This window comes from Natrarchaeobaculum sulfurireducens (assembly GCF_003430825.1).
Classification (GTDB): Archaea; Halobacteriota; Halobacteria; order Halobacteriales; family Natrialbaceae; genus Natrarchaeobaculum; species Natrarchaeobaculum sulfurireducens.
In genome coordinates this window covers 3,156,303-3,212,779 of record NZ_CP024047.1, presented here as the reverse complement: position 1 = coordinate 3,212,779, position 56,477 = coordinate 3,156,303, and the positions used below count along the sequence as shown (strand labels likewise).

The window sequence follows — 56,477 nt, the reverse complement described above, 5'->3', positions numbered from 1 at the left end:
GTCTCGCGGTCGAGGTCGGGTGGGAAGCGGACGAAGACGTCGATGTCGCGGTCGCCGCTGACCCACGTCCCGCGGGCGCTCGAGCCGACCTGTAAGACGTCGGCGTCGGTACACAGGTCGGTCGCTGCGGCCTCGGCGCGGTCGACGAGTCGGTCGGCGATCGTCCGCAGTCGCTCGCGCTCGTCGTCGCTCGGGTCGACGCGGTCGCGAGCCGCGGTGATGACCCGCTCGAGGTCCTGATCGCGGTCGGCTACGTCGTCCGCCGTACCGGTCGACGGTCCGCCTTCGGTGTCGTACTCGGCCTCGTCCTCGCTCATCGGGTACTCGTACTCGAGCAGTGCGTGAAAGGGTATCGAACACGCAGCGGGCAAAACGAAAGCCCTATCAAATACACCCTGCTATCAGGAAACGAGCCGAAGTAGCTCAGATGGTAGAGCACCTCGCTGTTAACGAGGTTGTCCCAGGTTCGAGTCCTGGCTTCGGCGTGTTCTCTTTGAATCCATATCTCGAGAGGAGCGTACACTCCGAGCGAACGCTGTTTTTGCAAACGCGAAACGGCTCAGCACTCGAGCCCGCGAGTCGAAGCGACCGACGCACCGGCCGACCGTCTTGCATCTGTTCGGCTCCTGGCTTCGACGTTCGATACGCCGTGGCAAACCGAGTGGCTATCTTGAATGCGCCGCGTTTCGACCGCGTTCTCGCTCGTCGAGTCTGTGCCTGAGTTCCTCGTCGACCCACCCCTCGAGCGTCGTCGTCGGCTCGACACCCAGCGTCGCCTCGAGTTCACGTGTGTCGATGTCGAAGCGCCGAATAACCGGCTGGTCGGGAGTCGGCCGTTCGCGGAGTTCAACGTCGGGGCTCGAGCCGATCGTCTCGTGACACGCGGCGGCGACCAGTCCGGCGACTTCGAGGATGCTGTAGGCGTCGCCGCTACCGAGGACGTACTGGCGGGCGTCGGGTGAGGCGTCCGGGTCGATCACCGCGTCGACGGCCGCGACAACTGCGGCGGCCGCGTCGGTCACGTGGATTAAGTCACGCTCCTGGATGCCGGGCCGGTGGACGGGCAGCGACTCGCCCGCGATGGCACGCTCGAGAAAGAAGTCGACCACGGAGTTGCCAGCGACCGCTCGATCGGGTGGGGTACCGTACGGGTTGGTGAGACAGTACGTGATCGAGGGCGTCCGGCCGTCGGTGGCGGTTCGGACGGCGCGGTCACCGATCAGTTTCGTCCGTCCGTAGGTCGTCGTCGGATCGCGTGGGTGCTCGGCCGTGATTGGTTGTCGCTCCGGGTCGCCGATCGTTGCGACGCTCGAAAGGTGGACCAGCGGCACGCCTCGGCGGGCACACGCCCAGGCGACGTTTGTCGCGCCGATCGCGTTGATCTCGAAGGCGGCTTCGGGGTCCGCCTCGCAGGCGTTGACGCCGACGAGCCCGGCGGTGTTGACGACACACCCGACATCGTCGACGAACGAGCGGATCGCCTCACGGTCTCGCAGATCGACCGTCGGATACGTCTCGTGGCTCGAGCCAGCAGCCGGGTAGACGTCGTAGGCTTCGGTTTCGAGGGTCGAGACGACCGCGCTCCCGACGTAGCCGGAGGCTCCGAGGACGCCGACGGACTCACTCATCTCCCTCGGTTCCGTCCCCGTTCGCTCGGATCAGAGCCCGCCGTACTGGCCGCTGGCTCTTCTGACCCAGTGGGTTGCTCGTCGCCGATCGTCGGCCCGATCAGGTCGACGATCTCGTCGTGCTCTAAGAGCCGTTCGTTTTCGGAGGTGTACTCGCCCTCGAGGTCGGTGTCGACGTCCAGTTCGTCGTACTGCGGATAGAGGACGAAGTAGTCCTCGCGCTCGTCGGTGTACCGGAGTTCGTCTTCGGCGACGAGTTTTTCGTGGTACCGTTCGCCGGGTTTCGCTCCCACCAGGTCGATCCCGACGGCGCTCGGATCGTACCCGAACTGTGGGGCGTAGTGCTCGCGCATAGCCTCGGCGAGGTCGCCGATGCGGAGGGCGGGCATCTTCTTGACGAACACCTCGCCACCGTCCATTCGCAGACAGGAGTCGATGGCGAACGTCGCGGCGTCTTCGGGACGCATGACGAATCGCGTCATCGACGGATCCGTGACGGTCAGCGGCCCGCCCGATCTGAGCTGTTCATAAAAGAGCGGGACGACAGACCCCTCCGTGCCGACGACGTTGCCAAAGCGAACCGAGCCGAGCGTGAGGTCGTCGGGCGGCCGGTTCGCGTCGAACGAGGAGACGATTCGCTCGCCGATCAGCTTCGTCGCCCCCATCGTCGACGTCGGGTTCGCCGCCTTGTCCGTGCTCACGCCGAGCAGTCGGTCGACGCCGGCGTCGGCGGCCGCCTCGACCACGTTTTGTGTTCCGGTAACATTGGTTTGAACGGCCCCGTAGGGGTTGTCCTCGACCATCGGGACGTGTTTCATCGCCGCGACGTGGAAGACGATATCGACGTCTCGCATCGCGACGGCCAGCTGGTCTTTGTCCCGGACGTTCGCGAGCACCGATTCGATCTCCGGCTCTCGGTCGGTATAGGTGCCTACGAACGCGGCCAGTCGCTGCTCGCTGTTGTCGACGATTCGAATCCGCTCTGGCCCCCGTGCGACCAGTTCCGAGACGAGTTTCGAACCGATCGAGCCACAGCCGCCCGTCACGAGGACTGTCGATCCCTCGAGTGTCGTCGTCATCGTCGCGACTGTCCCGCCGGACGGGCTTTGTAATCCGAACGCTACACGCAGGCGGGGACTGTTGCCTGCCCTTACTCTCGAACGGATGGCTGTGCGAGCGAATTAACAATAGCCGTCACCGGCTCACGCTCTCCCGAATGAACGTCCTCGTGCTCACCACGTACGCCGACGCGCCGTTTCTGACCCAGCAGCTCGAGGCACTCGAAGAGCGCGGCGTCTCTACGCGGCTGCTTTCGGTGCCCGGCCACGTCGCCGCGGGGACCTCTCGCAGCGCTCGTCACTACCTCCAGTTTTTCCCCGAGGTGGTCCGAGAAGCCCGGCAGGACTACGACCTCGTTCACGCCCATTACGGGCTGACTGCGCCGATGGCGCTCGCCCAGCGTCGGCTCCCGGTCGTCCTCACGCTCTGGGGGACGGACCTCCAGGGACCGGGTGGACCGATCGCGCGGGCGTGTGCGCCGCTGTGTGAGGAGGTCGTCGTGATGACCGAGGAGATGGAACGGACGCTGGGAAGTGACTGTACCGTCCTTCCGTTCGGGATCGACCTCGAGAAGTTCCAGCCTGAACCCCAGTCTCAGGCTCGCGAGGCGGTCGGCTGGTCTCACGACGAACACCACGTCCTCTTCCCGTATCCGCCCGAACGGACCGTCAAGAACTACCCACGCGCGAGGGAGCTTGTCAACACCGTTGACAACCTATTCGACCGCCCAGTCAACCTGCAGGTCGTTTCCGACGTCGACCACGGGGCCGTCTCGACGTACATGAACGCCGCCGACGCGCTCTTGCTCACTTCCGACAGTGAGGGATCGCCGACCTCAGTCAAAGAAGCACTCGCTTGCAACCTCCCGGTCGTCTCGCTCGACGTCGGCGACGTCCGCACACGACTCGCCGGCGTCGATCCCTCGGTCGTCGCCACCGATGACGCGGGGCTCGTCGATGGTCTGCTCGAGGTACTCGAGCGTGACGAACGATCGAACGGGCGCGCGGCCGTCCGGGAGGTGAGCAAGGACGTCGTCGTCGACCGACTGTTCGAGCACTACGAGCGGGCGATCGGACTCGAGTGCGACCGCGGTCGAGAGCGGGTGGCTCCGCGAGCGGAGTGAGTCCGTCGGCGAGTCGTGGTCGACCCCAGCAGTGGGAGCCACCGAATAATTGAACCGTGCTTCCTGCGGAGGTGGATGTATGCGACGTCGTCTCCTCGTCGGTTGTGCGCTCGTCGCCGCGGTCGCGACCGCTGGGAGCCTCTATTTCAGCGAGATCATGCGCTTTCCGCCCTGTGAGCTGTGCTGGTACCAACGCATCCTGATGTACCCGCTCGTGGTCGTCCTCGTCGTCGGCGCGCTCGAGGACCGTCCGGGTGTCTGGAAGACCGGGCTCCCACTGTCGGGGCTCGGCCTCGTCCTCGCTGGCTACCACGTCGTGATCCAGGCCACCGGCTCGTCGGGCGTGACCTGCGGCGTCGGCGCTGGCTGTGGCGCGATCTACTGGCAGGGCCTTGGCTTCCTGACGATCCCACGGCTGTCTTTGCTGGCGTTTACCCTCATTACCGCCGGACTGCTCGCGCTTACGCTCTTCGAGCGCCGGACTCCCTGACCGCCGCCAGCACCCTCCGTACCGTCGGAGTCCCCGATAACGAACGAGTACGTATAGGTAACTCCCAACCCCAGTGTCCCCATGGCTCGACTCGAGCGTCTTCGCGTCTACCCCGTCAAGAGTCTCAACGGGGTCGACCTCGAAGCGGCACAGGTCCTCGACGGTGGAACGCTCGAACGCGACCGGGAGTTCGTCCTGCGTGACGCCGACGGTGAGGCCGTCACCGCGAAACGAACCGCCGAGATACACGCGTTCGACACTGATTTCGACCCACAGACGTCGGAACTGACCGTCACCGGACCCGACGGCGAGCACCGGCGATTCGATCTCGTGGACGCTCGTGAACGCGAGCGCGCCGCAACCCTGTTTGGCGACACACTCGAGATCGACCTCACGATCGAGCGAGATCGGTCGACCGGCTTCGTCGACCGACCCGAGATGGGGCCGTCGGTGATCAGCACCGCGACGCTCGAGGCCGTCGCGTCTTGGTTCGACGAACTGACCGTCGAAAGTGTCCGGCGTCGACTCCGGGCGAACCTCGAAATCTCGGGCGTTCCGGCGTTCTGGGAGGATCGATTCGTCGGCGCTGACGCCCCGTCGTTCACGGTCGGCGACGTCACGCTCGAGGGCGTCACACCCTGCGCTCGGTGTGTCGTCCCCGGACGCGACCCCGACACCGGCGAGGCGCTCCCCGAGTTCCGCGAGCGGTTTCTCGAGAAACGTCGGGAGACGTTCCCCGCTTTCGCCGACGAGGACGCGTTCGACCACTACTATACGCTGATGCTCATCGCGCAGGTTCGTGAGGCAGACCGAGGCTCGACGCTCCGCGTGGGTGCTCCCGCCGAGGTCGTCGACGAGTAATTCGTGGGCTCCAGTGCTCGCCGCCCCGACCGGTCGAGTAGCCGGCGTGTAAGCGCTGATTACCCGCGGTATCGTGAGAATACAGGTCGAGTCACACGTAATTGGGTGGCCGATCTCGGCTGCTACTGTCGAGGCGCTGTACCGAACGTCCGGGAGCCACGCCACTCCCTCGACCCCCCATCAGCAGTCGGCGACGATCGAGACGAAGTTCTCGAGGACGCGCCGGGCGTTGACGTCGTCGAAGCCGTAGTCGGCTTCGGTCCAGTCGAAATCGGCTGCGAGCCGGTCCCGGTGGGCGGCCGTCAACTCGGGGTGGAACTGGACGGTCCACAGCGGGGCCTCGCGGTGACGGGTGGCGAAAGCATGGTAGTAGTCGGCGCTAGCGAGCACTTCGAGGCCGTCGCCCACCTCGGTCACCACGTCGCCGTGGACGACGGGGACGACGGGCTCGAGGCCGCGAAAGAGGGGATCATCAGCGATATCGACGCGGACCGGCCGACAGGTCTCCTCCGCGGGCTCGACGGTTCCGCCGAGGGCCGCGTTGACGAGCTGGTGGCCGAAACAGATCCCGAGCGTCGGAATCTCGCGCTCGAGTAGCTCGTCGACGAGTGCCTGCTGCTCGACGATCCAGGGTCGGTCGTCGGCCTCGTAGACGCCCGCGGTCGACCCCGAGAGGACGACTCCGTCGACGGCCTCGAGGTCGGGTCGGTCTCCGTCTGGGTACGCTACCGTGCGAGCGTCGGGGAGGGCGTCGCTGATGGCATCACAGTGGAACGTACAGTCGGGATCGACCTCGTTTCGGACGACGACCAGGGTCGGCTCGGACATCGACTCTTCGTTCGTCCTGATAGTGAAAAACGCTGCTGGATGGGGCGAATTCAGCGGCGTTCAGCGCCGCTCGATCACGACCTCCCGGTCGGCTCACCGTGACCGACTGTGCGTCGCTACGTCGAGCCCGAACCGGGTTTCCTCGCGCGCAACATCGTGAGGACGCCCTGTGCCACCAGGCCGAGTATCGCCCACTTCCAGGCGAGGACGGCGAGGCCGAGCAACAATACGGCACGCGCTCGACTCCCACGGTCGAACGCCCGCTTCGCCGCTTTGCACACCGAAAGAACCGTCAGTGAACGGGTCGCCCTCGAGCCGAGCAGTCGTTTCAGTCCCATACCTGGTCATTGTCGAGCCGAGGTGATACCGATACCGCTATACCAACACCTGCACCGATGTGGACACTGATCGCCGATCCGTCTGGCGATCAGGCGCGCACTGACGTGCAGTGGCTACGATAGATCTGGCACGGAACCGACCCGCCCCCGCTCTATCGATACGCTCGTTACCCCGTGGTGACCTATCACTCGACATGGAAGCGTACGTCCGCTGGTTCGCCGAGCAGGAACGATTCTATCAACTGATGCTTTGTGCGATCGTCCTGTTCGGAGTGACCGTCGCCGCGACCGGTGCGGTCACCGCAAACGTCGTCTTGCTCGGGTTGGGCATTTGCTGGCTCCTCGGCGGCGGTGCTCTCACCGTCGTGCTCGCGAACCGCGATCCCGAGAGCGGATAGCTCACCGCTCGAGCGCGTGTAGGCCGAACGCTTGTCGTCCCCTCCGCCGTACGTATCGTATGTCTACGCAGGACCGCGGACACCGAGACGAGGCGATCGAGGCGCTCTCCCGGCGTTCCTATACCAACGCTGGCGACGAGTACACGCGAGCGGGATGGGCCGTTCTCGCCGATCCACGACCCGGCGTCGAGCCGTTCGAGATAGACGACCGCGGCTGGGTCGGGACCGGCGTTCAGTACCTCCTGATCGCGACGCTGTGTTATCGGGTCGCCGACGACTCGAGGCCAGCACGGTTCAGGGCTACCGAGGCCGCTTCCGTTTCGGGCGATCTCGCGAATCGGGCGCAGAATCCGGCACAGGCTGCGTGTTTCGAGGAGCTACGAGCGGACTGTCACGTTGCGGGTGGGCTCTCCGGTGGCTCGGCGATCTACGACGATGCGGCCGACGCATACGAGGAAGCCAGCCAGGCGGTCGACGACCCGGCCCAGTTGAGTTCGACGCCGCTGTTTCTGGCGGCAGCCGCCCCGATAAAGCAGGTCGCACGCAGCCTCGCTAACGGCGAGGTCGCGATCGACTGGGAGGACCTCCACGGGCGAGACCCGACGGCCGCCGGTCAGTTCCTCGCGGCTCGAGCCAGATACAAGAAACGCCGGTTCCCAGGGCTCGTCGAGCGACTCGTCGCGGACGGATACCTCGCGGCTCCACGTGGCACGACCGAGTATGCGACCACCCACCACCGGTGTCCAGCCTGTGATTCGACCGACGTAAACTGGGTGGGCAACCGGACGCTCTGTCTCCGCTGTTCGCGTCCAACTGACCCAGTCTAACGACGACCGCGAGATCCGCTTCCCTCTCGACACAGCCCGACCCACGCTCGGCTCAGCGGCGTTCGTCGCCCGCCGATTGTCGACTTGAGCGACTGCAATGTGTGACGAGGTCACACGCTCTTCGAGCGATGGGCGGGAGCTTTTTCTCGCTCCGGTTTGTTTCGCCGCTCGAGAAGCATGGACCTCGAGTCGATTCCGGGCGTCGGCACGAAGACTGCCCGGGCGCTAGCCGAACTCGACGACCCCGAGCGTGCGCTTCGGGCGGGCGACGTCGCTGCACTCGCTCGAGCGCCGGGCGTCTCGCAGGGACGGGCCGCACGGATCGCCCGCGGGGCGATCCGGGTAGAACACGACGATCCGGGCGGCTTCCTCGCGACCGACCGCGCACGTGAAGTCTACCGCGCCGTTCTAGCGTTGTTACAAGCGCGGACGGTCACCGATTACGCCGCCCAGCGCCTCGAGACCATCTACCCGAGCCCCAGCCGCTCGCGGATCGAGGACGTTCGAGCGTTCGCCCGCGAAGCGGTCGAGCGAGAGCCCGACCCGGCCGTCCTCGAGGCGCTCGAGGCCGTGTCCCCGCTCTCAGAACCCGGCGACGTCCGGGTTCGTGAGCGCTGTCTGGCGACGACGGACGCGGAACGCTACACCGAGGCACGCGAGGCGATTCCGGAGCTCTCCGTCGAGATCGTCGAGGACGCCCAGGGACTGGCCGAACTCGCCAGGGGGTACTCGACCGTCATCGCCCTCGACGAGTCGTTCGCGGGCGTCGCGATCGACGGCGACGTCCAGGTCGAACCCGACGCGCTCGAAAACCCGGCTGAGGTGGTTCCCGAACGTCCGCTCGCGTTCTTCGCGCGCAATCGAGAGCCGATCGTCGCCGCGATCGAGGTCCATCGCGTCGGCGACCTCGAGCCCGACTGCGATCTCGCGGCGCTCGAGGCGGGGCTCTCACGACTCGAAGCCGACGGTACGGTTGCTGGCGATGACGAACTCGATCGGCTGACGGTGGCCGTCGACGACCTCGACGCCGCCGTCGGGACGGCCGAGAGCGTCGCGAACGATCAGCTCCGGGAGGCGATCCGCGAGGAGGACGTGACGATCGAGGGTGCAGACCTCCTCTCGCTAGTCGAACGTGGTGCTGGCGTCGACTCGCTGCTGTCGCGGGAACTGGCCGACGAGTACGCCGCGGCCGTCGAGGCCGCTCGCGAACACCTACTCGAGGCGCTGGCGCTCGATACGGGTGAGGCCGAGATCGCTCGCCGGGTCTTCAGCGACGAGCCGACGTTCCCGGTCGAACGCGATGACGACGCCGTCTCCCGACTTCGCGAGGAGCTAACGGCGGCCAAAGAACGGCGCGCGGGACGGCTCAAGCGCGAACTCGCGGCCGACCTATCCGACCAGCGCGAGGCCGCGCGAACGCTCGTTCGCGACGCCCTCGAGCTCGACGTCGAACTCGCGATCGCCCGATTTGCCGACGACTACGGCTGTACGATGCCCGAGTTCGTCTGGACCGACGAGGGAGTGGATGGAGATGCTGCCGAGGAAGCCGATGGTGGTGATGTCGGCTTTCGGATCGACGCCGGTCGGTCGCCGCTGCTCGACGAACCGCTCGAGGCGATCGACCCCGTCGACTACGAGGTCTCGGGCGTCGCCTTGCTGTCGGGAGTCAACAGCGGCGGGAAGACCTCGATGCTCGACCTCGTCGCGAGCGTCGTCGTGCTCGCCCACATGGGGCTGCCGGTCCCCGCCGAGCGCGCCCGACTCCGCCGGTTCGACGACCTCCACTACCACGCCAAGACCCAGGGCACCCTCGATGCGGGCGCGTTCGAGTCGACGGTGCGGGAGTTCGCCGACCTCGCTCAGGGCGGTGAGGGCTCGCTCGTGCTCGTCGACGAACTCGAGAGCATCACCGAACCCGGCGCGAGCGCGAAGATCATCGCAGGAATTCTCGAGGCGCTCGATGACAACGGCGCGACGGCCGTCTTCGTCTCCCACCTCGCCGGTGAGATCCGCGAGATGGCTGCCTTCGACGTGACGATCGACGGTATCGAAGCCGTGGGACTGGTCGACGGCGAACTCGAGGTCAACCGCTCGCCGGTCAAAGACCATCTCGCGCGTTCGACGCCGGAGCTGATCGTCGAGAAACTCGCCACCGAAGCCGACGACGCGATGCGAGCCAACGGCGGCGACGCTGTGAGTGTGTCGGAACCGCAGTTCTACGACCGGCTGCTCGAGAAGTTCGACTGAGCGGGCTAGCACGAACCGGTTTCCGTTGTGGGCTCGATCAGTCGATCGGCTCGAACCGGTGGCGATAGGCAGTGTTCTCGTCGTCCCACGTCGTCCCGTGTGTGCGTTCGATCCGTCGTTTGTACGCCTCGAGATCCGACGACCCCTCCGCGCGGGCGTCCTCATCGGTGAGGTCGCCGAGCCGTCGTTCCGAGACCTCGACGATCTCGAACGTCGTTCCCTCGATCTCGAAGGTGTCTCCGACGCTCGCGTGCGGGTCGCCGCGGTGTAACTGTGTGATGTCGCCCTCGAGAGCAGCCGCTTGGAGCCGGTCGGCGGGCAGGAGGTCGCTGGCGTCGATCGTTCCCATGGCGAATCACACTCACTCTCTATTGATAAAGCAACTGGTGATGTTAACAAATTTTTGCGGAGCCGTCGGAATCACCACACGGCGATCCGTCGACGGCACTTGCATCGGCAAGTCGAACGGCTACTCGTTCACAGACAAATGTCTCCGTATGTCATACCAATTCGCGTGGCGACGGGGAAACTGCCGGTTTCAGGTGTGCTCGAGCAGCGCCGAGGCGGTGAAACGACTGGTGCGAGCGCACGTTCGGATGACCCACGGCGGCCGGATTGATCCGGCAGACCTCGAGCGGTGGATGGAACGCGTCGAACTCGCGTGAGCGGGTCCGTCGAACGACCGTGGCGGCGCTCGAGATCGACCGACCGAGTGCCGTTTTTCGCGTTTCTCGCCGGTCCAATTTCACAGACAGCGAACAACTAAGTAGCTTCGACAGCGTGGTGAAAGTGATGGGAGACGATCCCGACGGGGGAATGTTGTCGTGGGATGAGTCCGTGTTCCGGAACGAACACGTCTTCGAGATCGACTACGTTCCCGAGACGTTCAGTCACCGTGCGGGCCAGATGGAGAGCCTGAGTTATGCGTTACGCCCAGCGGTGCGCGGATCACGTCCGCTGAACGTCATGGTCCGAGGACCGCCGGGGACTGGCAAGACGACCGGGATCCAGAAACTGTTCGACGAAGTCGGTGCGCAGACGAGCGACGTCCGGACCATCCGCGTCAACTGCCAGGTGAACGCCACGCGTTACTCCGTGTTCTCGCGACTCTTCGAGGGGACGTTCGACTACGAGCCACCGTCGTCGGGAATCTCGTTCAAGAAACTGTTCGGACAGATAGCCGAAAAGCTCGTCGAGGAGGACAAGGTGCTCGTCGTCGCCCTCGACGACGTCAACTACCTCTTCTATGAGAACGAAGCGAGCGATACGCTCTACTCGCTGTTGCGCGCCCACGAGGAGTATCCCGGGGCGAAGATCGGCGTTATCGTCGTCTCGTCCGATCCCGCTCTCAACGTGATCGACGAACTCGACTCGCGCGTCCAGAGCGTCTTCCGCCCCGAAGACGTCTACTTCCCCGTCTACGACCAGCCCGAGATCGTCGACATCCTCGACGAACGCGTCGCACGCGGCTTTCACGACGGCGTCATCTCGCTCGAGACCCTCGAGTACGTCGCCACCCTCACGGCCGACAGCGGCGACCTCCGGGTGGGGATCGATCTCCTCCGTCGGGCCGGGTTGAACGCCGAGATGCGTGCCAGTCGTACCGTCGAGCGCGAAGACGTCGAGTCCGCCTACGAGAAGTCGAAGTACATCAATCTCTCACGGTCGCTGTCGGGCCTGACCGACACCGAGCGAACGTTGCTCGCCGTTATCGCCCACAACGACGGCGAACAGGCCGGCGACGTCTACGAGGCGTTTCACGAAGAGACCGACCTCGGTTACACCCGCTATTCGGAGCTCGTCAACAAACTCGACCAGCTCGGCCTGATCGACGCCGACTACGCCGAGGTCGACGGTCGCGGCCGCTCGAGATCGCTCTCGCTTTCCTACGAGAAAGACGCCGTGCTGGCTCGACTCGAGTGATCACGCGTCGGCAATCCTCGGCAGCGATAGCGTCCCCTCTGTCCGCACTCTCGTGTTACCCGATCGACACCACGCTTTTACAGTCGAGATCGGTGTACCGATCCTATGCCTACACCAGTCACTCGAGGCCGACTGCTGGTCGTACTGGCAGCTCTCGTGATTGCGACCGGACTGCTCGTAGGTCCCGTAGCGGGCCAGTCCGACGGCGCAACCGGCGGCACGATCGTCATCGAGGCGGACGAGACCGTCGACGACGTTGACGCGCTCGCGGGGAACGTGATCGTTCGCGGGACCGTCACCGGCGACGTCAGCGCCGCTGCGGGGAACGTCGAGGTCGAAGACGGCGGCGAGGTCGGCGGCGACCTCGAGGCGATGGCTGGTAACGTCGACATCGCCGGCTCGGTCGACGGCAGCGTCTCCGCGGCCGGTGGCAATCTGGTCGTCACCGAGACCGGTTCGGTCGGTGGGACTCTCGATGCAGCCGCTGGGACGGCCCGCCTGGACGGGACCATCGACGGCGACGTCCGGCTCGCCGCCGAGACGATCACGCTCGGCGAGGGCGCCCAGCTCGAGGGCGACCTCCGGTACGCCGGCACGCTCGAGGGCAACGAGGAGGCCGTGGCGGGCACGATCGTCGAGGAGTCGCCCGTCGACGTCACCCCGACGCTCCAGCCGGTTGCATCCTGGCTTTTCGCCGTCTACGCGTTCGTGATGAACCTCCTGCTCGGCGCCGTCTTGCTCGGGCTCTTCCCGCGATTCTCACGGACCGTCGCTGACGACGTCGCCACGATGCCGATCAGGGCCGGGCTCGCGGGCCTGGGAGTGCTCGTCGGCGTCCCGATCCTGCTGGCTGCGATCGCGATCACGGTGATCGGCATCCCGATCACGGTGCTCGGGGCGGTCGCGTTCGTGTTCGCGATCTGGGTCGGCGTCGTCTACGGCCGGTTCGCCGTCGCTGCCTGGCTCCTCTCGTCCGCCGACCTCGAGAATCCGTGGCTCGCGTTAGTCGTCGGCCTGGCCGGTGCCGTCGTCCTCGGCCAGGTGCCCATCGTCGGTGACCCGCTCAACCTGTTGATCGCCCTGCTCGGTCTCGGGGCGCTGGCGATCGGGCTCTACCGACGGCTTCGCAGCCGCCATGAGTCTGCTGACGAGAGACCACCCAGTGCGGTCGAGTGAGTGCGTGGGCAGTGCTCGCTCGAGACCGGTGTGCCGTCGTCGTGTCGGTTCGACGGCGAGGGACGCGTCGACGACCGGACTGTCAGTGGCTGTCCTCGATGGAGTGCCGTCAGGCCTGCTCGACGTCTGTCCGGTAGTTTTCGGTCGCCTCGAGGGCGCGTTCGATCTGCTCTTCGGTGTCGCCGTCGACCTGTCTTCGGATCTGTCGGAGGGTGTTCAGGTGCTCGTCGAGGATCGCGTGGTCGGGTTCGTGATCCCCGACAACGTAGTCACGGTAGGCCTCGGCTGTTTCCCTGATCTCTTCGCGGGTGCCCTCGTCGTCGGCCGTTTTCTCCGCCTGCTTCAGGTCGTCGCGTGCCTGTTTGAGCGTCTCGGTCACGTTCTGAGCCAGCACGACCGCCCGGATAAGGGTTGGCCGGACATTGTCTACCCGACGATGGACGATCCGTCTCCAGCGGTCGATCGTCGAATACCTCTCGTGATCGATCCGCATACCCGAGTGTAGTTTCCGCCTTCGCTCGTGACCGTACGTGTACGTCGAGCCAAAATACGGAAATCTCGGAACAACCATCGATACTGACTATCCGTTTTTTCCGAGCGTACTCCTGCATCTCGGATGCACTATGCCAGTCTCACGACGAACGGCGATGAAAGCGATCGGTGCTGCAGGTGGCCTCACAGCCGCCAGCGGAACCGTCCTCGCAGTGGGGGAGTACGAAGACGACGAACGGAAGACGAAAGGCAACGACGAGCACGCGGGTCCCGACGAACCGGCCGTCCCCGAGGCCGCGATCCGGGTCGCTCACTTCTCGCCCGACGCACCGGCCGTGGACGTCTACGTCGATGACGATCAGGTCCTCGCCGAGTTCGCGTACGCGGAGGTCTCGCCGTACCTCGAGATCGCACCCGGAACGTACCGGATCACGATCACCGCGGCGGGCGATCGCGAGGCGGTCGTCTTCGACGACGATGTCGAGTTCGAGAGCGCCTTCTACACCGTCGCCGCGATCGGCGAACTCGGCGCGGACACGTTCCGGCCCGAGGTTCTCGTCGACGCCGGCTCCGCGCTGGTCCGGCTCTTCCACGCGTCACCGGACGCACCGGTCGTCGACGTCCTCGCCGACGGTGAACCACTATTCGAAGACGTCGCCTTCGAGGAGTCGACGAACTACGTCGCGGTGCCCGCTGGCAGCTACACGCTGGCGGTCACCCCAGCGGGCGATCCCGGGACCGTCGTCGCCGAGTTCCCCGTCGACCTCGAACTCGGGACCGCCTACACCGCGAACGCGATCGGCTACCTCGAGCCGCCAGAAGGGCTCGACACTCGAGCGTTCACGGTCCTCCCGACGGTCGACGGCGAATTCGAGGCGGACGAAGACTACTGACGCGCCGCCGCCTCCTGTTCGCTTCGAGCGAGCGACGTGTCCGCGCCAAGCGTGTCGGTCAAGTGCCTTCGGTCCCTGGTCACGAACACTGTGAGCGACACGCAAGGCCCGTTGCAACCCGACCGTCCGGACGTCGACCACCCGTTCGAGGTCGACGCACCGTTCGAGCCTGCGGGCGACCAGCCAGAAGCGATCGAACAGCTCGCGGCAGGCTATCAGTCGGGGGCTGAAAAACAGACGCTACTCGGGGTGACCGGCTCCGGGAAGACGAACACCGTCTCCTGGCTGATCGAGGAACTCCAGCAGCCGACGCTGGTGATCGCCCACAATAAGACGCTCGCCGCCCAACTGTACGAGGAGTTCCGAACCCTCTTTCCCGACAACGCCGTCGAGTACTTCGTCTCGTACTACGACTACTACCAGCCCGAAGCCTACGTCGAACAGACCGACACCTACATCGACAAAGACGCCTCGATCAACGACGAGATCGACCGGCTTCGCCACTCGGCTACGCGCTCGCTCCTGACGCGCGAGGACGTGATCGTCGTGGCTTCGGTGTCCGCGATCTACGGCCTCGGTGACCCGCGCAACTACGTCGAGATGGCGCTTCGGCTCGAGGTCGGCGACGACGTTGGCCGCGACGACTTGCTCGCGCAACTGGTCGATCTGAACTACGAGCGAAACGACGTCGACTTCACCCAGGGCACGTTCCGGGTCCGGGGCGATACGATCGAGATCTTCCCGATGTACGGCCGGTACGCCGTCCGCGTCGAACTCTGGGGCGACGAGATCGACCGGATGATCAAGGTCGACCCGCTCGAGGGCGAGACCAAAGGCGAACAGCGGGCGGTCCTCGTCCACCCCGCAGAGCACTACTCGATCCCGGAGCCGAAACTCGAGCGCGCAATGGACGAGATCCGCACGGACCTCGACTCTCGGATCTCGTACTTCGAGCGCAAGGGGGACCTCGTCGCCGCCCAGCGCATCGAGGAGCGAACCACGTTCGACCTCGAGATGATGGCCGAGACGGGATACTGTTCGGGCATTGAGAACTACTCGCTGTATCTCTCAGATCGTGAGTCAGGTGATGCGCCGTATACGCTGCTCGATTACTTCCCCGAGGACTTCCTTACGGTGGTCGACGAATCACACGTCACGCTCCCCCAGATTCGCGGCCAGTACGCGGGTGATAAATCCCGGAAGGACTCGCTGGTCGAGAACGGCTTTCGGCTGCCGACCAGCTACGACAACCGGCCGCTGACCTTCGAGGAATTCGAGCAAAAAACCGACCGGACGCTGTACGTGAGCGCAACGCCGAGTGACTACGAGCGCGAGCAGAGCGACCGGATCGTCGAACAGATCGTCCGCCCCACCCACCTCGTCGACCCGAAAGTCGAGGTCTCACCCGCGACGGGACAGATCGACGACCTCATGGACCGTATCGACGAGCGCATCGAACGCGACGAGCGCACGCTCGTCACCACCCTCACCAAGCGGATGGCCGAAGACCTCACCGAGTACCTCGAGGAGGCGGGCGTGAACGTCGCCTATATGCACGACGAGACGGACACGCTCGAGCGCCACGAGATCATCCGCTCGCTGCGGCTGGGCGAGATCGACGTCCTCGTCGGGATCAACCTCCTGCGGGAAGGGCTTGACATTCCCGAAGTGAGCCTGGTGGCCATCCTCGACGCCGACCAAGAGGGGTTCCTGCGCAGCGAGACCACCCTCGTCCAGACGATGGGGCGGGCCGCCCGCAACGTCAACGGCGAGGTGATCCTCTACGCCGACGAGCCCTCGAACGCGATGGAGTCGGCGATCGACGAAACCCAGCGCCGCCGCCGGATCCAGCAGGAGTACAACGCCAAACACGGCCTCGAGCCCACCACGATCGAGAAGGACATCGGCGAGACGAACCTCCCAGGAAGCAAGACCGACACCAGCGAAGTCTCCGGACGCTCGCTCGAGGACGATGACGAGGCCGCCCGCTACGTCGACGAACTCGAAGACCGGATGCAGGAAGCCGCGAACAACCTCGAGTTCGAACTCGCGGCGGACATCCGGGACCGGATTCGGGAGGTTCGCGAGGAGTTCGACCTGGATGGTGGCGAGGACGAAGGGATTGCGCCACCGACCGAAGAGTTTTAGTTTCGATTCTTCTATCCGGTCGCGGTCGTTCGCTGCGGTCTACCGTCGGTGTATTGTGACGCCTTCGTAGCCAGTTGCCGGTTTCGTGAGGGGGCGATGCGTTGACAAGACGCAGCCGTCGGGTCGGAAATACGACGCCGAACGAGTACTATTTATTATCGTACTTGTTACGCCTTCACACTAGACCAAAACAACTAAAATATACTATTTCACACTGCGGTATATGGGTTGTACCAGAGAAAAAAATCGCTGCAATATTCTTCGCCGTGCTCATGGCGACCTCGATGATCGCCATGCCTGCGCTCGCGGCCGGCCCGAGTGCTGAGGCGGCGACCGACCGATCGACCCATGTTCCGATCCAGGGAAATGGGCCACCTGGCCACGGTGACGGACCACCCGGCCGCAGCGACGGCGAGCCGCCTGGGCACGCCGATGACGCCGACGGTGACGGTGGTTCGCCGGGGCAGAGCGGCGGCGGACCACCCGGACACGATCGCGGCGACGCGAACGTAACGGTGCCGGAACTCGAGGCGAACACGTCGATCGAGACGGCGGTCGACGCGGTCGAACGACTCGAGGAACTCGACCTTGAGACTGCCGCGAACGAAACCGACGAAACCGGCGAAACTGACGACCTCGCAACGGCGGCCGCGGACGAGATCGTCACGGCGGTCAACACCTCGTTGCAGGCGTATCGACACCTCGAGTACGTCGAATCGCGTGAGGCGTTCGAGCGATACGCCGACGCACAGCGGGCGCTCGCGGACCTGGCCGAAGCCGTCGACGAGGACGAGGAAGCAATCGTCGACGAGATCAGTCAGGACCTGTACGCGGCCAGCGACCGGAGTGCGCGACACACCGTCGTCGACGCACAGGCCGTCGTCGCCGCGAACGACGACGAGTTCCGCAATCGCGGCCAGCGACAGGCAGCCGAGAGCGCACTCGGCAACGCAATCGACGCACTCGAGCGAGCCGACGACACCGCTGGAGCGGACGCTGAGCCGACCGATCGTGCGAACGCACTGACGCATCTCGAGAACGCCTGGAAACACGGCGAAAAAGCGCTCGATACCGTCGAGAAAAACACCGAGCCGACGCTGTTGCTCTCGCAGAATCGAGCCTTCGAGCGAAACGACTCGGTCGTCGTCCCGGTTCAGGCGATACTCGAGGACGTCCGCCCGTACGCTTACGACGAGGCCGACGTGACGGTCGACGGGAACGGCACCGCCGACGAGATCTCGCTGATCGCCGGCGAGTCGGCGACGTCGACCGCGAGCGGGACGACGTTCGTCGACCTCGGGTCCGAACCCGAGAACGTGACCGTCACGGTGACGGCGACGGCCGAACACGACGACGAGCGGACGGCCGAGGCGACCCAGGAGCTTCACGTCGACCTCGATGACGTTATTCTGGACCGGCCGGATCTCGACGAGTATCAGGAAGTCGACGTCACGAACGACTCCTCGGGTGTCTCCGTCGATGTCGGCGGTGACGGGCTCCACGAGAGCGATATTTCGGTACGCGACGAGACGCCCGCGGAGGACGATCCCTATCGTGCGGGCCCGATGGTTCGTATCTCGAGCCAGCAGGAATTCGACGAGGCGACCGTCGAGATTCCGATCGACGAAGGGGCGGATCCTGAGGCGGACAACCTCTTGGTGTTCACCTGGGATCCGAAAACCGACGAGCCCTGGACGCCCGTCGACACCAAGATCGACGCCGACGAAGGCGTCGCCACCGCCGAAGTCGAGGGCTTCTCGTACTTCTCGGTGTTCTCGGTCGACGGCTGGAACGACGCGACGACGGACTCGGCCGTCCTCGACGAGGAGGACATCGTCGAGGAGGCGGACGATTTCGCCCTCGCCGACGTCATGTTGGTTGTCGAAGAGACGGTCACGGAGAACGCGTCGGAAGCGCCCCTCGACGTCTCTCGCGAGGCGGCGGACGCACTCGTCGAGGGACTCGCCAGCGAGGACCGATCCGGCCTTGTCGGATACGGTGGAGATGCGACCCTCGAAACGGGCCTGCGAACCGACCACGGGGTGGTTCGTGACGAGATCGACGACCTGGAGGCGACGCCGGAAGCTGGCGGGTTCGAGGCCGGACTGGAGACTGGCATCGCCGAACTCGAGGAGAACGGTCTCTACGACGACCGCGAACTGATCGCGCTGTCGACTGGCGAAGCCGTGAACGAGTCCGCGGCCGTCGAGGTCGCCGAGTCCGCGGCCGACGCTGACGTCACGATCAACACCCTGGCGGTCGGTGACGATTCGGACGTCGAGACCCTGGAGCGCGTCGCCGCGGAAACCGGTGGTGACGCCGCCCGCGTGACTGATCCGTCCGACCTGCCTCGCGATCTGCTGGGCGGCGAGGGACAGGACGACTGGACGAACGAGAGCCACTGGGATCTATCGAGCGGTTGTTCATTCCAAGACGACACCGTCCTCGAGGGCGAGGAGTCGCTGTACTGCAGCAACGTCGAGACCGCGATCTACGAGCCGACGACGATCGATACCGACGGCGAGTACACCGTCGCCGGGGCGTACATCACCTCGAGCGAGTCGACCGGTGCCGGGATCCGCTGGGGGATCGGCAGCGGCAACGACGTCGACCTCGGCGTCCGGATCACCGATACCGGCGTGGAGTGGCGCCACACCGACGATCCCGATCCGGAGATCGAGACCGGCGTCTCTAGGGAGTCGTGGGTTCGCTTCGAGATCGCCTGGGACGACGGCGAGATGAAGTACCGTGAGTGGGAGCCCGGCGACACCCGGCCGGACTGGCAGGCGACCACGACGGCGTTCGACCGCCTGGAGAAGCCCTTTACCATCTCGACCGGAACGGGTGCCTGTTGCGGACGGACGATCGACTTCGACGGCTTCAGCGAGGACGTCGTCCTCGAGCGCGTCGGCGAGGCGAACGTCACCCTCCGCGATTCGAACGACGACGGCATCCCCGACGCGGTCGCCGATCTAAATCTGACGATGCCAGCGGGCTCGGGCGACGTGACCGGCCAGCCGATCGACCTCGACCCGATCGCGACCGACACCAGCGGTGACGGTATCCTCGACAACGAGACGCTCGACGTGGACTATCGTGTCTTCGAGGATGACGGCGAGTACCACGTCGAAGCGCAGGTCACCAACGCCGAGCACAATCCCTCGAAGGTCGACACCACCGGCGACGGGTTGATCGACCGCGAGCAACTCGAGGACGGCTGGGAGATCGGCTACACTGACTCACGCGAGGGCTCGCTCGAGGTACTCGGCGAACTCGAGGACGCCGAGCATCTCGACGATCTCGGTGACGTGGACGACCTCTTCGAGACGAAACGTACCTACGCGAATCCGCTCCTCAACGACACCAGCGGCGACGGGCTGTCGGACCGCGAGGAAGTCGAAGAACTGGGAACGGATCCGGAATCGACCGACACGACCGGTGACGGCGTTCCGGACGCCGACGCGGATGATCCGACGTTGTTCGACATCAGTTCGCCGGAGGTAACCGTCACCTACGCGCACTTCGACGATCCGTCCGTCGACGGCTCCGTTTCGATCGGCTGGGACGGCGTCGACGTCGACGCCGAACTCGACACCACCGGCACGTACGAGGCGCAGTTCCTCGCAGAAGACCAGGCCGGACTCGGAGAGGCACGGATCGTTCAGGACGGATCGGTCAAAGATACGCTCTCACTCTCGGGGACGCACGACAGCGGGCATCTCGAGTTCGAGACGGGGACGCTCTCGACGTTCGCCGATCTCTTCGAAGGAACCGCCGTAACCGTTCAGGTCGACGACCGCCATGGCCCCATCGAGGAGGTCGGGACGACCGAAGCGGAAGCGATCGAGGTCGGCGGCATCTTCCATCAGGTATCCCAGGAACTTCGTGCTGCCGGGTACACCAGTGCCTAGGTCGAGGAAGCGCTCGGCTTCCTCGAGGGAATGACGACCGGTGCGGGTGAGACCCTCGGCGGCGTGCTGGCGATCTACGACGATCCGCACGTGATCGTGGAGGCAGCGAAGGCGATTCCCGAGGCCGTCGAGAATTTCGACGAGGTCATCGAGGCGTTGCCCGCGGCAGTCGAAGACCAACAGCAGTTCAATAACCCCCACGAGCCCGGTGATCAGTACTACGACGACTTCCGGTACGGCTGGTACCAGGGCTACTTCTTCTGGTTCGTCGTCGAGATGGCGGTGCCTGCCGGGGAGGCGGGCAAGGCGCTCAAGAGTACCGACACGATGCAGTCGACGGTCGACCGGATCAGCACACCGCAGGTCCAGCGGGCCGCCCAGATCGCGAAACAGGGTGGCCAGACCGCGACGGCGCCGGTCCGGTACACGCGGGCGCAGCTGTCCCAAGGGCTGCAGGGTTCGATCGGGCTGACGCGAGACGCCAGTAAGCGAGTGCTCAGCGAGGTTCGATCCGTCGGCGGACAGTATCAGGTTGCCAAACATCTGGAGCGCAACGACGTCGATGGCAATCCCCTGAACCAACTCGACGAGGGCACCCAGCCAGCGGTCGGCTCGACCGTCCACCGCGGCGGTGACGATACGGCTCGGGCGATCGCGACCGACGGTGGCGGCGAGGTTTGGCGGGTCCATCAGATGGATCTTGGCGTGAACACCGAAGCCCTCGCGTCGAATTTGATGAGACATAGCGACGAGATTGACGTCAACCGGGTTGTCAATGATCTGGAGACGCTGTCACGGGCTGATGCAGATGGGGTTGGTGATCTCGCACAGCGTATGGCCGCAGGTGACGCGAGTAACGTCCGAGGAGCGGCGTTCGAAGCGGAAGTCGCCGTCACTCGAGGTGCAGACAATATACAAGAACTTGGGAAGTCAAACCCACACGCCAGAGGTGAGATAGACATCGAAACGACCGACGGGCGGGTTATCGAAGCAAAAAGTGGTGACTACAGCACAGTCACCACTGGGTCTAATAAGTACGATGACTTGAGTACTCAACTTGGCCACTACAGGGATTATACCGACGTAGAAGGTGGGACGATCGAAGTTGCGTTCCGGGAGGAACCAAGTAGTGACGTTCGGCATCTCCTGGATGACTCACAAGTCGAGTGGAGGACCTACGAATGAGCGAGTGTTTGTCGATACCTTACCTGCTTCCATCAGAGCTGACTCACCGTGACGTAGCGGAACTCCTCGGGTACTGCTTCGAGGACTTAGGCTGTGCGCGGTCCCCACCTGAGGAAGAGACGACGAACCAGTTCCGTTATACCACAGAAGAGACGGACTGGCGACAGGTAACGGGCTCGAGTATCGAGGAAGCGACGCAAGCACTCGAGCGTGCTGGGTGTGGTTCTATCAGATTCTGGTACGACGATCTCAACGTAGGCTTACAGATTAATCTCGACGCACCGGACCGACCGATCGAATCGAGCGTCGCACTCTCCATCGATGAGTGGTACACGAGACCGTGGTGGGACAGCGAACCGGCACTCATCTACGAGTTTGTTCTCGAGCTATATGATTATCTATCCCCGCTGTACATATACGGTGATACCTATCTCGATGAAGCCTCATTGTCGAGGGAGGCAGTCAAAAACGGTCAGCTCGAAGACCTGTTCTGGGTGAACGGCTACGGTCCACAAATGACCGAGCGACTCGGTCGGGACCGTCTTCTTAATGCGCCTGCCTGGCGGATCGACGAGTGTGATGACGGTGGCGTCTTCCTGTGGATTTCGCCGCTGCCGCTGTCCGAATCGCGAAACCAACGATACGACGCCGTGACCGAATATCTCGACCTGGCGTAACCCAGACCCAGTTCGAATACTGGACGCACACGGCGGAGTTTCACGCTATCGTTCAATTTGATACAGGGTGGTTCAGCTGGCACGGTGAGTTAGCAATCTCAGTCAGCGAGGCTGTCATATCAAAAGTATCGGCACCGTCGAGTCGACGGTCGACCGGATCAGCACGCCCCAGATTCAGCGGGCCGCCCAGATCGCGAAACAGGGTGGCCAGACCGCGACGGCGCCGGTCAGGTACAGTCGTCAGCAGCTCTCCCGGGCTGCCGTTGGTACCTTCTCACTGACGGAGGATGCTGCAAATCGGCTGCTTGGACCGAGTCGATCGACCGGAAAACAGGTCGATACTGCACAAACGGCAGCGAGGCTTGACCATCAAACAGTCAGGATTGTCGCCGACGGCTCGGGCGACACCGCCGAGCCGTTCCGACGAGCGGTGTACAGAGCAGCCGACGACGATGGGGTCAGTTACGGCCAGATCGATCGGGCCGTGCGGACCATCGACGACCTCGACGGACCCGCAAAAACCCGTGCAGAGCGACTGGTCAGGGAGACCGACGGCGACGGGCTCCGGCTCGTGGACGAGATGGACGGCGGTGTACTCGACACGATGCTCCGGCTCGAGGTGAGCAACGCGGATGCTATCCGTGCCCAGCTCGCGCGGCTCGCGGCAGCTGACTCGGACCTGTTTGACGTTGCGCGTTCCGAACAGTTCGCGCGAGACGCGGATCGCCTGGCGGGAAGCGGCGTGCGCGGTTTCGACGACGGTCCGGGAAGCCTCATCGACGAAATTCCGACGTACCGCGACGCTGGAAACCTTCGAGGTGCGCAGTACGAACTTCGGGTAGCCGTCGCCAGCGGAGACGTCGAAGACCTTCAGTCGGTCGCACGTGTCGTGACGGACAACGACGGAAACCGGATCACCGACATCGACGTTGAGCGACCTGGTCGGATCATCGAGGCGAAAAATACGATCCGGGTCCGTCAAGCGAATGATAAACTAGATAGCTTCGACCAGGCACACAGAGCCGGAGAGATCGATCTCGACGGAAAAACCGTTCAGTTTACGAAAACACACCGTCTCACCCAACAACAACAGAGCGAGATCCGACAAACTGCACGCGCTATCGAACAGAACCCGGACAACGGGGTAAACAGTATCACCGTCGAGTTCGAAGAGCTACCGCCGGTCGAAGGGTGACCACCGTGTCTGACACGATTTCCACGTACGTGATGTACGGAATTCGTCCCTCCGCACCACTCCAGCGAGTGCTCAAAGCAGCACTGAACGCGGGGTGGAAACTTAGCCCACAGTTCGGAGACGACTACGTTTATTGGATAGATGATAAACGATTCACCGCCGCAAACAACGACGAAGTCGTTGAAGCAGTTGACAGTCTCGAGACCACTGCCGTGGCTATTGAACGGAATGATCTACGAGTCTGGATCGAAAAGGATACCGACGTGCTTCCTACGGTCGAGACCTGGCACCTGTACCTGTGGGCGAACAAGTACGAGTTTGGACACCGAAAGGACGCTCGGACGCAGGCCGAGGCGAGAGCACGGGTGCAACAGTATCTCGATCTGGTGGAACTCGCCGTCGTCGAGACCGATCCCGACTACGGATTCGGTAAGTTCGGATCGATCGTCTCTCCGAAGGTGGTTCCGACGGTCGACGAGCTCCTCTCCGCTCGAGTGCTCGACGTGTTCTGGCTGAACGTCTTCGATTCCGCCGCAGTCGAACGAATGGGGCGTGAGAGGGTACTGGAGGCGCCCGCCTGGGAAGTCCGTGAACTGGAGACCGGACATGTCATGCTGGTCGCATCCGACAATCCGTTCGAACCGGCCGACGAGTGGGCTGACGGTGAGGAACACGTAGCCGAATATCTGGACGTCGACTGAGGTCGCCTCGATCCGTCCGCGGGAGGGATTGAGCCATCACCACCGTGTTTCGATTGACACTGTGTCACTGGTTCTACTACCGGACGGCCACTTCCTCCACAGCCTCGGCGATAACGGCGTTACGGTGACCACGCCTCTAGAGGAACCGAGTCTAGTCGGCGGTCGACCGGCTCAGCACACCCCAGATTCAGCGGGCCGCCCAGATCGCAAAGCAGGGCGGTCAGACCGCGACGGCGCCGGTCAGGTACAGTCGTCAGCAACTCTCGCGGGCTGCCGTTGGTACCTTCTCACTGACGGAGGATGCTGCAAATCGGCTGCTTGGACCGAGTCGATCGACCGGGAAACAGGTCGATAATGCACAAACGGCAGCGAGGCTCGACGATCACACAGTCAGGATTATCGCCGACGGCTCGGGCGACACCGCCGAGTCGTTTCGACGAGCGGTGTACAGAGCAGCCGACGACGATGGGGTCAGTTACGGTCAGATCGATCGGGCCGTGCGGACCATCGACGACCTCGACGGACCCGCAAAAACCCGTGCAGAGCGACTGGTCAGGCAGACGGACGGGGACGGGCTTCGGCTCATAGACGAACTCGACGGCGATTCGCTACAGCGGGTGCTCGACCTCGATATCGACCGCGCGACCGAGTTCCGGTCGGCAGCCGCGAGAAACCACGGCCAGGGAGTCGCAGCCACTGACGACGTCGATGCTTTCGCGAGACACGCGGACGACTTGCAGGGGGTCGATGGATTGAACAGTGGTCCGGTTGAGGACTTCATCACGGCTGGTGACCCCGGGAACGTCCAGGGTGCGGTTCGGGAAGTTCGTCGTGCCGACGAGATCGGAGCCGCGAACATCGAGCGGATGGACCTCGAGGTCTACGACGGAAAGCGACAAATCGGCGAATTAGACATCCAGCGAACGAACGGAGAGGTCGTCGAGAGTAAATCTACATTCGGTTACAGTGCGGACGAGATAGATACACAATTCGATAGAAAGCTGCAGACCATGATGGACCACGATGACGTGGCATTCGACGGGAACGCGTTTGAAGTGCGCGCCACGCAAGTCGGTGACGAGGATTTAGTGAGATCGAAAGTCGCGGAATGGGAAAACAGGGTAGCGAACAGCGGAGAGTGGAATAATGCGGAGGTCACAATTAGAGTAGTCGACGAGAGCGACGGATCCGTTATCACGAATTAACAGATCACATTATGGAAGATTACGACACAATACAGATCGCCCACCTGTTCGGCCGGGAACCATCTCGAGACACCTATGAGTCGCTCTTCGAATTGTTTCTGGAGTATTCGGGAGCCGACGAGGACCAGAGCAAACTTGATGTCATCTACACAGACGAAGAAAACACGAGCAAAACGTCAAGCGCCAGTGTATCCAAGGTTTCTCAGATCGCTCGATCGGCTAACAGCGTAACGGTGAAGGCCCCGATGGGCTGGGACGACCTCTCGATCGGTTTCAGTCGAGACGGTGCTGGATTCCCCGCGTACGAATCGACGCCGTACCTAACGTTCACCGCGTGGATTTATCCGTTGAAGGATCCGACACGTGAGACACTCGAACAGGTAAAGCTCCGTCGTCGGGAGTTCGTTGAACTCCTCGGGCGAGCCTCGGACGTTCTCGAGCCGAGGTGGGGATTCGGCCGACGGGGCGGTCTCGCAATCGGTGAGGATGACACGATCGATGACCTCGTTGCGACGACGACTCCGCCGCTGTACGAGTACAACGTCTTTCGGCCCGAGACGGTCGAAGCGATCGGCCGCGAGCGGGTGCGTTCCGCACCCGCCTGGTACGTCGAGGAACTTGACAACGGCGGCGTATTCCTCTCGGTCCGCGAGCCGCCTAAGCAGTGTCACCACGCCGCCGAGCCCTGTCTCGAGGTCGCCGATCACCTCGGGGTTCCGCTGGCGAAGACCGAGCGCTACCACTAACCCGCGTCTCGGCTGCTACGGGCGGACCGATCGGTCAGGTGATGGCGGCACGTCTTCTGGTTCGTCGTCGAGATGGCGGTGCCTGCCGGCGAGGCCGGCAAGGCACTCAAGAGCACCGACACGATGCAGTCGACGGTCGACCGGATCAGCACACCGCAGGTCCAGCGGGCGGCCCAGATCGCAAAGCAGGGCGGTCAGACCGCGACGGCGCCGGTCAGGTACAGTCGTCAGCAACTCTCTCGAGGGCTCCACGGTTCGGCCGGACTGACACGGGAGGGCGGCGAACGAGTGTTGAGCGGGGTTCGATCGTCGGCGGACAGTATCGGGTCGCGAAACTCCTTGATCGAAACGATATCGATGGGACGTCTTTCAATCAACTCGAGGGCCTCCGTCATCTCGAAGACCTGTCCTTGAGCGAGCAGGCGGCGACGAGGGAATCGCGCCGCCGACCGAGGAGGTTTAGGCTCGACGCCGATCCTCTCCCAGCGACACTGCTCTGACCCCTCGAGGCGTCACAACTCGAGCGTGTACACGGCCTCCGTGTGTGTTTCGCCGCCGAGTTCGACCTCGGCGTGGTCGGTTTGCTCGAACCCGAGCTCCTCGTAGAACTCGCGGCTCGCGTCGTTGGACTCGAGGTCGATCGCGTGCATCCGGTTCATGTTGAAGTCTTCTAGGTCCTCGCGCAAGCGTTCGTGAAGCGCCGTGCCGATGCCTTCGCCCTGGTGGTCGGGGTGGACGTACATCCGGAGGACGTCACCTTCGTCCTCGCTGACGACGCCGTGGGTGAAGCCGACGAGCTCGCCATCGCGCTCGGCGACGAGGACGGCCGTGCCGGGCTTCTCGAGCGCCTGTTCGAACGACTCGTCGCCGTACCAGTCGTCGATGGTCTCGTCGATGACGTCCGCCTCGAGGTCGTCGTAGGTTTCGTGCCAGGCGTCGCGGGCAACGTCCCGAATCCGGTCGCGGTCGTCGGCGGTGGCTGGTCGGATCTCCATGCGCGCGTGTACGTGATCGAGCATCAAAGTGTTTCCACCGACGTGCGTCGGCACACTCGTTGCGGCTGCGATAGCGACCTGACCGCTGGCGAAACGAGTCTGCCGAACTGAATATTCAAGACAGGAGGGAACGAACGGCTATCAATGGGTGCTGTAGCTGGCAGACGGGACACAACAAGGGAACGGCTGGCGCTGCATACGGCCGCCGGACTGACCGTGACGGCCGTCGGGATGGTCAGTTTCCAGCTTCTCACGGCGATCTACGTCGGTGGGTCTCCGATCTCGGTACTGCTGGGGCTGGGACTTCTCGCGATCGCGCTCGTCGCCGGCTTCAAGCGGCAACTGTGGCTGTCGGCGGCTGGCTTCCTGATGGCGATCCCGCTGTTGTTGCTCCACGCGATCGGGCTGTTGGTGCCGGTCGACGGCCCCACGCCGCCCGAGTTCGCGGTCGACCTCTGGGTGCTCTCGATCGGGGTCATGGTCGCCGGCGTCGGCATCGCCATGCTCGCGCTGAGTTATCACGTCGCCGTCAGGGTCGTCGAGGCCCTGCAGGCGTAGGTCGAGGTCCTGCACGCGTATGTCGACGCCTGGTTCTCAAGCCGTCTCCGTCGACGAGCGCGCCCCGCGTACGGCTCACAACTCGAGCGTGTACATCGCCTCGTCGTAGGACTCGCCGTCGATCACGACCTCGCCGGTGTCCGTCTGTTCGAAGCCGAGCCCCTCGTAGAAGCGTCGGCTCGCGTCGTTGAACGCGAAGTCGATCGAGCGGACCCGCTCGATGTCATAGGCCTCGAGTTCCGCGAGCAAGCGCTCGTGGAGTTCGGTGCCGATTCCGTCGCCCTGGTAGTCTGGGTGGACGTACATCCGGAGGACGTCGGCGGCATCTCCCTGGGCGACGGCGTGAGTGAACGCGACGATCTCGTCGTCCTCGCTGGACTCCGTCCGGCTACTCGTGGATCGTGGCCCCGCGCGCTCGGCGACGAGGACGACCGTCCCCGGGGCCTCGAGTGGCATCGAGTCGTCGGTGTACCAGTCGTCGACGGTCTCGTCGATGACGTCCGCCTCGAGGTCGTCGTAGGTGTCGTGCCACGTCGCCCGGGCGACGGCCTCGATCGCCTCGAAGTCGTCTGGCTTGGCTGGCCGAATGTCCATACCTCTACTTGTCAGAGCGGAGGTAAAGTGACTTCGACCGAGTCACCGATTCTCACGAGTGTCTCATCGACTCTCACAGATGGTTCACGCGGTGGAGCCGCGCTAGCGAGCCTCGTCCGGCCGCTCACTCACGAACGTCGAACCCCCGCTCGCGAAGCAGGTCGGGAATCCGATCACGGTGGTCGCCCTGGAGTTCGATTCGTCCGTCGTCGACCGTACCGCCCGTCCCCAGGGCCTGTTTCAACTCGGAGGCGGTCGACTCGACCTCGCGTTGCTCGAGGTCGAACCCCTCGACGATCGTCACCGGTTTGCCGTAGCGTCGACTCTCCATCCGGATCGAGAGGACCTGCTGGGACGTTTCGAGGTCGCCGCCGCTGTCGAGTTCCTCGAGCAGGTCCTCGAGTTCGTCGTTGTCTGCCATACCGTATCAGCGGCGGCTCCGCAAAATAGCCCTGCCCTTGCACTCACAACGGGGTCAGGTCCCTTCGCGCTGGATGAGGATCACGCCGACGACGACGAGCGTGCCGCCGACGATCGTGACGGCCGTGACGGGCTCGCCAAGCACGAGCGCGCCGAGGGCGACCGTCACGCCCGGCTCGGCGGTGCTGATGATGCTCGCACGACTCGCGCCGATCCTGGCGATGCCAGCGAAGAAGGTGAGCACGGGAACGACCGTCGCGAGGATCGCGATCGCCAGCGCGACGGCCCACGCGCTCGCGCCGTCTGGCATCGCGAGCGTCCCCGTCCCGAGGCCGAAGACGACGAACGTGACAGCTGCTGCGGGGAGGACGAACGCAGTCAGTATCTCGGCGTCGACGGTGAGGAGCGCCCGCTGGCTCACTACGATGTACAGCGAGTACGCCAGTGCCGCGCCGAGGACGACGAGGACGCCCACCGGATCGGCGCCTGCCGGATCGGCGCCGGTGATGAGCGCGACGCCGCCGATCGAAAGCCCAAGTGCGACCACCAGCACCGTCGTCACCCGGCTCGGGTGGACGATCGCGACGAGACAGACGACGAACGCGGGATAGGTGTAGAGGACGATAGCGACCATCCCGGCGGTCATGAACTCGAGGCCGAGGAAGTACAGCCCGCTCTGGGTCGCGTAGCCGACGGCGCCGAGCGCGAACGCGATCGCCAGCATTCGACCCCTGAGCAGTCGAAATCGTCCCCGGAACCAGAGGACGGCCCAGACGACGACCGCCGCGAGGGCAAAGCGAAGCGCCAGCACCGTCGGAATCGACAGCCCCTCGTCGGCCGCCAGCACGCCGAAGATCCCCAGCGTCCCGAAGCCGATCGCAGAGGTCAGCACGAGGGCGATACCGACGGTCTCGTCGTCCATAGACCGAGGCTCGCCGCATGGAGGAAAAATCCGTCGGCTCGAGCGCTTGTCCGACGGGTCCGACTACAGCCGTGATTTGATCGTCTCCGCCGTTTTCTCGCCGACGCCCGGCACGCTCTGGAGGTCCTCGAGGCTCGCTTCGCGGACGTTCTCGACGCTGCCGAACCGGCCGAGCAGGCGCTTTCGCGTCTCGGGACCGACGCCCGGGACGTCGTCTAAGACGGTTTTGACCTCGTCGCGGATAGTCTGGTGGTACTGCACCGCAAAGCGGTGGGCTTCGTCTCGCACTCGCTGGCAGAGGTGGAGGTGTGGGGCGTCGTCGGGCCAGCGAAATTCCCGATCCGGGGTGATCACGCGCTCTTCGGCTTTCGCCAGCGCGACGGCGGGCACGTCCCAGTTCACGTCCGCGAGCGCGTCGCGGGCGGCCTCGAGTTGCCCCTCGCCGCCGTCGATCACGAGCAAATCGGGATCGGGCCGGTCGTCGCGACCCTCGACGGCTCGGCTGGCCCGCCACTCGAGCAGTGTGTGCATGTTGTCGTAGTCGTCGTTCTGGTCGGTCAACTTCTTCCGGCGGTAGTCGCTCTTTGCGGCGCTGCCGTCGACGAAGGTGACGTTGCTCCCCACCGCAGCCGTGCCCTGGGCGTGGCTCACGTCGAAGCCCTCGATTCGCCGCGCTGAGTCGAGACCCAGCGCGTCGGCGAGCATCCCACACTCGTCGCGTCGGCCGACGTTTCGGCGGGCGTTTTTCAGCGCGAGGTCGACCAGCTTGGCCTCCCGACCCGCGCCGGGGACCCGAACCGAGACGCCTTCTGCCTCGAGCCAGGCGGTGACCTCGTCGTCGCCGTGGCGTTCGGGCAACAGCAGGGCGTCGGGCAGGTCGCGCTCGGCGTAGTACTGGACGAGAAAGGCCGCGAGGACGGCTGGGACGCCGCCCGTCTCGCCGACGCCCTCGTCACCGGCCGGTCCCGAGGTCGGGTCGCTCGCTCCGGGCGCCTCGAGCGAGTGGCGCTCCCGGTCGACGAGTTTCCCATGTTCGGCGCGCAGTCGGGCAACGGTGGCGTCTTCGCCTTCGATGGCGACCCCGAGGACGTCGACGGCGCGTTCGTCGCCGACCGACTGGACCGCCTCGCCGCCCTCGCCGTGGAAGACCTCGACGGTCTCGAGGCGATCCCGGAGATTCGCCGCACGTTCGAAGTTGCGTTCTTCGGCGGCCACTTCCATCTCGCGGCGCAGTGGGTCCGCGAGGATGCCGGTTTCGCCCTCGAAGAAGCGTTCGGCCGACGCGACGTCCTCGCGGTAGTCACCGGCGCTGATCTCGCGGGTACAGGGGGCCGTACAGAGGCCCATCTCGTAGTCCAGACAGGGACGATCGCGGTTTGCGTACTTGTGGTCCGAACAGCCACGGACGCCGTAGGTCTCCCGCAGGGCTTTTACGACGGTTTCGACCCGGCCCTTGTTGGTGTAGGGGCCGAAGACGGTCGCCGACTCCGAGGGGTCCCGCGTGACTTCGATCCGGGGTGCCTCGTGGTCAGTCAGTTGCACCATCGGGTACGATTTGTCGTCTTTGAGCCGAACGTTGTAGCGGGGCTGGTGGCGCTTGATCAGGTTCGCCTCGAGTAACAGCGCCTGCGTTTCAGTGTCGGTGACGGCGATTTCGACGTCGTCGGCGCGATCGACCATCCGCCGGATGCGGGCGCTTCGCGGATCGGCGTACGACCGAACTCGGCTCCTGAGATCGACGGCCTTCCCGACGTAAAGCGTCGTCTCATCCTCGCGGAACTGGTAGACGCCAGGCTCGCGCGGCAACGATCCGGCACGGTCGCGAACCCCCTCGGCGTTCATCGGCGACCCTAGGTCGTCGGCGGCTTTCAGCCTGACGTCACGCGCTGCTGTCGTCGTCCCATCCGTTCCCGTCCGCTCTGTCGTCCGCTCCGTCGTCATCTACCCCGTCACTGTCCACTCTGTCGACTGTCCCGTCGTCGTCGACCTCACCGGTCCCGATACAGTCGGTCGTGGCTGCCTCTGATACCTCTCGAGCGGGTTCGTCGAACACGAAGCCACCCACTCCGCTCTCGTTCGCCGCCCCATCGTCCGCGTCACGCTCGAGGAACGCGGGATCGGACTCGTCGCCTCGAGGTGATGCGGACTCGAGGTCGTCGCGTGGAGCCGCCGCCGACTCGCCGTCGAGTTCGTTACCGCTCTCGAGGCCCCTTCGTCGATCGTCCTCGAGAGTCCGGCGCTCGCGGAGGGAGGCTCCGCCTCTCGAGTCTTCATCGGCGTCGTGGCTCGGCCCGAATTCGATCGCGTCACGCCCGAACGGGCTGGCTCGTTCGCCCTCGAGCGTCGGTTCCGGCCCGATCGCGTTCCGAAGTTCGACTGCGGCCGCGCCGACGGCGCTGCTGACGGGGACGTCGATATCCTCGCCCCCGTGGACTTCGATCACGAGCCGCCGGGTTCGTGAGCGGACGTATCGAACCAGATAGCCGGCGGCGGCGAGTCCCGAGAGGAAAGCGAGGCCGACGACAACCAGCTCGAGTGCGGTGAGGATGGCCTCGAGTGTAGCCACCATCTCGTCCGCGATGTCGGCACCGGGAGACGGTGGGTCGGCCGAACCGTCGGTGCCGAGATCTGGAACGAGCGCTGTGAAACTGACCAGGGTTGCCGTGATCGCGCTTCCGAGTGCAACGACACCGAAGAACAATCCCTTCCCTAGCGCCCACGTTCGACCGGTGGATTCGACGGTCACGCGACCGACGTTCGGCCGGTCGACGGCCCGATAGCGGGGGCCATCACCCGGTGTGAACGCGAGGACTCGGTGACTCGTCACGACGATCGTCGCGTCGCCAACGCCGACGCGTCGCGTCTCCGTTTCGCCGTCGTACAGCAGTCGATCGACGCGCTCGGTCCACTCCATCGATACTCCTCCGTCGTATCTGGATCGGCGAACCACAAGAACATCGTGGCCCGCTCGAGCCGGTACCCTCTCGGGGCTCGATCCATTAGTTCGGGTATGTCCGACTCGACCAGCCGGTGTTGGCTCGTCGAACGCACGTTCGGCGACCGTAACCTCGTGACGCTCGTCTATGCGACGCCGGACGGCTCGCGCTACCAGCGACGACAGCGGTCCTCGACGGCACTGCGAACCGGAACTCCCGTCACCGCGGCCGTTGCCGTCCCGGACGCCGACCTCGAGTCCGTCGACGACGCGGCGACCCGCGACCGATATGCTGCGGAGGCGGACCGCGTCGCTCGAGCGTTTGATCCGGACGATCCGATCTGATTCCGTCTGGCCTCGGTCGTCTCCAGTTCGTCACCGGACGGTCTCGAGCGTCGATGGACCGGCTTCGCCGACTATCCACGGGCGTTCAGTGGCATTTATTCTCGGGCCGACTGACGTATATTATGCGTCTCGAGTGACAAACCTTATCGGAAACGCGGGTGTGACTCCACCCATGTCCGCTATTCGAGTCGACGGCTTGACCAAGTCCTACGGGCAACTGCTCGCGCTTTCTGACCTCTCGTTCGAGGTCGAAGAGGGCGAGGTGTTCGGATTTTTAGGCCCCAACGGTGCCGGCAAGTCGACGACGATCAACATCCTCCTCGATTTCATCCGGCCGACCACCGGCCGGGTCGAGGTCCTCGGCCTCGACGCCCAGGCCCACAGCCGGACGATCCGGTCACGAACCGGCGTCCTCCCCGAAGGCGTCGAGACCTACGACCGCCTGACGGCCCGCCAGCACCTCGAGTTCGCTATCGAGTCGAAAGGTGCCGCCGACGACCCGCTGGCGCTCCTCGAGCGCGTCGGCCTCGAAGACGCGATCGACAAAAAAGCCGGCGGCTTCTCGAAGGGAATGTCCCAGCGACTGATGCTCGCGATGGCGCTCGTGGGCGAACCCGACCTCCTTATCTTGGACGAACCTTCCACCGGTCTCGACCCCAACGGGGCACGCGAGATGCGTGATATCGTCCGCGAGGAGAACGCCCGCGGCGCGACCGTCTTCTTCTCGAGTCACATCATGGAGCAAGTCGAAGCGGTCTGTGACCGCGTCGGCATCCTCCGTGAGGGCGAGATGGTCGCTATCGACACCGTTTCCGGCCTCCGAGAGTCCGTCGGTGATGGGACGACCCTGCGCGTGACCGTCGACCGGGTCGACGACGACGACCTCCAGGCCGTCCGATCACTGCCCGACGTCTCGAGCGCCACCTCCGAGGACGGACAGCCGCCGACGCTGGTCGTTCAGGTCGACGGCTCGAAAACTGCCGTGCTCGGCGAACTCGAAGAGCGCGGCATCGACGTGCAGGACTTCTCGACGCGCGAAGCGTCGCTCGAGGACGTCTTCCAGTCGTATACGGCCGACGGGGGAACGGAGGTGCATGCGCGATGAGTCCCGAAACTGACACCGGAACGGACGCTGTTTCAGCCGAGCCCGCTTCGCCCTCGAGTTCGATCAACCCCGACAGCGTCCGGGCGATCGCGAAAAAGGACTTTCAGGACGCCGTTCGCTCGTGGCTGTTCTGGGGCCTGAGCGTCTTCTTCTTCACGTTGTTGGTCACGATTACCGGCGTCGTCTCCTACTTCGGCGAGGACATCGCTCAGGCCGGCGCGACGACGGAGGCACTCGTGGTCTTCGTCAGCGAGATCACTCGGCTCGTGATCCCGCTGATCGCCCTGATTCTGGGCTGGAAGGCGATCGCCGGTGAGCGCGAACGCGGCAGTATTAAGATCCTGCTCTCGCTCCCTCACTCCCGAAAGGACGTGCTGCTCGGCAAACTCATCGGCCGCTCTGCTGTACTGTCGATCTCGCTGATCGTCGGCTTCGTCCTCGCGGCCGTCGTCGTCGCCGCGATGCTCGGGGCGTTCGACGTCGCCGACTACGTCGGCCTGCTCGCGATGTCGATCCTCTACGGCGTTGCCTACACCAGCATTGCCGTTGCACTCTCTTCGCTCACCCGATCGACTACCGTTGCTGGCGCGGCGATGGTCGGCGTCTTCGTCCTCTTTTATATCGTCTGGAACGCCATCAACACGACCTTCCAGTTGCTGATGAACCAGGGCTACATCGCCGGTGAGACGTACACGATCGACACCGACGACGGGCCGATGGAGTTCGAGCGCCTCCCCGACTGGGCGTACTTCGTCGAGTCGATCGATCCCGGCTACGCCTACAACAACGCCCTCTCGATCGTCACGAGTGCCGCAGAGACGGAACTCGGCGTGGCGATCGAGGATGCCATGTTCGACGGCTCGGTGCCGTTTTATCTCCAGGACTGGTTCTCGTTCGTCGTCCTCCTGTTCTGGATCGTCGTCCCGATCGCGGTCGCGCTCTATCGCTTCGATCGCGTCGACCTCTGAGCAGGTCCATCCGGTTTTCCGGTCGTTTCGTCGCTTCGACTCTGTGTCGGTCACGAACCAGTGTCGTCGTTCGGCAGGAGACTTAGGTCCCTCGCCGGGATACTCGAGGCCGAATGACCGACTGTCTCTTCTACGGCGGCAAAGGCGGTGTCGGCAAGACGACCTGTGCGGCTGCGACAGCCCTTCGACTGGCCGACAGCGGCCGCGAGACGCTCGTGGTCTCGACGGACCCGGCACACTCGCTGTCCGACTCCCTCGAGGTCGACCTCGGTCCGGAGCCGACCGAACTCGAGGCCGAATCCGGAGACGAAGGCGGCCTGTGGGCCGTCGAGATCGACGCCGAGACACAACAGGAACGCTACGAGCGCATTGCCACGGCCCTCGCTGCGGATCTCCGAAGCGCGGGTATCAGACTCGACGACGAAGCGGTCGAACGGGTCTTCGCCTCGGGTGCGCCGGCAGGAAGCGACGAACTCGCCGCGCTGGATCTGCTCGTCGAGTACGTCGACGACGGCCGCTGGGACGTCGTCGTCTTCGACACCGCGCCGACCGGCCATACGCTGCGGCTGTTCGACACCCCCGAAGTGGTGAGCCTCGCCCTCGAGACGACTCGCTCGCTCCGTGGACAGGTTCGCCGGATCGGCACCGCCGCCCGCAGCGCGGTCTTCGGACCGATGGCGGCGATGACCGGCTCGAGCGACGGCGAAGACGATCTCGTCGCGCTTCAGGCACGCCTCGAGCGCGCTCGCGACGTGCTCGTCGATCCCGAGACGACCGAGTTTCGTGTGGTCTTGCTCCCCGAGCGGATGGCAATCGCTGAATCCGAGCGACTCGTTGCCCGCCTTCGCGAGGCCGACGTATCGGTCGGCCGTCTGGTGGTGAATCAGGTCCTCGAGCGTCCAGATCCGGACTGCTCGCGCTGTCACGCCCGTCACGAGCGCCACGAAACGCGGGTGCAATCGGTCCGCGAGACGTTCGACGATCTCGAGGTCGTCACGCTTCCCGAACGCGAAGGGGAAGTTCAGGGACTCGAGACGGTACGAGCGCTCGCAGAGCGCCTACCGGCCGAAGCGTGATCGTCCGACGCCTCGAGCGCGTTCAGAACAGCCGGGTGAGCACGCGGTCGACCAGCCCCGACGGCTGTGGCGGCTGGCCGTCGCCGTACTCCTCGGCGAGGTACGCGACGATGTCGTCGCTTTCGGCCAGCCCCTCGACGCCGTTCGGCCGATCGACGAGCACCGGGACGCCGTACTGCCCGCTGGCCTCGTAGACAGCCGTCCGGTCGCGCCGGGCGCGAGGGACGGAGTGGGAGTCGTACTCGAGATCGAGGGCCTCGAGTACGCGCCGAACCTTCGCACAGTAGGGACAGCCCGCGAGTTCGTAGAGGACGAGGTCGGGGTCGGAATCGGCCATGTAACATTCAGCAACCCCACCGTCAAAACCCTCTCGGCGACTCGGCCGCCGGTCACCACGATCCGGGACCTGCGTGCGGCCGACGGCCACTGCTCGTTACTCGAGGTCGATTCCGTGTTCGACCAGCAACGCCCGGAACTCGGCTTCGTCGACGATCGGCACGTCGTTGGCCTCGGCGTCGTCGCGTTTCGACTGGCCGGGATTCTCGCCGACGACGAGATAGTCCGTATTCCCGGAGACACTGCTCGTCGCGTTCGCGCCGTGGGCCTCGACGGTCTCGGCGGCCTCGCTGCGGGTGACGCCGGAAAGCGAGCCCGTAAAGACGAACGTCAGGCCCTCGAGTTCGTCGCCCCCCGTTTCGAGCGCGGATTCCTGCGGTGAGACGTGCTCGAGGATGTCGTCGACCGCGTCGGCGTTGGCCTCGCTGGTGAAGAAATCGTGGATCTGGCCGGCGACCGTCTCGCCGACGTCGTCGACGCCCTCGAGGCGGTCGGAGTCGGTTCTGGCGACCTCGCGGACCGCCTCGAACGTACCGAACTCACGGGCGAGTTCGCGTGCCGTCGTCGGCCCGACGTGGGGAATTCCGAGCGCCGAGAGGAAGTCGGCAAGCGGTGGCTCTCGAGCGTTGTCGAGTTCCGAACGGAGATTCTCAGCGCTCGTCTCGCCCCATCCCTCGAGGGCCGTCAGTGCCTCACGCTCGAGTTCGTAGAGGTCGGCGACGGACTCGAGCAGGCCGGCGTCGACGAGCTGGCGGACGCTCTTCTCACCGAGTCCCTCGAGGTCGAGTCCGTCATCGCTCGCGTAGTATTCGATCGACCGGCGACGCTGGGCGTCACAGGCCAGCCCCCCTGTGCAGTAGGCGATCGGTCCGTCGCGTTCGACGGCGCTGTCACAGACGGGACAGTGATCTGGGAGTTCGTAGTGGCCTTCGCTGCCCTTTTCGACGACGTCCTCGACGTAAGGAATCACGTCGCCCGCGCGCTGGACGCGGACCGTATCGCCGACGTCGACGTTCTTTTCGGCGATCTCCTCGGGGTTGTGCAAGCTCGCCCGCGAGACCGTCACGCCGCCGACGTCGACCGGCTCGAGCAGCGCTACCGGGGTTAACCGGCCCGTACGACCCACCTGAACGGCGACGTCGACGATCGGCGTCACCTCCGCGCGGGCGGGGAACTTGTAGGCGAACGCCCAGCGGTCGTGCCGTGCCGTCCGTCCCAGTTCCTCTCGAGCCTCGCGCTCGTCGACTTTGATCACGGTGCCGTCGATCTCGTAGTTCAGGTCGTCGCGAGCCTCGAGCATGCGGTCGCGGTAGTCGATCGCCTCCTCGATGTCGTCGGCGAACTCGACGTGGTCGGTGACTCGCAGCCCCCACTCGGGGAACGAGTCGAGTTCTTCGTGGTGGCTCTCGATCCCGTCGCTCGAGTCGAGCGTGTCGAAGAAAAAGACCTCGAGCGGCCGTTCGGCGACGACCGAGGGATCGAGCTGTCGGATCGTGCCGGCGGTGGCGTTGCGGGGATTGGCGAACGCTTTTTCGCCGCGTTCGATCCGCTCGCGGTTGTGTTCCTGGAAGGCGTCTTTGGGCATGTAGACCTCCCCTCGAACGGCGAGGAAATCGGGGTAGTCACCGTGGAGACGCTGTGGCACGGAGCCGATGGTGCGGGCGTTTCTGGTGACGTCGTCGCCCTCGCGACCGTCGCCGCGGGTCACGGCGCGCTCGAGCGAGCCGTCTTCGTAGACGAACGCCATCGAGACGCCGTCGAACTTGGGTTCACAGACGTACTCGACGTCTCCGACCTCGCGACGCACGCGCTCGTCGAACTCACGGACATCCGCGGCGTCACCGCTCTGGTCGATCGAGAGCATCGGCGCGACGTGTTCGACGGTGTCGAACGCCTCGAGCGGTTCGCCACCAACGCTTCTGGTGGGACTGTCGGGATTGGTGAGGCCGAAGCCGTCCTCGAGGTCCTGTAGACGCGAAAAGAGCGTGTCGTAGGTTCGGTCGGCGATGAGGGGGTCGTTCTCGACGTAGTACCGGCGGTCGTGCTCGCGGATGGCCTCACAGAGCAGTTCGGCCTGCTCGCGGGCCTCGTCCTCAGAGAGGTCCTCGACCGGCGCGAAGTCGGTCTGTGGCTCCCGGAGATAGGGGTTTTCGTCCGCGTTCTCGTCGGCGAGAGACATTCGTCGCTCGAGGGTTACGCTGGTGGACCGTTAATGCTACCGCAGTCGCGCTCGCGGCGGAGAGCGCCAACCCTCGAGGGCGTCAACTCCAGGGGCTGTCACCGACCTCGGCTCGAACCATCGGCCCGACGCGGACCCGACAGTCCGCTCGCGGGGTCGCGATACACAACAGGACGTAGCCGTCCGCTCGTTCCTGGTCGGTCAGCGCTTCCGGGGGACTACGGTAATCGAACGCCAGTGCGGCGTCGAGTGGTTCGTCACTGTCAGTCGTCCCGTCCTCGTCTTCGCCGGAGTCCGCTTCGCGCTCGAGCGAGAGCAGTCGACCGACGCAGGTGATGCAGGTTCCCGACCGACAGTCGTACGGCAGTCGAACGCCGGCTCGGCTGGCAGCCTCGAGCACCGTCTCCTGGGACGGAACCATCACGGTCCGGCGCCGATGGCCGGGCCACTCGAGGGTGACCTCGTGACCGATCACGACTCGTCCCTCGTCGTCCGACCGTGGCGTTGTGAGTGATACATTGGCTGGCACTAGCACGGGGTGGGAGATAAGGCTTCGACCAACACTCGGCCGATACCCAGCCTTTACCCGCACCGCGCTCGTAGCTTCGGATAGATGGGAGAGGAAGCCGAGTTCGAACTGGTCGACGTAGAGGAAGTCGAGTCGCCGGGCGACGAGTGGGAGGAGATCGACGTTACGGACACCGAGGCCGACCGGATCGCTCGCAAGCGCGACCGGGAGTTCGAGCAGTTCGAGACGCGGATCAAAGACGCAGATCAGTTCAAAGTCGAGCAGTCGGTGTTCGACGACGCGACCTTTGCCGCGCTGTACAAACTGGTCCAGGACGGCCACGTCGAAGCGTTCGGCGGCCCGCTCTCGACGGGCAAGGAAGCGAACGTCTACCACGCACTCGGTGACGATCGTGACGTCGCGGTCAAAGTCTACCGCATCAACGCCTCGAACTTCCGGCAGATGCGTGAGTACCTCGAGGGCGACCCCCGGTTCGAGGGACTGGGCGGCAAGAAAAAAGACGTCGTACTCGCCTGGACGAAAAAGGAACTCGCCAACCTCGAGCGGGCGAGAAAGGCGGGCGTGCGCGTCCCCGAACCGATCGCCGTCGAGCGCAACGTCCTCGTCATGGAGTACATCGGCAACGAGGAAGGCCGCGCAAAGCGCCTCGGCGAGGTTCACATCGAGAACCCACAGACCGCCTACGAAGTCATGCGCGAGTACATGCGTCGGCTCTACGCCGCTGGAATCATCCACGGCGATCTGAGCGAGTACAACGTCGTTTTCAACGAGGGCCAACTGGTGATCATCGACGTCGGCCAGGCCGTCACCGTCCACCACCCCAACAGCCGTGATTTCTTAGAGCGTGACTGTACGAACGTTGCGAACTTCTTCTCCCGGCAGGGACTCGAGACCGACCCCGACGAGTTGCTCGAGTTCGTCACCGACCCTGATCCAGATCCCTCGCGGGACTGACCCGTTCGCGGTGAGTATCGACCCGCAGGATTCGCCGCTGGGGTCTGTCCCCGAACGACTTTGATGCTCGCAGCCGCGTCACTGCGTATGAAGATCGGACTCCTCTCCGACACACACGACAACGTCGAGGCAACTGAACGCGCGACCGAGATTTTCCGCGAGGAGGGCGTCGAGGTCGTCGTTCACTGTGGGGACTTCGTCGCACCGCTACTGGTCCAGTACTTCGATACGTTCGAACTCCACGGCGTCCTCGGGAACAACGATGGCGATGCCCGCAACCTGCAGGCGGCTTTCGACGCGCTGGGTGGTGAGAGCGAACTCCACGGTCGATTCGCCGATCTCGAGTTCGATGGCCTCTCGTTCGCTGTCCTTCACGGCGAGCATAAAGCGGAGGTCGAGGCGATCGCCGCCGGCGAGACGTATGACTTCGTCTGTTACGGCCATCATCATACCCGCGACCTCTCCGAGGAGGGTCGGACAACGGTGATCAACCCCGGTGCACACGTTCTGACACCCTCCGAGGACGACCGGACGGTTGCGATTATCGACACGCTCTCGGAGTCCGTGCGTTTCCGGTCAGTGCTCGAGTGATTCGACCAGTCGTCGTTCGCTGTCGGAACTGCGAGAACGGCGACGAGCGAATCCACGGAAGGAGCTTCCGTCCTGGCACAAGAGCGAGCGGCCCTGGGCTGGGAACAGGGCTCCCAGCGGCTACTGGCGGACCAAGACCTTAACCTCACGCAGCCAGTATCGAGGCACATGCAACACGTGAAGATTCCGCAGGACCGCATCGGCGTCCTCATCGGCGAAGGCGGTGAGACGATGCGCAAGATCGAAGCGGAAGCCGAGATTCGCCTCGACATCGACTCCGAAGATGGTGCCGTCGCCGTCGAAACCGTCGGTGACCCCGTTCGCGGCCTGAAAGGTCCCGATATCGTTCGTGCCATCGGACGCGGCTTTGCTCCCGATGCGGCGCTTCGACTGCTCGAGGACGAACTCATGCTGTTCGACCTCGTCGACATCGACGCTGCCTCGCGCAACACGAACGACATGAAACGCAAGAAAGGTCGACTCATCGGCGAAGGTGGGCGAACCCGCGAACTCATGGAAGAGTTGTCCGGAGCCGACGTCGTCATCTACGGTTCGACCCTCGGGATCATCGGTACGCCTCAGCAGGTCGATGCCGTCCGTAGTGCCGCCGAGATGCTCCTAGACGGTGCGCCCCACGGTGCCGTCTACTCCTTCCTCGAGGAGCGACACAACGAGATGAAACATCAGGGCCTCCAGTATCACCGGTTCCCAGGCGGGGACTCCTAACCCAGCCGCTCGTCCAGTCCGTCGTTTTCACGCACGCCTCCGGTTCGGCTTCCGGCCGTTGTCGAAGGCATCCGGCCGTATGCCTTGGTTCTCTCGTCGATTGTCCCTTGTCACCTTATCGCTCTCTGCTGGCGGTTTTGCCGTCTCCCACATCCAAAACGCTTTTATAGAATAACAAACAACGTTTCCTCTGACTATGGCACAACAGATGGGCAACCAGCCTCTCATCGTTCTCTCGGATGACAGCCAGCGAACCTCCGGAAAAGACGCACAGTCGATGAACGTCCAGGCCGGCAAGGCCGTCGCCGAATCGGTACGCACCACCCTCGGCCCGAAAGGGATGGACAAGATGCTCGTCGACTCGTCGGGCAACGTCATCGTGACGAACGACGGTGTCACGCTCCTCTCGGAGATGGAGATCGACCACCCGGCAGCTGACATGATCGTCGAAGTCGCCGAGACCCAGGAAGACGAAGTCGGTGACGGCACCACGAGCGCCGTCGTCATCGCCGGCGAACTCCTCAGCCAGGCCGAAGAGCTTCTAGAGCAGGACATCCACGCAACCACGCTCGCACAGGGCTATCGCCAGGCCGCCGAAGAAGCCCGCAACGCGCTCGAGGAGATCGCCATCGACGTCGAAGCCGACGACGACGAGATCCTCCACAAGATCGCCGCTACGGCGATGACCGGCAAAGGTGCAGAGAGCGCCCGTGACCTGCTTTCGGACCTCGTCGTCGAAGCCGTTCAGGCAGTCGCCGACGAGGACGGCATCGACACGGACAACGTCAGCATCGAGAAGGTCGTCGGTGGCTCCATCGAGAACTCCGAACTCGTCGAAGGCGTCATCGTCGACAAAGAGCGCGTCTCCGAGAACATGCCGTACTTCGCCGAGGACGCAAACGTCGCCATCATCGACGGCGCCCTCGAGATCAAAGAGACCGAGATCGACGCTGAAGTCAACGTCACCGACCCAGCCCAGCTCGAGCAGTTCCTTGAACAGGAAGAGGCTCAGCTGCGTGAGATGGCCGAGACGATCGCCGACGTCGGCGCTGACGTCGTCTTCGTCGACGGCGGTATCGACGACATGGCCCAGCACTACCTCGCCCAGGAGGGCATCATCGCGGTCCGCCGCGTCAAATCCAGCGACCAGACGCAGCTGGCTCGCTCGACGGGTGCCCGTCCCGTCTCCTCGGTCGACGACCTGACCGAAGACCACCTCGGCTTCGCCGGCAGCGTCGCCCAGAAGGACATCGCGGGCGACCAGCGCATCTTCGTCGAGGACGTCGAGGACGCCAAGGCCGTCACGCTCATCCTCCGCGGTGGCACCGAGCACGTCATCGACGAGGTCGACCGCGCCATCGAGGACTCGCTTGGCGTCGTCCGCACGACCATCGAGGACGGCAAGGTGCTCGCCGGCGGCGGCGCGCCCGAAGTCGAACTCTCGCTTGCCCTGCGCGACTACGCTGACTCCGTCGGCGGCCGCGAACAGCTCGCCGTCGAGGCGTTCGCCGACGCCCTCGAGGTCATCCCCCGCACGCTGGCCGAGAACGCCGGGCTGGACCCCATCGACTCGCTCGTCGAGCTCCGTGCCGACCACGACGGCGGCAACGAAGCCGCAGGACTGGACGCCTACACCGGCGACACCATCGACATGGCCGAGGAAGGCGTCTACGAGCCACTGCGCGTGAAGACTCAGGCCATCGAATCCGCCACCGAGGCGGCCGTCATGCTGCTGCGCATCGACGACGTCATCGCCGCTGGCGACCTCGCCGTTGCCGACGACGACGATGACGAAGACATGCCCGCCGGCGGCGGCATGGGTGGCGGCATGGGCGGTATGGGCGGCGGCATGGGCGGCATGATGTAACCGAGGGGGAACGACGTACGTCCACCCAACCGCGGAGTAGCGCGGGAGCAAAGCGCCCACTGCTGGACGTTTTTTTTCGGTGCCACCTATAGTAGCCACTGCACGTCAGTGCGCACCTGCTCGCCAGACGGATCGGCGATCAGTGTGCAAACCGGTGCCGTTGCTACTATACACCGTTGAGACTCCCTCTACTCGAATCGGTGACGTGTCTGACAGTCTCACCGACACGAACCGCGTATGGAAGGGTACATCATTTTAAGTCGCTCGTCTCAATACTCGCCGGTATGAACACGCTTCTACTGGGGAGTTCGGACGTCGACGAGAACGCAGAGATGACCAAGGTAATCGACGCGGTGGAACTGGCCTTCGGGGCGTTCGAACGTGGCGATACGCAGATGCCAGCGAAATCGTATATCGATCTGCCACAGTACAACGGCGACTTCCGGTCGATGCCCGCGTATCTCGATACGGGTGAGTGGGACGCCGCGGGGATCAAATGGGTAAACGTCCACCCGGACAATCCCGACGATCACGACCTGCCGACGGTGCTGGGGACCATGATCTACTCCGACCCCGTGACCGCGTTCCCGCTCGCGATCATGGACGGGACGGCGCTGACGATGAAACGGACGGGCGCGGCCGCAGCGGTCGCCACGGAGTATCTCGCCGTCGAAGACGCCTCGAGTCTGGGGATCGTCGGCGCGGGCGTCCAGTCGTACACGCAACTCGAGGCGATCAGCGAGGTCCGACCGATCGAAGACGTCGTCGTCGCGGATATGGATGAGTCGCGTATCGATCGGTTCGTCGACGCCTTCGGCGACCGATTCGACGTCCGTGCAGGTTCGATCTCCGAGGCAGGCCACTGCGACGTCCTCTCGACGGTGACTCCCGTCAGAGACCCGATCGTCGACCTCGACGACGTCGCCGAGCATACCCACGTCAACGCGATCGGTGCTGACGCCGAGGGCAAACACGAACTAACCGACGCCCTCCTCGAGGCCGCGACGATCGTCATCGACGACCACGAACAGTGTACACACTCCGGCGAGATCAACGTCCCGTACCACGACGGCACGCTCACCGATGTCGATATCGACGCCGAAATCGGCGAACTCGTCGTCGGGGCGACAGACGGTCGAGTCGACGACACCGGCGTCACCGTCTTCGACTCGACTGGCCTCGCGATCCAGGACGTCGCCACCGCCCACGTCGTCTACGAACGGGCGATGGCAGGCGACGCTGGCCAGCCGTACGATCTCGTCGGGGTCGACAAGTCGAACTAACGACGTCGGGGTCGACTCGAGTTCCTTCTCGACGACCCGAGCTACCGAAAACCAGTTGCCTCAGACGCGACGTGGGATCGATCCTGTCATCTCGAGTTCTCCGCAGTAGTGAACGATCGGCTCCTCGATGGGCGTTGGCAACCCGTTGGCCTCGAACATCGTGTTCTCGTGAATCGTCACGTCGGCCGGCTGGAGCGGCCACGGATCGTGGGCGAACTCGCCGGCCAGTAACCCACCGTCCGTCGGCGCGTAGAACCGTCGCCGTTCGACGAGCCAGTGCTCGAGTGTTCCGGGTTCGGGCTGGACGCTGTCGTCGACTGGTTCGTACGTCGCTTCGAACCGGGCGAGGGCGTCCCTCTCGAACGGTCGGGCGTCTCGGGTGCTCGAAAAGCCGACTCCTTCCCCGCCCGAACCGACGCGCATGCGGGCGTACTGTACTGGCAGACGCGTCGTCCGGGCTACGGTCCCGGCGACCAGCGAGTTCCCAACGTCGATGCTGAAGAAAAACAGGCCAGGGTCGCCCCGGTAGCGGACGTACGTTCTGACGTCGAGTTCGGGAAACGCCAGCCTGGTGACCGACGGCGTGCCGCGAAGGCCTGCGTTGACGAGGACGAACGGCAACACGCTCACCCACGCCGATCCGTCTCTCGTCTCGAGCGTGAGCGCCCGCGGAACGTGTGGTCGCAAGGCATCGGGCTCGATCGGCCAGTGTGCGAACAGGCCATCTCGCCAGGTCATCGACGCGATGTGGGGTGCAGTTGGTGATGCGCCGTCGGGAACTCGCCACTGGTAGGGATCCGTTCGTTGCTCGGTCATTGCTAGGGTCACCGAAATCGCTGTCGCGTCCTACCTCGAGCACACGCATAAAGCGGATAGCTGGCTGTCAAATACGGTGGTTGTTGACCCATCCGAATGAGGACCTCTGTCTTCCCCGGGATATGTCGACGGGTTCGACGACTGAATCGGGTCACTCGACCACTCCGGGTCCACCCTTGCCGGTCGACACTAGAACTGTCTCACCGAAGGTTATTTCCATCACCAATAGTTTAAATACAATCACGATCGATGTTGTGTTAGGTAGTTATCACCAATGGTGGAGATGGACTGGTCTGTAGCCTGCCCGGAATGTAACGGGAGAGTACGACGAACAGGGACCGAGATGGTCTGTGAGAAGTGCGGACTCGTCGATGGCGAAGCCGCGATCGACCGTGGTCCCGAGTGGCGATCGTTCGACGACGAGGAGACCGAGCGCCGGCGCACGGGTGCACCGCTCACGCGCTCTCGACACGACCGAGGGCTGTCGACCGAGATCGGATATGGAACCGGTTCGGGGACGAACTACGAGGTCAGGGTAACCGGCCGAAAGCGCCGCCAGATCGCCAGACTTCGACGTGAACATAATCGCACTCGAATCTCCTCGAAAGCAGAGCGCAATCAGGTGTACGGCTTTACCGAGATCGGTCGGATCGCATCGTCGCTTTCGCTCCCCAAGTCGCTACAGGAACAGGCGTGTTCCCTGTTCGAGTCGGCCCAGTCGGAAGGCTTGCTCCAGGGACGGTCGATCGAGGGGTTTGCGGCCGCCGCCATCTACGCGACGTGTCGGACCCAGTCGACTCCGCGTACCGTCGACGAGATCGTCGTCGTCGCCCGCGCCGACGAGAACGAACTGAAAGTCGCCTACGACGCCGTCAACCGCGACCTCGGTCTCCAGACCGGCCCCATCGATCCGACGCAGTACCTTCCGCGATACGCCTCCAAACTCGAGGTCGGAACCGCCGTCGAACACCGTGCTCACGAACACGCCACTGCGTTACTCGAGGCCGGTCGCCTCGGCGGACGAAACCCGAGCGGCGTCGCCGCAGCCTGTCTGTATCAGGCCGCCAGTGAACGCGAAGAGTGGCCGACGCTGACGCAGGCTGCCGCTGCCGAGGTTGCCGGGGTCGCGACAGTGACCATCCGATCGACGGTCGAGACGCTGCGAGACCTCTCCTGAACGATCGTCGGTACACCCTCGACTGCGACACTGTACCGTCGTCGGTATTTTCCGCTCCTTCCGAGAACCGTCTTGATAGGTCTCGTGGCGGTCGTTCAGGTCGTCCGCAGGTTGTCCGTACTCGGCTCGTACACCTCGCCTTTCTGTTTGAGCTTCTCGATCTCGTGTTCGGCTTTCGACTGGTCCATGCCGATCTCTGCGGCGCGCTCGAGGACGATGTCAACCGGTGCTCCCTCGTCGTACTCCTCTTCGACGTCGCTGATGAGTCCCTTGACGTTCTTGATTCGGTCGCGCTGTGATTTCGACGTCCCCGCCTCGACGATGTCCGCGTCGAACTCACCGGTTTCCGGATCGACGCCGATGTCCTGAAGACACGACCGGACGATCTCGATCACGCGCTCGGCGTCCTCGAGTTCGACCGTATCGGACAGCCGCACCCGTGCGCTCGCCTCCGAGAGCCGGACCAGCCCCTCGAGTTTCCGTGCGGTTACGGGCACCGGGGCGTCTTCGTCGGAGCCTTTCGAGCGGAGGTCGACGTAGAAATCACGGATCGCCTCGCGAGCCTCCTGGGTCATCCGCGGATGGCAGTTTTGCTTCGCGTAGGCGATGTACTTTCTGAGCAACTCGGCGTCGATCACCGGATCGACCTTCTCGGTCATCTCTTCGATCTCGTCGGTGCTGACCTCGAGAGAAGTCATTTCGCGTTGCTGAGTCGTCAGCTCCCCCGCGTAGTTCGTGTTGATGATGTGCTCTGCGAGGTCGCGGTCTTTCTGTTCGTCCGGCTGGTCGGTGACCGTGAAGATGAGATCGAACCGCGAGATGAGCGCGGGCTCTAAGTCGATCTGCTCGCCGATCGGCTCGTACTGGTCGAAGCGGCCGTACTTGGGGTTCGCCGCACCCAGCAGCGAACAGCGGGACTTGAGCGTTGCGTTGATGCCGGCTTTCGAGACGGAGATCTTCTGTTGCTCGAGGGCTTCGTGCATGGCCGAGCGGTCTTCTGAGTTGTGGACGATCATGCCGTTTGCGAGGAAGTTATGCGTTCCCTCGACGGTGAGATCGTACACCCGAGGTCGACCCCTGCGCTCGATCTCTTCGAGGAGGTCAGCGATGCGTCGTCGTTTTTCAGCGAGTAGTTCGTTACAAACGCGACTAACCTCATCGAAGTTGCCAACATCGACGGTCCCGGAGAACCACCTCGAAACAGTCGAGCCAGCAACGTCCATCTTCGTTGCCACCTGCTGGAAGGAAATTCCGTACGTCTCGAGTTGCTCACGGAGTTCGTACCAGGTCTCAGAGTTGCGGACTGGGTTGCTGAGCACCTCCTTGGCCCGTTCTCTGATCCCGTCTGTATCCGTCACTTCTAATTCATCGGCTAACTGTTCTTCGAGGACTGCTATTCGGCCGTCGACGTGTTCTCTAGAGTCAATCCGTTCGATAGACGTAACCCGCCGCCACTTCACGTCGCCATCGACGAGTTCACGAAGTGGAGTCAGGTCCACCGTAGATGGCGTCTCTAACAACTTTCGTAACCGTTGGCGAACTTTTGCTCTGTGGTCTGAATCGAAACCCCATTTAGCAGACAGTTGCTGCTGGGAAAGGGACATCCCTACCGCCAATTCACGCTGTGAGATGTGGTACCGTTGACGGAGTTCATCGAGTCGTTCCCACGATGTCTCAGTGCTGAGTTCGTCGTGATGGGCCACAGCCTCCGCTTTTCGCTCTTCGAACGTTTCGAGAATTGTCGTCGCCAGACGCAGTGACGTGTTTGCGTCCTCGTTTTCGAAGTTACAGTAGGTGGAACCGTTCTCGAGACCACACTCCGACTGATACAACCGTAGGCCACCACGGAGCTGTTCGAGCAACTCTCCGCACTCCGGAACGACATCGAGAATCGTCCGGGTCCCCGTTGTCCGTCCACAGGCAGACTCAAGCGCGTGCTGCTTCCGATTCAACGTGAAACCGATATGGCGGTTGAAAGCTTCCAGAGACCGCTTTGCCGTGATCGCAAGAACGTGCAAGTCACGACCATCTTCGCGTTCTCGAGTCTGGATCTGACTCGAAATACCGAACTCGAGCAGCAGCATTTTCGTTCCGAGCAGTAGCTCGTAACTCGAAGAGTGGATCTTTACCGCTCGTTCGTCGACGGTGCCTTCCGAGTCAGCAAGCGCGCGAGCGAAAGCGGCTTTCGTCTCTCGAGGCGCTCTCGTCACCTCCTCAGGCAATCGCTTCTCGTCATAGTTCTCCAGGTTCGCACCCAGTCCGAGAAGTTCGTCAACGTGCGCTTTTCGGTGAAGACGAACCGTCTCGACGCCATCGTCTCGCTGCTCGCTCGGGTGGCGAACGGCGGTCGCGTCAAATGCGCCTTCACAGGCCGTTTCGAAGTCCTCGAGTAGTTCTTGCTCTTTGTTCGTAAACCTGAACCCGTAAACTCCCTCATCCCGGTCATAGAAGATATTTCCATCACCGGCGATGTATCCCAGGATCGACCCGTGAGCTGGCGACAACTCGTTCCGTTTCGTTTCGGAATCAGTTGAAGATAACGCGCTTACACCGCCGTCGGTCAGACGGGTCGGGAGTGTGCGAGGGACGTACACCCAATCCCCGACCTCGAGTTCCGCCGCGTTTCGTTCTGCCCTCTCTCCGCCATCCAAAACGAAAAACGGGTGATCGGCTGTCGTCGTTAGCCGCTCTCCGCTCTCTACCGTGACTTCCCAGAGTTCGTCGGGGGCATCGTATTCGTGGATAGCGAGAACGTCACGCTCCTCGAGAGCCCCGTCATCTGTCATCGTCCAGACAGCTAGGTCGACCTCTCGAATCGTTCGGCCGTTGTCTAACTCTTCGATCGTCCCGTCGGTGATCGCTTCGTGAGCGACGTCCCTGATCGGTTTGATTCCATCGGCGGTGTGGACCAGTGAGTCACCGGTAATACACCGCATCTTGTCGAGTTCGTCGACCGCAGCGATCCCCTGGTCGGCGAGCACGAGCGCGCCGGCCTCGAGGGTCCACTGCTGGCCGTCGCCGAAGTCGTCGCGAACCGCAGCGGCCGTAAGCCCCGCCGAGGACGACCCCTTCCCGGAGGTGTAGACCGAGCGGGGTGCGATGTTCTGGATGTAGCCCAGCATCTGGCTCTTTCCGGTACCAGGGTCACCGATCAGGAGCATGTGCAGGTCGCCACGGATCCTCGAGCCGTCGGGCAACTGTTTGGTCACGCCGGAAAAGAGCTGGAGGATCATCGCGAGTTTCTCGTCGTCGTAGCCGAAGATCGCTGGCGCGATGGAGCCGATCATCTTCTCGTAGATGCCGTCGTCGCCCGAGAGGCGGACGATCTCCTGTTTGTCCGCCTCGGTGATGTCCATGTCCTCGAACTGCTCTTCGTCGACATCGACGGACATCCCTTCCATGTAGAAGTCGAAGATCGGCGATTTTTCCTGCTGGTTGCCCTGCTGTTCGAGTCGGAGGACGCCCACGGCGGAGACGTGGTCGCCGGGAGTCACCTCGCCGGTGATGTCGTCTTCGACGTGGACGTCGAGTGCCTGTGGCGTCTCACCGCCTCTGAGCCCTTCGGGACTCTCCTGGATGCGGAGCTTCTGGGCGTCGACGAACTCCGACTGATCGAAGTTCACACGGAAGGGCCCCTGTCGTTCACAGCCTTGACACTCGTGGGGCTCTTGGAAGTCGCCCGTCGACTGTGGGACGCGTGTCAGGGTGCCACAGAGCTGGCACTCGAAGGCGGCTTCTTCGATCTTGGGACGAACGTCGGTCGCCTTGCGAACGATTCCGCGCACCTGGACGAGCTTGTTCATGTGCCGGGCGCGGATCTCACGGATTTCGGGCGACTCCGAGTCGGGCAGGCTTCGAACCCGGACGTGTGCCTGGCCGAGGCTGACGTCGATCGGAAGGTCGTACAGTCGCAGGGCTTCCTCGGCGTACCGCTGGAGCTGTTCGGGATGCTCGAGAAAGTCGTCTGCGAGGTTCGGATCGAACGTATAGAGGTCCTGCCAGTCGACCGGCAGGGACCGCTGTTCGTTCGGATATCGCTGCGCAAGCTGTTTGATTTCGTTATCGTAGTAGTCGCGGAAGAACCGCTCGAACGCGTCGACGAGTTCAGAATTGCCCGCTTGCGCCATTGCACTGTTGTACGGCCGTCATCAGGTATAAATGGTCGCAAACCCTGTCGACACTGGTCGTCGACTGCTCTGGGCACGCCGTGAGAACTCCTCTCGAGAACTGAACGGATCGAGTTCGGGCCACGTCGAACCGTCCGTTCGACGGCCGTCGCCACAGTGGGCGACGAACACGCCGTCTCCTGTATTCCCGCTCGCGTACTGACTGTCGTACGGCGTACGACAACAGTACCGGTCACGTGGCCTCGTCAGAGACTTCGCCGGCATCACTTATGTAGATATGGACCCGTCACACTGATTGACACTCCCCGTTCGGCTGGACTTGCCGTCCGCGTGAACGATACCGAACAGTGACCACCGAACGGTTCTGCGACGCGTGGACCTTGCTCACTCCTCGAGCGGGTCTACCCGAACCGTCGCTGACGCGTCGTCGGTGGCACCGGCCTCGTCGACTACGGTGACGGTCACCTCGGTCGTCCCCGGTTCCGGCTCGTGTCTCAGGACCGGCTGTGGGGTGACCTCGTCGGTCGAGCCGTCGCCCGTGAGATCCCAGCGATACTCCTCGGCACCTGCTTGCACGTCGCTCGCTCCGGCATCGAGCGTCACCGGCGTTCCCTCGAGCATCCACTCCCGGTTCGTCTCGAGGCTCGCCTCGGGTGGTTCGGTCTCGATCTCGACCGTCACCGATCGGGGCTCGTCGACGGTGACGTTCGTTCGATACGTCCGGTCGACGTACGGTCCCTCCTCAGGTGGGTCGATGGTGGCCGTGACCGCCCCCGAAAGCGAGATGCCCGACTCGTCGGCGCTCGGGAGCCGTACCATCCCGTCGGCGTCGGAGTCGACGGTCGCCCCGACGGAGGCGTTGGCAGCCCGGTGGCCGAGTTCGACTGTGGCGTTCGGGACGGCTTCGCCGCGTTCGTCGACGATCTCGATGTCCACCGGCGTCGCCCGTAGAAGGGTCTCCTCGAGGGTCACGTCTTCGTCGACGGTCACACGATCGAGCGCGGCGAACGCAGGACGCTCGTCCTCGAGCGAGGCGTTCAACTGCCACGGCTCGCCACGGCGGTACGCGAGGGTGTAGGTCTCATCTGCGGGCACCTCGAGATCGAAGGTTCCGTCCTCGTCGGTTCGGTCGATCGTGGGTGCGTCGTCGCCGTCGACGGGGGCCGCGAGGACGGTGTCGTTGTCCGCGGGTGTTCCGTCGTGGGTGAGCAGCTGACCCGAAATCGTTCGCGTCGACGTGTTCGGTGCTTCGCCAGCGTAGAACGCGTCGGCCGTCATCGTCCGGACGCGGTCGCCGTCGGCCTCGAGTTCGGCCGCGAGGCTCACGGTGTCGGCGTCCTCGGGCACGTCGAGCGTGGCAGTGAGTCGGCCGTCCTCGTAACCGGTGTCGGCACGTTCCCAGCCCGTCGACTCGTCCCAGGGCGGGGTCTCCGGCCCGTCAGGGGCGTACCAGACCGACCGCGACGAGACCGACCGGAGGTCGTCGACCTCGAGTGCGACGGTCACCTCGCCCGGCCCTGCGGCGTTCGTCTCGTCGGCGTCGACGTCGACGTCTCTGACGAGCGGTGCCTCGAGCGGCTCGCCCGGCCTGGGCTCGTCGATCGTAACTGTCGCCTTTGTATTCGTCGAGAGCCATCCATCGGAGTTGTTGCCCGCGAGTTCGACCGTGAGCGGTTCGTCGTGATCGATCGGGACGTCTCGCGCGAGGAGTTCCGGCTCGTCGCTTTCGACGACATCGACGACCTCGTCACCGACGGCGGTCGTCAGCGAGTGTTCTGCGCTCACGTAGAGTTCCGTTCCGGCACCGTCGGCGAGCGGCTCGCCCTCGATCGTCACCGTGTGGTTTTCGACCGCGACCGAGTCGACGACCGCAGTCAGCGGGTGGGCGAGGACGTCGGTCGACTCCGCAGTACGATCGTCGACGATCGCCCGCCAGCCGTCACCACGAAGTTCGCGGTCATGTGAGACGCCGGTCGTCGTCCGGTGGACTCGCTGATCGCCGCTGTCGCCCAGTTCGAACCAGTAGCGGGCGGGGTCGTTCCACTCGAACCGGGTCGTCGTTCGATCCTGTGCCTCGAGCGGCAGGTCCTGGGTTGGCCGGTGGATTCGGTACGCCGTCGTCTCGAGGTCGGACGGGGAGATCTCGACCGGGGACGCCCACTCGGCGCTCGAGGTCTCGTGATGGAGCTGAAAGACGTCCGCCGTCTCGAGTTCGTCGTCGGAGTCGGGCGTGAGCAGGTAGGTCGTCGCGATCGCGTTGTCGGGGTCTTCGGAGACGCGAACGGTCCGGTTGTCGGCGTCGAGCAGCGTCCGGGAGAGTCGCTGGGTGCTGTCTCCCGCCATAGTGCTCATCGACGCCACGACGCTGTTGTTCTCGAGCGGTCCATACTTCTCGACGATCGGCTCGGCGTCGACGCCGACCGGGATCGTCTCCGACTCGTCCAGGACGACCCGTTTCTCGCCGTCGATGTCGACTCGCTCCGAGAGAAACACGATAGAGCCGGTCTCCTGATCGACCCCCTTCGACCAGAGGACGTAGGTCCCGCCGCCGCCGACGAACGACGTCTCGCCGTCCTCGAAGTCCTGTATGCCCGAATGGGTGCCGTCCTCGCTGAAGAAAAACAGCGGATCGCCGTCGACCCGGTCGCCGGCCGACAGCGGTCGCTTCTCGACGGTCACCTCGCCACCGCGAACGAAGCCGACGGGGACCGTCCGCGGTTCGCCGTCGACTGCATACGCGAGCGCCCCCGAGTGGACGCCAGCGTCGGCATCCGCATCGACGGTCAGTTCGACGGCTGCCCGCTCACCGGGCTCGAGCGTGAGTTCGCTTCGGTTCACCGATAGCGTCTCGTTCGCCACCGCGTCACCTCCATCCGTAGTGGCCTCGTCCACCTTGTCTCCACTCACACCGTCTCCGTCTACTTCACCTCCACTCACACCGTCTCCGTCTACTTCGCCTCCACTCACACCGTCTCCGTCTACTTCGCCTCCGTCCATCTCGATGTCGAGGTTCGTCACGTCGGCCTCGAGCGAGAGGTCGTGTACCTGATCGTCGTGGTTCTCGACGGTCACCGTCTGCGTCACCGGCTCGTCGTCGTCGACGAGCCCGAAGTCGATCACCCCCTCGTCGACGACGATATTCGGCTCGAGCGCCCGGTCGACGTCGAGTTTCCCAGCGCCAGCCGCGTAGACGTCAGCCCCCTCGAGCGGCCGGGCGGTGCTCGCGAGTCGGCTCTCGATCTCTTGTGGTGAGAGCGACGGCTCGGTCTCGAGCAGCAGGGCGGCCGTAGCGGCGACCTGTGGGGCGGCGACGCTCGTCCCCGTTCGGGTCGTATACTCCTCGCCCGTCCCCACAGCGGGGCCGGGGATGTCTTCGCCCGGTGCGACGAGTTCCGGCTTGAGGTGACCGTCGTCGGTCGGCCCGCGCGAGGAGTGCTCGAGGACCGAGCCGTCTTTTGCAGTTGCGCCGACGGTGATCATCTCCGGTGTCGCTCCCGGAGTCGTGATCGAACGCGTAGTGGCGCTGTTGCCGGCCGAGGCGACGACGACGGTCCCCTGTTCGGTCGCGTGAGCGACGCTCGCGTCGATCGGCTCGTCGTCGACGCCGTCGACGTTGAGGCTCAACACGACGATGTCTGCGCCTGCCTCGTCGACCGCGTACTCGATGCCGTCGGCGATCCGGTCGGCGTCCCCCTCACCCTCCTCGCTGAGCACCCGGACGTCGACGAGGGCTGCCCCGGGTGCAAGGCCAGCGTCACCGTCCTCACCCTCCCCGCTTCCAGCGACGATCCCAGCGACGTGAGTGCCGTGGCCGTGTTCGTCGACGCCCACGTCGGCCTCGTCGCTGTCGGCGTCGTCTCCGTCGTCGGTTAGATCGATTCGGTCGACGACGCGACCCTCGAGTCCGACGTGCCCGTCGTCGATTCCCGTGTCGACGACCGCAACGGTGACGCCGTCGCCAGTCGGACCCGGAGTGAGGTTTTCGGCTCGTGGCTCACCGTCTGCACCGTCGTCCGCGGTCGGCATCGCAGCGAACGAACCGACCAGGAGAACGAAGACGACGACGGCACTGACGGTCAGCACAGACCGTATAGAGGGCATGTAGCGATAGCGAGGATACGCTGTGACGACATATAAGATCTCGTTTCGTTCACAACAACCGACGCAACCGCTCGCCTCGTCAACCGCCCTGTCCAACTCTCGAGCGCATCATCGTCACTCGAGAGCCACCACTACTGGCGTCCCTCGAGAAGCACGACCTCGCCGTGGTCTCCTGGATGAGCCGATGCGGCGTCGCCCTCCGGGTCGGCTCGCCGTAGCCACTCCCGGACGGTGTGGGTTCGCTGCCCGGCCGTCCCCGGCCGCTCGGTATACGGGACGACTGCTCGGAGTCCCTTCATGGCGTCATCGTCCGTCGCCTCGTCGGTATCTGCGCTCTCATCGTACACCGCTAGCGCGACCAGCGGCACGCGGACCTGCTCGCGCCAATCGCAGGCACCCCAGCCGTACGTGGTGGGTCGCTCGCGGCGGCGAAACGCCGGCTCGAGCGAGTGGCCGTGGCGGCTGGCCCAGCGTTCGAACTCGGTGACGAGGTCGTCACGCGTCCCCACCCCGCTATCGCCGCCGATATGATGTTCGGGTGGCCAGTCGGTAACCCGGTAGGCAGCGATCTGTTCTCGCTCGCGCAGGCGCTCGAGTCGTCCGACGACGGCGTCGACCGTCTCGACGAGCGGACCAGGGACGGACGCCCTGACGTAGCAATCGATCCGGCAGTCGCCGGTCGACTCGAGGGCGATGGGCGCGGCGTCGGCGAACTTATCGGCCGACATCGCTCGCCTCCGGGTGCCGGACGCGGTCGTTATCGATGAGCGACGAGAGAGTTGGAGGGAGGGGAACCGTGGCCCGCTCGAGCCGTTCTTGCAGGTCCGTCACGGCGACGGCATCGGTGCCGAGGCAGGTCAGAGAGCCCAGGGTGGCGTCTGGAGAGCTGAATTCGGTTGGCACTGTGATGGGTGTAGTCGTAGCCGTCATCGTACAGGGTGCCCACGACGTGGCATATAAACGTTACACGAACGTGGAGGCCACGTGTCACGATTTAGCTCGTCGAGTCGTTCGTTTGGTGGCTGCTCTGGGACACCGGTCGAACGTGACTGGTCACCAGTACCGGCGTTGTACCCGCCACCACGAGCTGCGGCTCACGGTGTTGTTTGCGACGAAGTAAGTGGGATCGCGCGGATTTGAACCGCGGTCACGGGCACCCAAGGCCCGAAGTATACCAGGCTAACCCACGATCCCGTACCCTCCCTTTTGCGTGCACATCATAAAGGGTTTCGTTCTTGTCCGAACGGTTTTGACCCTCGCCGGTCAACCACCGACTATGGCTACCGGACTCGAGATTCTGCTTCTGGTCCTCGTTCTCGTCGCGATCATGGGCGTATCGACGCTCTTCGAGACCGTCAGGCCGCTGCTCGTCAACGCCGTCGTCGGCTTGCTGGTGCTGTTCGCGGTCCAGGCCCTGTTCGGCCTTTCGATCGCAGTTACGCCCATCGCGCTCGTGATCGTCGCCCTCGGCGGACTCCCCGGCGCGCTGGTCGTGCTCGTGCTCTCGCTCTTCGGCGTTGCGTTTGTCCCCTGAGACGGACCGTCGGACCTGTGTGACTTCGGGACGACTCAGAGCTGTGAATCGCGTAGTTCGATGTCGGCGATGAGGTCGTAGGGATGGGCGTCCTTTCGGATGCCGTCCAGCAGGGCGAACGCCTCGCCCGGGTCGAGGAAGTGTTCGGTGACGACCCGGCCGAGCGGCGTCGGCTCGAAGCCGTCGATGAAGTCGTACTGCAGGAGTTTGCCGACGGCGTGTTTCGTCGGGACCTCGCCGAGCATCCGGTCGTTGAGCGCCTTCGCGGACTTGCCGCCGACGGTGACG

The 56,477-nt window shown here is 64.2% G+C and carries 53 protein-coding genes and 2 tRNA genes (2 of these 55 cut by a window edge); 32 read left to right on the top strand and 23 right to left on the bottom strand.

Annotated elements, in window-relative coordinates:
* A protein-coding gene (gene cca, locus AArc1_RS16945; protein WP_117365473.1) for a CCA tRNA nucleotidyltransferase crosses the window boundary here: on the bottom strand, nucleotides 1-317 show its start. The gene continues 1,111 nt to the left of window position 1, outside the view; only the first 317 of its 1,428 coding nucleotides appear in the window; its start codon is at nucleotides 315-317; its stop codon lies off the left edge, out of view.
* A 95-nt stretch (nucleotides 318-412) separates the two neighbouring features.
* On the opposite strand from cca, the gene AArc1_RS16940 reads away from it, so the two are divergent.
* Nucleotides 413-485 (top strand) — tRNA-Asn (locus AArc1_RS16940).
* 180 nt (nucleotides 486-665) lie between these two features.
* Here the strand turns inward: AArc1_RS16940 and AArc1_RS16935 are convergent.
* Both AArc1_RS16935 and AArc1_RS16930 read right to left on the bottom strand, forming a co-directional pair.
* The gene (locus tag AArc1_RS16935; protein ID WP_117365472.1) at nucleotides 666-1,628 is read right to left on the bottom strand and encodes an NAD-dependent epimerase/dehydratase family protein; all 963 of its coding nucleotides are present in this window, start codon (nucleotides 1,626-1,628) and stop codon (nucleotides 666-668) included.
* Nucleotides 1,625-2,707 carry an SDR family NAD(P)-dependent oxidoreductase gene (locus AArc1_RS16930; RefSeq protein ID WP_117365471.1) on the bottom strand — a complete coding sequence of 361 codons (1,083 nt, stop codon included), beginning with the start codon at nucleotides 2,705-2,707 and terminating at the stop codon, nucleotides 1,625-1,627. Before AArc1_RS16930 ends, AArc1_RS16935 begins: the two co-directional genes overlap by 4 nt.
* Nucleotides 2,708-2,844: 137 nt before the next feature.
* Here AArc1_RS16930 and AArc1_RS16925 point away from each other — a divergent pair, with 137 nt between their 5' ends.
* From AArc1_RS16925 to AArc1_RS16915, 3 genes are all read left to right on the top strand, one after another.
* Nucleotides 2,845-3,810 (top strand): glycosyltransferase family 4 protein, encoded by a 966-nt coding sequence (locus tag AArc1_RS16925; protein WP_117365470.1) that lies wholly within the window; start codon nucleotides 2,845-2,847, stop codon nucleotides 3,808-3,810.
* 79 nt (nucleotides 3,811-3,889) lie between these two features.
* Complete coding sequence (locus AArc1_RS16920; protein WP_117365469.1) at nucleotides 3,890-4,300, top strand: disulfide bond formation protein B; 411 nt, start codon at nucleotides 3,890-3,892, stop codon at nucleotides 4,298-4,300.
* Nucleotides 4,301-4,381: 81 nt separating this feature from the next.
* Nucleotides 4,382-5,161, top strand: coding sequence for an MOSC domain-containing protein (locus tag AArc1_RS16915; RefSeq protein WP_117365468.1), 780 nt, complete (start codon nucleotides 4,382-4,384; stop codon nucleotides 5,159-5,161).
* A gap of 180 nt (nucleotides 5,162-5,341) precedes the next feature.
* Here AArc1_RS16915 and AArc1_RS16910 read toward each other — a convergent pair whose 3' ends face one another.
* Entirely contained in the window at nucleotides 5,342-5,989 is a 648-nt protein-coding gene (locus AArc1_RS16910) for a type 1 glutamine amidotransferase (RefSeq protein ID WP_117365467.1), read from the bottom strand.
* Nucleotides 5,990-6,105: 116 nt separating this feature from the next.
* Complete coding sequence (locus AArc1_RS16905; RefSeq protein WP_117365466.1) at nucleotides 6,106-6,327, bottom strand: hypothetical protein; 222 nt, start codon at nucleotides 6,325-6,327, stop codon at nucleotides 6,106-6,108.
* 194 nt (nucleotides 6,328-6,521) lie between these two features.
* Here AArc1_RS16905 and AArc1_RS16900 point away from each other — a divergent pair, with 194 nt between their 5' ends.
* The 3 genes from AArc1_RS16900 (at nucleotide 6,522) to AArc1_RS16890 (ending at nucleotide 9,799) form a co-directional block, all read left to right on the top strand.
* Nucleotides 6,522-6,725 carry a hypothetical protein gene (locus AArc1_RS16900; protein WP_117365465.1) on the top strand — a complete coding sequence of 68 codons (204 nt, stop codon included), beginning with the start codon at nucleotides 6,522-6,524 and terminating at the stop codon, nucleotides 6,723-6,725.
* A gap of 59 nt (nucleotides 6,726-6,784) precedes the next feature.
* Nucleotides 6,785-7,552 carry a hypothetical protein gene (locus AArc1_RS16895; RefSeq protein ID WP_117365464.1) on the top strand — a complete coding sequence of 256 codons (768 nt, stop codon included), beginning with the start codon at nucleotides 6,785-6,787 and terminating at the stop codon, nucleotides 7,550-7,552.
* Nucleotides 7,553-7,729: 177 nt separating this feature from the next.
* Nucleotides 7,730-9,799, top strand: coding sequence for a MutS-related protein (locus tag AArc1_RS16890; RefSeq protein WP_117365463.1), 2,070 nt, complete (start codon nucleotides 7,730-7,732; stop codon nucleotides 9,797-9,799).
* 37 nt (nucleotides 9,800-9,836) lie between these two features.
* Here the strand turns inward: AArc1_RS16890 and AArc1_RS16885 are convergent, their stop codons facing one another.
* The gene (locus tag AArc1_RS16885) at nucleotides 9,837-10,148 is read right to left on the bottom strand and encodes an ASCH domain-containing protein (protein ID WP_117365462.1); all 312 of its coding nucleotides are present in this window, start codon (nucleotides 10,146-10,148) and stop codon (nucleotides 9,837-9,839) included.
* Between the two features lie 148 nt (nucleotides 10,149-10,296).
* Here AArc1_RS16885 and AArc1_RS16880 point away from each other — a divergent pair, with 148 nt between their 5' ends.
* From AArc1_RS16880 to AArc1_RS16870, 3 genes are all read left to right on the top strand, one after another.
* Nucleotides 10,297-10,464 carry a DUF1059 domain-containing protein gene (locus AArc1_RS16880; protein ID WP_117365461.1) on the top strand — a complete coding sequence of 56 codons (168 nt, stop codon included), beginning with the start codon at nucleotides 10,297-10,299 and terminating at the stop codon, nucleotides 10,462-10,464.
* Between the two features lie 127 nt (nucleotides 10,465-10,591).
* Nucleotides 10,592-11,722: an ORC1-type DNA replication protein gene (locus AArc1_RS16875; RefSeq protein ID WP_117365951.1), complete on the top strand. Its 1,131-nt coding sequence runs from the start codon at nucleotides 10,592-10,594 to the stop codon at nucleotides 11,720-11,722.
* Nucleotides 11,723-11,827: 105 nt separating this feature from the next.
* Nucleotides 11,828-12,898, top strand: coding sequence for a bactofilin family protein (locus tag AArc1_RS16870; RefSeq protein WP_117365460.1), 1,071 nt, complete (start codon nucleotides 11,828-11,830; stop codon nucleotides 12,896-12,898).
* Nucleotides 12,899-13,007: 109 nt separating this feature from the next.
* Here the strand turns inward: AArc1_RS16870 and AArc1_RS16865 are convergent, their stop codons facing one another.
* The gene (locus tag AArc1_RS16865; RefSeq protein ID WP_186336621.1) at nucleotides 13,008-13,277 is read right to left on the bottom strand and encodes a DUF7553 family protein; all 270 of its coding nucleotides are present in this window, start codon (nucleotides 13,275-13,277) and stop codon (nucleotides 13,008-13,010) included.
* A gap of 244 nt (nucleotides 13,278-13,521) precedes the next feature.
* On the opposite strand from AArc1_RS16865, the gene AArc1_RS16860 reads away from it, so the two are divergent.
* The 10 genes from AArc1_RS16860 to AArc1_RS19175 all read left to right on the top strand — a co-directional run bounded on the left by AArc1_RS16860 (nucleotide 13,522) and on the right by AArc1_RS19175 (nucleotide 26,465).
* Nucleotides 13,522-14,283, top strand: coding sequence for a DUF4397 domain-containing protein (locus tag AArc1_RS16860; RefSeq protein WP_186336620.1), 762 nt, complete (start codon nucleotides 13,522-13,524; stop codon nucleotides 14,281-14,283).
* A gap of 90 nt (nucleotides 14,284-14,373) precedes the next feature.
* Nucleotides 14,374-16,431: an excinuclease ABC subunit UvrB gene (uvrB, locus tag AArc1_RS16855; protein WP_117365459.1), complete on the top strand. Its 2,058-nt coding sequence runs from the start codon at nucleotides 14,374-14,376 to the stop codon at nucleotides 16,429-16,431.
* Between the two features lie 272 nt (nucleotides 16,432-16,703).
* A complete protein-coding gene (locus AArc1_RS16850; RefSeq protein WP_117365458.1) occupies nucleotides 16,704-20,342 on the top strand; it encodes a vWA domain-containing protein in 3,639 nt (1,212 codons plus the stop codon).
* A gap of 30 nt (nucleotides 20,343-20,372) precedes the next feature.
* A complete protein-coding gene (locus AArc1_RS19180; protein WP_186336619.1) occupies nucleotides 20,373-21,527 on the top strand; it encodes a hypothetical protein in 1,155 nt (384 codons plus the stop codon).
* The gene (locus tag AArc1_RS16840) at nucleotides 21,524-22,204 is read left to right on the top strand and encodes a hypothetical protein (protein ID WP_117365457.1); all 681 of its coding nucleotides are present in this window, start codon (nucleotides 21,524-21,526) and stop codon (nucleotides 22,202-22,204) included. Before AArc1_RS19180 ends, AArc1_RS16840 begins: the two co-directional genes overlap by 4 nt.
* A gap of 430 nt (nucleotides 22,205-22,634) precedes the next feature.
* Nucleotides 22,635-23,399 carry a hypothetical protein gene (locus AArc1_RS16835; protein ID WP_117365456.1) on the top strand — a complete coding sequence of 255 codons (765 nt, stop codon included), beginning with the start codon at nucleotides 22,635-22,637 and terminating at the stop codon, nucleotides 23,397-23,399.
* 263 nt (nucleotides 23,400-23,662) lie between these two features.
* A complete protein-coding gene (locus AArc1_RS18555; RefSeq protein ID WP_133412366.1) occupies nucleotides 23,663-24,100 on the top strand; it encodes a hypothetical protein in 438 nt (145 codons plus the stop codon).
* A 443-nt stretch (nucleotides 24,101-24,543) separates the two neighbouring features.
* Nucleotides 24,544-25,305 (top strand): hypothetical protein, encoded by a 762-nt coding sequence (locus AArc1_RS16825; RefSeq protein ID WP_117365454.1) that lies wholly within the window; start codon nucleotides 24,544-24,546, stop codon nucleotides 25,303-25,305.
* A gap of 245 nt (nucleotides 25,306-25,550) precedes the next feature.
* A complete protein-coding gene (locus AArc1_RS16820; RefSeq protein ID WP_228442353.1) occupies nucleotides 25,551-26,051 on the top strand; it encodes an OTU domain-containing protein in 501 nt (166 codons plus the stop codon).
* 72 nt (nucleotides 26,052-26,123) lie between these two features.
* Nucleotides 26,124-26,465: a hypothetical protein gene (locus AArc1_RS19175; RefSeq protein WP_117365453.1), complete on the top strand. Its 342-nt coding sequence runs from the start codon at nucleotides 26,124-26,126 to the stop codon at nucleotides 26,463-26,465.
* 98 nt (nucleotides 26,466-26,563) lie between these two features.
* Here AArc1_RS19175 and AArc1_RS16810 read toward each other — a convergent pair whose 3' ends face one another.
* A complete protein-coding gene (locus AArc1_RS16810) occupies nucleotides 26,564-27,046 on the bottom strand; it encodes a GNAT family N-acetyltransferase (protein WP_117365452.1) in 483 nt (160 codons plus the stop codon).
* Between the two features lie 144 nt (nucleotides 27,047-27,190).
* Here AArc1_RS16810 and AArc1_RS16805 point away from each other — a divergent pair, with 144 nt between their 5' ends.
* Nucleotides 27,191-27,604: a hypothetical protein gene (locus tag AArc1_RS16805; RefSeq protein ID WP_133412365.1), complete on the top strand. Its 414-nt coding sequence runs from the start codon at nucleotides 27,191-27,193 to the stop codon at nucleotides 27,602-27,604.
* Nucleotides 27,605-27,679: 75 nt separating this feature from the next.
* Here AArc1_RS16805 and AArc1_RS16800 read toward each other — a convergent pair whose 3' ends face one another.
* From AArc1_RS16800 to AArc1_RS16780, 5 genes are all read right to left on the bottom strand, one after another.
* Entirely contained in the window at nucleotides 27,680-28,198 is a 519-nt protein-coding gene (locus AArc1_RS16800) for a GNAT family N-acetyltransferase (RefSeq protein WP_117365450.1), read from the bottom strand.
* A 124-nt stretch (nucleotides 28,199-28,322) separates the two neighbouring features.
* Complete coding sequence (locus AArc1_RS16795) at nucleotides 28,323-28,619, bottom strand: SUI1 family translation initiation factor (protein WP_117365449.1); 297 nt, start codon at nucleotides 28,617-28,619, stop codon at nucleotides 28,323-28,325.
* A gap of 54 nt (nucleotides 28,620-28,673) precedes the next feature.
* Nucleotides 28,674-29,540 (bottom strand): DMT family transporter, encoded by an 867-nt coding sequence (locus tag AArc1_RS16790; protein WP_117365448.1) that lies wholly within the window; start codon nucleotides 29,538-29,540, stop codon nucleotides 28,674-28,676.
* Nucleotides 29,541-29,603: 63 nt separating this feature from the next.
* Entirely contained in the window at nucleotides 29,604-31,382 is a 1,779-nt protein-coding gene (locus AArc1_RS16785; RefSeq protein WP_117365947.1) for an excinuclease ABC subunit C, read from the bottom strand.
* 37 nt (nucleotides 31,383-31,419) lie between these two features.
* Nucleotides 31,420-32,454, bottom strand: a complete 1,035-nt coding sequence (locus AArc1_RS16780) for a hypothetical protein (RefSeq protein WP_117365447.1) — start codon at nucleotides 32,452-32,454, stop codon at nucleotides 31,420-31,422.
* A gap of 96 nt (nucleotides 32,455-32,550) precedes the next feature.
* Here AArc1_RS16780 and AArc1_RS16775 point away from each other — a divergent pair, with 96 nt between their 5' ends.
* From AArc1_RS16775 to AArc1_RS16760, 4 genes are all read left to right on the top strand, one after another.
* Complete coding sequence (locus AArc1_RS16775) at nucleotides 32,551-32,820, top strand: hypothetical protein (protein WP_117365446.1); 270 nt, start codon at nucleotides 32,551-32,553, stop codon at nucleotides 32,818-32,820.
* 172 nt (nucleotides 32,821-32,992) lie between these two features.
* Entirely contained in the window at nucleotides 32,993-33,925 is a 933-nt protein-coding gene (locus AArc1_RS16770; protein ID WP_117365445.1) for an ABC transporter ATP-binding protein, read from the top strand.
* The gene (locus tag AArc1_RS16765) at nucleotides 33,922-34,893 is read left to right on the top strand and encodes an ABC transporter permease (protein ID WP_117365444.1); all 972 of its coding nucleotides are present in this window, start codon (nucleotides 33,922-33,924) and stop codon (nucleotides 34,891-34,893) included. The genes AArc1_RS16770 and AArc1_RS16765 overlap by 4 nt, the downstream gene beginning before the upstream one ends.
* A gap of 113 nt (nucleotides 34,894-35,006) precedes the next feature.
* Complete coding sequence (locus AArc1_RS16760) at nucleotides 35,007-35,969, top strand: ArsA family ATPase (RefSeq protein ID WP_117365443.1); 963 nt, start codon at nucleotides 35,007-35,009, stop codon at nucleotides 35,967-35,969.
* Between the two features lie 22 nt (nucleotides 35,970-35,991).
* Here AArc1_RS16760 and AArc1_RS16755 read toward each other — a convergent pair whose 3' ends face one another.
* The 3 genes from AArc1_RS16755 to AArc1_RS16745 form a co-directional block, all read right to left on the bottom strand.
* The gene (locus AArc1_RS16755) at nucleotides 35,992-36,306 is read right to left on the bottom strand and encodes a glutathione S-transferase N-terminal domain-containing protein (protein WP_117365442.1); all 315 of its coding nucleotides are present in this window, start codon (nucleotides 36,304-36,306) and stop codon (nucleotides 35,992-35,994) included.
* 96 nt (nucleotides 36,307-36,402) lie between these two features.
* Nucleotides 36,403-38,484, bottom strand: a complete 2,082-nt coding sequence (gene ligA / locus AArc1_RS16750; RefSeq protein WP_117365441.1) for an NAD-dependent DNA ligase LigA — start codon at nucleotides 38,482-38,484, stop codon at nucleotides 36,403-36,405.
* A gap of 82 nt (nucleotides 38,485-38,566) precedes the next feature.
* Nucleotides 38,567-38,959, bottom strand: coding sequence for a 2Fe-2S iron-sulfur cluster-binding protein (locus tag AArc1_RS16745; protein ID WP_117365440.1), 393 nt, complete (start codon nucleotides 38,957-38,959; stop codon nucleotides 38,567-38,569).
* A gap of 138 nt (nucleotides 38,960-39,097) precedes the next feature.
* Between AArc1_RS16745 and rio1 the strand changes: the two genes are divergently transcribed.
* The 5 genes from rio1 (at nucleotide 39,098) to AArc1_RS16720 (ending at nucleotide 44,434) form a co-directional block, all read left to right on the top strand.
* Entirely contained in the window at nucleotides 39,098-39,967 is an 870-nt protein-coding gene (gene rio1, locus AArc1_RS16740; RefSeq protein ID WP_117365439.1) for a serine/threonine-protein kinase Rio1, read from the top strand.
* 87 nt (nucleotides 39,968-40,054) lie between these two features.
* Complete coding sequence (locus tag AArc1_RS16735) at nucleotides 40,055-40,558, top strand: metallophosphoesterase (protein ID WP_117365946.1); 504 nt, start codon at nucleotides 40,055-40,057, stop codon at nucleotides 40,556-40,558.
* A 168-nt stretch (nucleotides 40,559-40,726) separates the two neighbouring features.
* The gene (locus AArc1_RS16730; RefSeq protein ID WP_117365438.1) at nucleotides 40,727-41,284 is read left to right on the top strand and encodes a KH domain-containing protein; all 558 of its coding nucleotides are present in this window, start codon (nucleotides 40,727-40,729) and stop codon (nucleotides 41,282-41,284) included.
* 208 nt (nucleotides 41,285-41,492) lie between these two features.
* The gene (gene thsA, locus AArc1_RS16725) at nucleotides 41,493-43,151 is read left to right on the top strand and encodes a thermosome subunit alpha (protein ID WP_117365945.1); all 1,659 of its coding nucleotides are present in this window, start codon (nucleotides 41,493-41,495) and stop codon (nucleotides 43,149-43,151) included.
* 284 nt (nucleotides 43,152-43,435) lie between these two features.
* The gene (locus AArc1_RS16720; RefSeq protein ID WP_117365437.1) at nucleotides 43,436-44,434 is read left to right on the top strand and encodes an ornithine cyclodeaminase family protein; all 999 of its coding nucleotides are present in this window, start codon (nucleotides 43,436-43,438) and stop codon (nucleotides 44,432-44,434) included.
* Nucleotides 44,435-44,494: 60 nt separating this feature from the next.
* Here the strand turns inward: AArc1_RS16720 and AArc1_RS16715 are convergent, their stop codons facing one another.
* Entirely contained in the window at nucleotides 44,495-45,250 is a 756-nt protein-coding gene (locus AArc1_RS16715) for a YqjF family protein (RefSeq protein ID WP_117365436.1), read from the bottom strand.
* 283 nt (nucleotides 45,251-45,533) lie between these two features.
* Here AArc1_RS16715 and AArc1_RS16710 point away from each other — a divergent pair, with 283 nt between their 5' ends.
* Entirely contained in the window at nucleotides 45,534-46,427 is an 894-nt protein-coding gene (locus AArc1_RS16710) for a transcription initiation factor IIB (protein WP_394341226.1), read from the top strand.
* 95 nt (nucleotides 46,428-46,522) lie between these two features.
* Here AArc1_RS16710 and AArc1_RS16705 read toward each other — a convergent pair whose 3' ends face one another.
* The 5 genes from AArc1_RS16705 to AArc1_RS16685 form a co-directional block, all read right to left on the bottom strand.
* The gene (locus tag AArc1_RS16705; RefSeq protein WP_117365434.1) at nucleotides 46,523-50,554 is read right to left on the bottom strand and encodes an LAGLIDADG family homing endonuclease; all 4,032 of its coding nucleotides are present in this window, start codon (nucleotides 50,552-50,554) and stop codon (nucleotides 46,523-46,525) included.
* 384 nt (nucleotides 50,555-50,938) lie between these two features.
* Nucleotides 50,939-54,655 (bottom strand): S8 family serine peptidase, encoded by a 3,717-nt coding sequence (locus tag AArc1_RS16700; protein ID WP_117365433.1) that lies wholly within the window; start codon nucleotides 54,653-54,655, stop codon nucleotides 50,939-50,941.
* A gap of 131 nt (nucleotides 54,656-54,786) precedes the next feature.
* The gene (locus AArc1_RS16695; RefSeq protein WP_117365432.1) at nucleotides 54,787-55,383 is read right to left on the bottom strand and encodes an HTH domain-containing protein; all 597 of its coding nucleotides are present in this window, start codon (nucleotides 55,381-55,383) and stop codon (nucleotides 54,787-54,789) included.
* A complete protein-coding gene (locus AArc1_RS16690) occupies nucleotides 55,370-55,585 on the bottom strand; it encodes a hypothetical protein (RefSeq protein WP_133412294.1) in 216 nt (71 codons plus the stop codon). The genes AArc1_RS16695 and AArc1_RS16690 overlap by 14 nt, the downstream gene beginning before the upstream one ends.
* A gap of 191 nt (nucleotides 55,586-55,776) precedes the next feature.
* Nucleotides 55,777-55,849, bottom strand: a tRNA-Pro gene (locus AArc1_RS16685).
* Nucleotides 55,850-55,931: 82 nt separating this feature from the next.
* Between AArc1_RS16685 and AArc1_RS16680 the strand changes: the two genes are divergently transcribed.
* Nucleotides 55,932-56,189, top strand: coding sequence for a pro-sigmaK processing inhibitor BofA family protein (locus AArc1_RS16680; protein ID WP_117365430.1), 258 nt, complete (start codon nucleotides 55,932-55,934; stop codon nucleotides 56,187-56,189).
* 35 nt (nucleotides 56,190-56,224) lie between these two features.
* Here the strand turns inward: AArc1_RS16680 and AArc1_RS16675 are convergent, their stop codons facing one another.
* Nucleotides 56,225-56,477, bottom strand: the 3' end of a protein-coding gene (locus AArc1_RS16675) for a DEAD/DEAH box helicase (protein ID WP_117365429.1). Its footprint extends 1,814 nt past the window's final position; 253 of the gene's 2,067 nt are visible here — the last part of the coding sequence; its start codon lies beyond the right edge, outside the window; it ends in the stop codon at nucleotides 56,225-56,227.

Bases quoted from the DNA above. Each gene is read 5' to 3' on its own strand.
- AArc1_RS16935 (WP_117365472.1), bottom strand. From the start codon at position 1,628: ATGAGTGAGTCCGTCGGCGTCCTCGGAGCCTCCGGCTACGTCGGGAGC.
- AArc1_RS16930 (WP_117365471.1), bottom strand. From the start codon at position 2,707: ATGACGACGACACTCGAGGGATCGACAGTCCTCGTGACGGGCGGCTGT.
- AArc1_RS16925 (WP_117365470.1), top strand. From the start codon at position 2,845: ATGAACGTCCTCGTGCTCACCACGTACGCCGACGCGCCGTTTCTGACC.
- AArc1_RS16920 (WP_117365469.1), top strand. From the start codon at position 3,890: ATGCGACGTCGTCTCCTCGTCGGTTGTGCGCTCGTCGCCGCGGTCGCG.
- AArc1_RS16915 (WP_117365468.1), top strand. From the start codon at position 4,382: ATGGCTCGACTCGAGCGTCTTCGCGTCTACCCCGTCAAGAGTCTCAAC.
- AArc1_RS16910 (WP_117365467.1), bottom strand. From the start codon at position 5,989: ATGTCCGAGCCGACCCTGGTCGTCGTCCGAAACGAGGTCGATCCCGAC.
- AArc1_RS16905 (WP_117365466.1), bottom strand. From the start codon at position 6,327: ATGGGACTGAAACGACTGCTCGGCTCGAGGGCGACCCGTTCACTGACG.
- AArc1_RS16900 (WP_117365465.1), top strand. From the start codon at position 6,522: ATGGAAGCGTACGTCCGCTGGTTCGCCGAGCAGGAACGATTCTATCAA.
- AArc1_RS16895 (WP_117365464.1), top strand. From the start codon at position 6,785: ATGTCTACGCAGGACCGCGGACACCGAGACGAGGCGATCGAGGCGCTC.
- AArc1_RS16890 (WP_117365463.1), top strand. From the start codon at position 7,730: ATGGACCTCGAGTCGATTCCGGGCGTCGGCACGAAGACTGCCCGGGCG.
- AArc1_RS16885 (WP_117365462.1), bottom strand. From the start codon at position 10,148: ATGGGAACGATCGACGCCAGCGACCTCCTGCCCGCCGACCGGCTCCAA.
- AArc1_RS16880 (WP_117365461.1), top strand. From the start codon at position 10,297: ATGTCATACCAATTCGCGTGGCGACGGGGAAACTGCCGGTTTCAGGTG.
- AArc1_RS16875 (WP_117365951.1), top strand. From the start codon at position 10,592: ATGGGAGACGATCCCGACGGGGGAATGTTGTCGTGGGATGAGTCCGTG.
- AArc1_RS16870 (WP_117365460.1), top strand. From the start codon at position 11,828: ATGCCTACACCAGTCACTCGAGGCCGACTGCTGGTCGTACTGGCAGCT.
- AArc1_RS16860 (WP_186336620.1), top strand. From the start codon at position 13,522: ATGCCAGTCTCACGACGAACGGCGATGAAAGCGATCGGTGCTGCAGGT.
- AArc1_RS16850 (WP_117365458.1), top strand. From the start codon at position 16,704: ATGGCGACCTCGATGATCGCCATGCCTGCGCTCGCGGCCGGCCCGAGT.
- AArc1_RS19180 (WP_186336619.1), top strand. From the start codon at position 20,373: ATGACGACCGGTGCGGGTGAGACCCTCGGCGGCGTGCTGGCGATCTAC.
- AArc1_RS16840 (WP_117365457.1), top strand. From the start codon at position 21,524: ATGAGCGAGTGTTTGTCGATACCTTACCTGCTTCCATCAGAGCTGACT.
- AArc1_RS16820 (WP_228442353.1), top strand. From the start codon at position 25,551: ATGGGCTGGGACGACCTCTCGATCGGTTTCAGTCGAGACGGTGCTGGA.
- AArc1_RS19175 (WP_117365453.1), top strand. From the start codon at position 26,124: ATGGCGGTGCCTGCCGGCGAGGCCGGCAAGGCACTCAAGAGCACCGAC.
- AArc1_RS16810 (WP_117365452.1), bottom strand. From the start codon at position 27,046: ATGGAGATCCGACCAGCCACCGCCGACGACCGCGACCGGATTCGGGAC.
- AArc1_RS16805 (WP_133412365.1), top strand. From the start codon at position 27,191: ATGGGTGCTGTAGCTGGCAGACGGGACACAACAAGGGAACGGCTGGCG.
- AArc1_RS16800 (WP_117365450.1), bottom strand. From the start codon at position 28,198: ATGGACATTCGGCCAGCCAAGCCAGACGACTTCGAGGCGATCGAGGCC.
- AArc1_RS16795 (WP_117365449.1), bottom strand. From the start codon at position 28,619: ATGGCAGACAACGACGAACTCGAGGACCTGCTCGAGGAACTCGACAGC.
- AArc1_RS16790 (WP_117365448.1), bottom strand. From the start codon at position 29,540: ATGGACGACGAGACCGTCGGTATCGCCCTCGTGCTGACCTCTGCGATC.
- AArc1_RS16785 (WP_117365947.1), bottom strand. From the start codon at position 31,382: ATGAACGCCGAGGGGGTTCGCGACCGTGCCGGATCGTTGCCGCGCGAG.
- AArc1_RS16780 (WP_117365447.1), bottom strand. From the start codon at position 32,454: ATGGAGTGGACCGAGCGCGTCGATCGACTGCTGTACGACGGCGAAACG.
- AArc1_RS16775 (WP_117365446.1), top strand. From the start codon at position 32,551: ATGTCCGACTCGACCAGCCGGTGTTGGCTCGTCGAACGCACGTTCGGC.
- AArc1_RS16770 (WP_117365445.1), top strand. From the start codon at position 32,993: ATGTCCGCTATTCGAGTCGACGGCTTGACCAAGTCCTACGGGCAACTG.
- AArc1_RS16765 (WP_117365444.1), top strand. From the start codon at position 33,922: ATGAGTCCCGAAACTGACACCGGAACGGACGCTGTTTCAGCCGAGCCC.
- AArc1_RS16760 (WP_117365443.1), top strand. From the start codon at position 35,007: ATGACCGACTGTCTCTTCTACGGCGGCAAAGGCGGTGTCGGCAAGACG.
- AArc1_RS16755 (WP_117365442.1), bottom strand. From the start codon at position 36,306: ATGGCCGATTCCGACCCCGACCTCGTCCTCTACGAACTCGCGGGCTGT.
- ligA (WP_117365441.1), bottom strand. From the start codon at position 38,484: ATGTCTCTCGCCGACGAGAACGCGGACGAAAACCCCTATCTCCGGGAG.
- rio1 (WP_117365439.1), top strand. From the start codon at position 39,098: ATGGGAGAGGAAGCCGAGTTCGAACTGGTCGACGTAGAGGAAGTCGAG.
- AArc1_RS16735 (WP_117365946.1), top strand. From the start codon at position 40,055: ATGAAGATCGGACTCCTCTCCGACACACACGACAACGTCGAGGCAACT.
- AArc1_RS16730 (WP_117365438.1), top strand. From the start codon at position 40,727: ATGCAACACGTGAAGATTCCGCAGGACCGCATCGGCGTCCTCATCGGC.
- thsA (WP_117365945.1), top strand. From the start codon at position 41,493: ATGGGCAACCAGCCTCTCATCGTTCTCTCGGATGACAGCCAGCGAACC.
- AArc1_RS16720 (WP_117365437.1), top strand. From the start codon at position 43,436: ATGAACACGCTTCTACTGGGGAGTTCGGACGTCGACGAGAACGCAGAG.
- AArc1_RS16715 (WP_117365436.1), bottom strand. From the start codon at position 45,250: ATGACCGAGCAACGAACGGATCCCTACCAGTGGCGAGTTCCCGACGGC.
- AArc1_RS16710 (WP_394341226.1), top strand. From the start codon at position 45,534: ATGGACTGGTCTGTAGCCTGCCCGGAATGTAACGGGAGAGTACGACGA.
- AArc1_RS16705 (WP_117365434.1), bottom strand. From the start codon at position 50,554: ATGGCGCAAGCGGGCAATTCTGAACTCGTCGACGCGTTCGAGCGGTTC.
- AArc1_RS16700 (WP_117365433.1), bottom strand. From the start codon at position 54,655: ATGCCCTCTATACGGTCTGTGCTGACCGTCAGTGCCGTCGTCGTCTTC.
- AArc1_RS16695 (WP_117365432.1), bottom strand. From the start codon at position 55,383: ATGTCGGCCGATAAGTTCGCCGACGCCGCGCCCATCGCCCTCGAGTCG.
- AArc1_RS16690 (WP_133412294.1), bottom strand. From the start codon at position 55,585: ATGACGGCTACGACTACACCCATCACAGTGCCAACCGAATTCAGCTCT.
- AArc1_RS16680 (WP_117365430.1), top strand. From the start codon at position 55,932: ATGGCTACCGGACTCGAGATTCTGCTTCTGGTCCTCGTTCTCGTCGCG.